A 57671-nucleotide genomic window follows, 5' to 3' on the forward strand; every position below is an offset into this window, starting at 1 on the left:
GGCGAAGTCGTCCTTGAGTTCGTAGATCAATTCCTCAATCTTGGACGTGGAGATCGGGTCCAGCGCGGAGGTCGGCTCATCCAGCAGGAGAACCTCCGGTTTGACGGCGATACCCCGGGCAATACACAGCCTTTGCTGCTGGCCACCGGACAGCGCGCCACCGGTCTGTTTCAGCTTGTCCTTGACCTCATCCCACAGTGCGGCACGCTGCAGCGCCCACTCCACACGATCGTCCAGTTCGGATTTCTTCAGTTTTTCATACAACCGGACACCGAAGGCGACGTTGTCATAGATGGACATGGGGAACGGCGTCGGCTTCTGGAACACCATGCCAACCCGCGCCCGCAGCATGTTCACGTCAATACTGGACCCGAGGACGTTCTCCCCGTCCAGGATCAGGTCGCCTTCCGCACGCTGGCCGGGATAGAGGTCATACATCCGGTTAAAGACCCGGAGCAGGGTCGATTTGCCGCACCCGGACGGACCGATGAACGCCGTTACCTTGCGGTCTGGAATGTCCATGGAGATATCGTGCAGGGCCTTGAATTTCCCGTAATAGAAACTCAAGTCCCGCAAAACGATCTTGGGATCCGCCACCGCCCGGATGTAATTCGTTTTCTCGAGCAGATCGTCGGCATTAACGGACGCCGACAATGCGGGCGCCTCCAACCTAGTGGAGTCTTGGTCGATAGACGATTCTTGGGTCATAGTCGCTGCCTTCATAGTGTCAATCTCTGGCGCTGCCTGAGTAGTCGGTATCACGGCTTCTGGTTATGGCCTTTCAGGCCGTAACGGGCAAAAATGTTCATCACTAGAACGCTGATGGTAATGAGCAGCGCCGCGGCCCACGCCAGATTCTGCCAATCGCTGTAGGGGCTCAGGGCATACTGGTAAATGACCACCGGCATGTTGGCCATCGGTTGATTCATGTCCGTTGACCAGAAGTTGTTGCTGAGAGCGGTAAACAGCAGCGGAGCCGTCTCCCCCATGATCCTGGCAGTCGCCAGAAGCATGCCGGTGATCATGCCGCTGAGGGCCGCTTTGTACACCACGTTAACAGTCACTTTCCAGCGTGGCGCGCCGAGGGCTGCAGCCGCTTCCCGAAGCTGTGAGGGCACCAATTTGAGCATATCTTCCGTGGTCCGGACCACCACCGGTATCACCAGGATGGCCAGGGCGACACCGCCGGCCCAGCCGGAAAAGTGGCCTACAGGACTGACCAGCAGGGTGTAGACGAATACCCCCACGACGATCGAGGGTGCAGACAAAAGAATATCGTTGATGAAACGCACGGTACTGGCAAACCGGGACTTACCTCCGAACTCTGCCAGGTAGGTTCCCGCCATGACGCCGATGGGTGTGCCGATCAGCACCGCCACCAACGTCAGCAGGAGGGTACCGACAATAGCGTTGAGCAAACCGCCCGATTCACCAGGCGGTGGCGTCATCTCGGTAAACACCGCCCAGTTGATGTGCTGGAAGCCTTTGATAAACAGGATAGACAGAATCCAGCCCAGCATAAATAGGCCGAACAGGGTGACCGCGATGGAGGCGGCCAGGTTAAACGCATTGACCAACTTGCGGCGATGATACCGTGTCATATCAGGTGCTCCGTCCTTCCTGTACCTTCCCGAGCCGGAGCAGGAACCATTTTGAGATGGCCAGGACGATGAAGGTGATGATAAACAGGATGAGGCCAAGGGCGATGAGCGAGGACATATGCAAGCCATCGGCCTCGTTGAATTCATTGGCCAGTGTCGAGGCAATGGTCGACCCCGGATAGAACAGGCCAGTCATCAGTTCCTGGGCATTACCAACCACGAAGGTGACCGCCATGGTTTCACCGAGCGCCCGACCAAGCCCCAGCATGATACCGCCAATGACGCCTACCTTGGTGTAGGGCAGGATAACTTTCCAGACCACTTCCCAGGTAGTGGACCCCATCGCGTAGGCGGACTCTTTCAGGTCCTTGGGCACGACATCAAACATGTCACGCATCACGGACGCAATGAACGGAATGATCATGACCGCCAGAATGAAGCCGGCCGTAAACAGACTAATCCCGATGGGGGGCCCCTGGAAGAACTGGCCAATCAGAGGAAGCTCCCCGAGCGTGTCGGTCAGCAGGGGCTGCAGATTTTCTGAAAACCAAGGGGCAAAGTAGAACAGGCCCCACATGCCGTAGATAATGGATGGCACCGCAGCCAGCAACTCCACCGCAATGCCCACCGGTTTCTTCAGCCATTCCGGCGCCATCACGCTTATAAAAAGCGCAATGCCAAAGCTTACGGGAATGCCGATCAGAATAGCGATAAAGGAGGTAACGAGGGTTCCGACGATGGGAATCACGGCACCGTATTGGTCATTCACCACATCCCATTTTTCAGTGATGAAAAAATCGAAACCAAAGGTCTGAAACGTCGGCCAGGCATCCTTGAACAGCATCAGGATAATCGCGGCCAAGACCGCCAGAACCATCGTTGCGAAAAAGAAGGCGGTGCCCTTAAAGAGCTTGTCGCCCATCGCACCGATCATCGCTTGCCGGGAATGTTTCGAGTACTGAGTTTGTGGCGCTGCCATTAGTTCTTCCGCCTGGATCAATAAGGTTTCAGAATGAACTCCGGCCATCATCTGGGCCGTTTTCGGGTGGCGAGATTATGCCACAACAACGAAGGACAGGCGAAAACGCCTGCCCTTCGGTCACAAAAACCCCCGATTACTTGAGGTTGATCTTCTCTTCCCAGGAAGATTCGATCAGCTCAGCAACGCTCTTGGGGATCGGGATGTAGTGCAGTTCAGCGGCAGCCGGCTGGCCATTGGCCATGGACCACTTGAAGAAGTCCAGGACTGCTTTCACCTGGGCCGGATTCTTCGGATCAGTGTGCACCATGGCGAAAGTGGAACCAGTGATCGGCCAGCTGTTTTCGCCCGGCTGGTTGGTCAGGACCACACGGAATCCCGGAGTGCCCTTCCAGTCAGCGCCGGCAGCGGCGGCTGCGAAGTTGTCGCTGGTAGGCGCAACACGGTTGCCGTCACGGTTGATCATGTCCATGTAGGTCAGGTTGTTTTCCAGGGCATAGGCGTACTCAACGTAGCCAATGGCACCCTTGATGCGACCGGTGTAGGAAGCAACGCCTTCGTTACCTTTACCACCCAGGTTACCCTTGGACATCCAGTTTACAGTTTTGCCTTCGCCAACCTCGGATTTCCAGGCCTCACTGGCCTTGGACAGGTAGTTGGTGAAAATGGCGGTGGTGCCTGAGGAATCTGAACGGTGAACCACGGTGATCTTCAGATCTGGAAGGTCGGCATCCGGATTCATCTTGGCGATGGCCGGATCGTTCCAGTTGGTGATCTTGCCCATCAGAATGGCTGCGAGGGTTTCGCCGTCGACAGCCAGCTCACCCGGCTTGATGCCCGGAACGTTGGCAACCGGTACGATACCGCCCATGATCAGCGGCCACTGGGTCAGACCACTGTCCTTCAGATCTTCGACAGTCAGGGGTGCGTCGGAAGCACCGAAATCCACGTTACCGGCCTTGATCTGTTTGATACCGGCACCAGAGCCGACTGACTGGTAGTTGACTTCAATACCGGTCTCTTCCTTGTAAGCGCTGGCCCACTTGGAAATGATCGGATACGCGAAAGACGAACCGGCACCGGTCACCTTCTCGACGCTGGCAGCGTGGCCAGCTGCAGAAACAGTTACGGCGGCAGCGGCGAAGATACCCGCAATCAGCTTTCTGTCGAATTTCATGAACTCTCTCCTAAAGCAGTTGAATACGTCTGCCACACTCGTTCCGGTGTAGCTGGCGGCCGTGACCAGCGAGTGGCTGGCAAGTTGTGACCTGCACGCAGTATCCACAATAATTATGTCAGTTTTATGACGACGACGATAACAGCGACACAACGGAAAGGAGGCGGAAAACGAAACGCCGGAGGAAAACGGAAGAGAGCGCCGGATGATGCAGCATTCATCCGGCAACACGAGGGAAAATGCGCAGTCCGACGTTAACTGCCGACGACCTGCTCGGCCCACTTGGTCGGCTTGTGACGAACGTCTTCCCCCTCGACCATGTAGATGACATTCTCGGCGATATTACAGGCATGATCGCCTACGCGCTCCAGGGCTCGCAATATCCACATGACCGACATGCATTTCGAGATATTACGGGTATCTTCCATCATGAACGTCAGCAGGGAACGGGCCGCTGTTTTGTACTCCTCATCAACCCGCTTATCCTCCTTCATGATACTGATCGCCGGCTCGGGATCGAGGCGGGCAAACGCATCCAGGGCGTCCCTGAGCATCCCGCGCACATGATTGGCAATGTGTTGAACTTCCACATAGCCGCGGGGGGCCTTACCCTCTTCGGCAAGCGAGATCGCCAGCTTGGCGATTTTCTTGGCCTCGTCCCCGATCCGCTCCAGATCGGCCACCATCTTGATTACGGCAATGACCAACCGGAGGTCCCGGGCAGTTGGCTGACGACGGGCAATGATGTGGGTTGCCTCTTCGTCGATCAGCAACTCGAGCTGGTCGACCTGCTTGTCTGCATCACGGATTTTCTCACCGAGGTGACCATCATTGTCCACCAGAGCGGTTACCGCCCCGGCAACATGGGACTCCACCATGCCACCCATTTTCAGAAAATTGGCCTTCAATTCGGCGAGATCCTCGTCGAACCCTGACGAGATATGTTCCCCTTGGCTCATATCCTTTTTATCTGGCATACAAAGCAGTCTCCAAAACGTTAAGTGTGCAGGTCGCGACCCGAAATGAGGCCAAGCTGGGAGAGGCCCTGAATCATGGCGTCGCCGGCAAAGCACTAAAGATTCTAATATAGAGGAGGTGCAAACCTCTGCGCAAACTGTCCTGATGCGCGCCTCTGCTCCGATGGTTACCACAGAAACATGACAACAGGATGGCAACAGGATGAATCGCGCCGGATCGTGTAAATTTACTTGCAGAGTGACCGCAGGCCATTAACATGCAGGCTACTATAATAAATCGCAGAACAGGCTGGCTCCATGACCCATTACGACGACGACAAACCCAAACCCCGCGGCGAACTGACACTTCAGGTCATTCCCCTTCCCTCCGATACCAATGCCAATGGTGACGTGTTCGCCGGCTGGCTCGTCAAACAGATGGACATCGCCGCAGCCACGATGGCCGGACGGATTTCCCAGGGCCGCAATGCAACGGTCGCCATGGACCGGATGGAATTCCTGTCGCCACTGCGGGTGGGGTCACAGGTTGGCTGTTATTGCGAACTGGTGGATATCGGCCGAAGCTCGATGAAGATCAACGTGGAAGTCTGGACACTGGACCGAATCGCCAGGAATCCCCGCAAGGTCACCGAAGGGCTCTTTGTTTACGTGGCGATCGACGAACACGGTCGGATCCGGGAAGTCCCGGAGCAGAACCTGTAGCACTTACCGCCAGCCCTGCAAGAGGCGCGCGTAATTGAGGCGCTCCCAGGTGTGAGCATTGGGAGCGTTGTCCAGTGACAGGGCCCCGCGTGCTTCTGCCAGTGTGTTATACCCCATTCGATCCAGTCGTCGACTGGCCTCTTCGGTGATCCGCCCAAGCGCTTCAGGCCCGTCCGCCAGCAGCGCCGAGACCACCTGCACCACAGTGGCGCCCGCCAGAATGGCTTTCACCGCATCATCGCCACTGTGAACACCGCCCGAGACGGCCATTTCGAGGCCCGTGCGACGGAACAGAGAGGCCACCGCATGCAGGCGAAGCGGCAATTCGGCATTGCTGGAGAGCACCACGTCCCGGCTCAGGGTCAGTTCGTCCAGATCCATATCCGGTTGGTAAAAGCGGTTGAACAGCACCAGACCTCGGGCGCCCGCAGCTTCCACGCCGGTCACGAAGGCTGGCAGGGCGGAGTAGAACGGGGACAGTTTAACGCTGACCGGCACAGAAACCTGCGCCACAACGGCCTGCACCACCTCCAGCTGTCGTTTCTCCAGTGTCGCGGCGGTATCAGACGGATCCGTGGCGAGATCATAAAGATTGAGCTCGATGGCCTCCGCTCCCGCGTCTTCCAGTTCCCGGGCATGATGGGTCCAGCCACCGGGCGTAACTCCATTGAGTGAGGCAATCACGGGCACATCCAGTTTGCTGCGGAGTAATTCCAGACGCCTGAGGTAACTGTGTGACCCTACCTCAAAAATCTCTGACTCCGGGAAATACGAGCGCGCCTCGGCGTCTCTGTTGATCTGGGAATCGATAAACTTGTGCGCCGCCATCTGCTCGGCCACCAGCTGTTCCTCGAACAGGGAATGCATCACCACCGCGCCGGCGCCAGCATCGACACAGGCCTTCAGGGCGTCCAGGTCATCAGTCAGCGGGCTGGCACCCACCACCAGGGGCGAGCGCAGGTCCAGTCCGAGCCATCGGGTTGCCAGCTCAGTCATGACGTTCGCCCTCCTCCGGGTCCGATTCCCCGTGTTCATGGGGCTCCAAGTGTATACCGGCCAGCTGTTTGTAGAGCTCTCGCTGGTCATGGGCCGCTTCAGTGGCCGCGGCTACCAGTTGTGCATACCGTTCCGGGTCCCGCAGTTCCAGCATCCGGAACCGCGCCTCTTCCTGCATGTATTCTTTCATCGTTACTTTCTGGCGTACGGAATCCAGCTGCAGGGGCGGTAAGCCATCGTCAATCCGCCGGGGATCGAAACGGTAGAGAGGCCAGGCCCAGCTGTCCACCGCCCGACGTTGCTGGGCGGGCGAATGCACCAGATCATAGCCATGGGCAATACAGGGACTGTGGGCGATGATCAGCGCCGGACCCTCGTAGCTTTCGGCTTCCTGCAAGGCTTTGGTGGTCTGGTTGCTGTGGGACTGCAGGGCAATCTGCGCCACGTAAACGTGGCCATAGCTCATGGCCAGCAGCCCGAGGTCCTTCTTGCGGGTTTCCTTGCCGGCCGACGCGAACTTGGCCACCGCTCCGATGGGGGTCGCCTTGGATTGCTGACCGCCGGTGTTGGAATACACCTCGGTATCCAGCACCAGCAGCTTGAGGTTCTGGCCGGAGGCCAGAGCATGGTCGAGCCCACCATAACCGATGTCGTAGGCCCAGCCGTCCCCACCAATCACCCAGACGCTCTTGGGGCACAATTCATCCGCCAGGCTGGCCAGCTCGTCGGCCTCGGCACCCGGCTGGTCCGCCAGCCAATCCCGCAGCCGGGTGACCGCCTCCCGGCGGGCCATCATGGCGGATTCGTCGATGGTGGCGCAGGGCCCTGTCAGATCGCTGTAGAGCGCCTCGGGCAATCCGGGGCGGAACTCCTCGAGCAGTTGCCGGGCCCGTGTCACCAGCTGGTTCAGCCCAACACGCATCCCCAGCCCCAGTTCTGCGGCATCTTCGAACAGGGAGTTGTTCCAGGTCGGTCCCCGGCCATCGGGGTTGACGGTGTACGGCGTCGTCGGCAGGTTACCGCCATAGATGGAGGAACAGCCTGTGGCGTTGGCAATCAGCAAACGGTCACCGAGCAACTGGGTCAACAGGCGGATATAAGGTGTCTCACCACAGCCACTACAGGCGCCGGAATACTCGAACAGCGGAATCAGCAATGGCAGTGCCTTGAAGTCCCGGGGAATCCGGTCCCGCGGCACCGGCGGGAGGTTACGGAAAAACGCCAGGTTCTCGGCCTCAACCGTTCGATGCTCTTCCAGCGGCCTCATGTTGATGGCCTTGCGTTTCGGCTGGCTTCGATCCTTTGCAGGGCAGACTTCGACACACAGACCACACCCGGTGCAATCGTCCGGCGCCACCTGAATCCGGTAGTCCAGTCCCTCCAGTTCCGACGTCTGGGTTTCCGGCACGGTCTCGAACGCTTCCGGCGCACCCTGGACCGCATCCGGCTCGAATACCTTGCTGGTGATGGCCGTGTGCGGACAGATCATTGCGCAGAAATTGCACTGCACACAGATATCCGACTCCCAGATCGGAATCTCGAGGGCAATGGTGCGTTTTTCATACTGACTGGTGCCGGTCGGCCAGGTGCCGTCCGGTGGAAACGCACTGACCGGCAGCCTGTCGCCCTGCCCCTCGAGTAGAAGCCGCGTGACTTTCTGGACGAAATCCGGGGCATCGTCCGGTACCCGGGGCGGTCGGCTTCGGGTTGCCGTCACCTGGTCCGGCACCGGCACTTCGTGGAGATTGGCCAGGGCGGAATCCACCGCTTCCACGTTGCGGCGAACCACCTCCGGCCCCCGACGCCCCCAGGTCTGACGAATGGACTCCTTGATACGCTCAATGGCTTCGGCCCGGGGCAAGATGTCCGCCAGGGCAAAGAAGCAGACCTGCATAACGGTGTTGATCCGCCGCTCCAGCCCGGCTTTTTCGGCGACGTCTGCCGCATCAATCACATACAGGCTTGCCTTGCGCTCCACCAGAACCCGCTGGGCCTCCACGGACAACCGGTCCCACACCTGGTCCGGCGGCCAGGGTACGTTGAGCAGGACCGTGGCGCCCGGAGCGGCATGCTCAAGCACATCGAACCGCTCCAGAAACTGCGGGGCATGCACGGCCACAAACTGGGCCTGACGAATCTGGTAGCTTGAGCGGATCGGATGCGGCCCGAAGCGCAGATGGGATACCGTGGTGGCCCCGGATTTCTTGGAATCATAGACAAAATGCCCCTGGGCATAGAGGTCCGTATCCTCCCCCAGGATCTTGATGCTGGCCTTGTTGCTGCTGACCGTACCATCGGCACCCAGGCCGAAGAACAGGGCACGGCGGGTTTCCGGCAATTCGATGTCCAGCTCGGCATCAACCTCCAGCGAAAGATGCGTGACGTCGTCACGAACCCCCACGGTAAAGCGGGTTTTCGGAGCCGCTGCCTTCAATTCATCAAAGATGGCGCAAACCATGGCCGGCGTGAATTCCCGGGAAGACAGACCGTAGCGACCTCCGACCAGCCTCGGTAGTGTCTGGCGCTCACCCCGGCTGTAGGCTTCCATCAAGGCACCGCTCACTTCCAGCAGCAGCGGCTCGCCCTGGGCACCGGGTTCCTTGGTCCGGTCCAGCACCGCCAGCTGTTGTACCGATTCAGGCAGCGCCTCGAGCAAGCGATCGGACGCAAACGGCCGGAACAGGCGCACCTTCAGCACCCCCACCTTCTCGCCCTGTCTGACCAGCCACTCCACCGTCTCGTGGGCGCACTCGGCGCCGGATCCCATCAGGATCACCACCCTTTCGGCTTCGGGATGGCCGACGTAATCAAACAACCGGTAGCGACGCCCGGTTATGTCCGCGAACCGATCCATCACCGACTCAAGTTTGTCGGGAAACGCCTGATAGAAGGGGTTGGTGGCTTCCCGGGACTGGAAAAAAGCGTCCGGATTCTGGGAAGTGCCCCGGACGACCGGGCGATCCGGCGTCATCCGTCGGGCACGGTGGGCATCCAGCCCTGCACGAGGCACCAGTGCCCGCAGCTCCTCATCGCCGAGCGCCACAATCTTGGAAATCTCGTGGGAGGTCCGGAAGCCGTCGAGGAAATGCATCACCGGCACCCGGCTTTCCAGCGTTACCGCATGGCCGATGGCCGTCAGGTCCTGTGCCTCCTGTACCGATCCGGACGCCAGCAGCGCGAAGCCGGTGCCCCGTGCTGTCATTACATCGGAATGATCACAGAAGATGGACAGGGCATGTGTCGCCACGCTGCGGGCTGCAATGTGCATGCAGAAGGGCGACAGTTCACCGGCAATCTTGAACAGATTGGGCAGCATCAGCAGCAGCCCCTGGGAAGCGGTGAAGGTGGTCACCAGGGAGCCCGCCTGAAGGGCTCCATGTACAGCACCGGCAGCACCCGCCTCGGATTGCATTTCAACAACCTTCGGCACCTCGCCCCAGAGGTTTGGCCTGGCCAGGGCCGACCAGTCATCCGCGTGTTCCCCCATGACCGACGCTGGGGTGATCGGGTAGATTGCGATAGTCTCACTCAGACGGTAGGCCACTGAGGCGACTGCTTCGTTCCCGTCAAGGGTATGGAACTCCATGGCCACTTCTCCCTGTCATGACCGTCCGGCTTTTCTGAGTCTAGGCAGCGCGTCTGCTGGCCGCAAGCGACCACAGGCCGAGAATCGGGCCGGGTACCAGAATCCACACCACCCACACACCCAGGGATTGCCAGAGACCACTGGTCAGCCAGATGGCCGGCAGGGTCAGACCGAAACCGATGGCATTCATCACCGACAGGGAAGAGCCGACGAACTCCCGAGGCGCATTGGCCGCGGCCAGGGCGGAAAACTGGGGTGAATCGGCAACGACAGCAACACCCCAGCAACACAGGGCCAGCAGCAGGAATCCGGCAGGCAGGCCGCTGATCAGGGGATAGATCACGCACAGGGTCCCTGAGGCCGTCAGGGCAACCCGGGCGACCCATTCACTGCCCCGGGTCCGGCTCAGCCGACCACCGCCGATGCACCCGAGCGAGCCCAAAGCAATGATCGCGAACGCGAGCCAGGGAACGAGTGAATCAGGGAGCGCCAGCCGGTCCAGCTCCCTTCCGACCAGCAACGGCGTCAGCATCCAGAACGCATAGAGCTCCCACATATGCCCCATGTACCCACCGGCGACAGCCCGGAAACGCGGCATGCCCAGCGCAACCAGGCCTTTCCGAAGCGGTACCGGCCCGGCACTTTTCGGCAGGTGCGGACCATCGCCCAGACGCCAGATCAGGCCAGCGCCGATCAGAGCCAATACCGACGCACCCGCCAGTGGCCACTGCCAGGGCATTCCGAGTGTTGCGCCCCGCATCAAATGAGGCAATGCAGTACCCAGCGTAAGCATGCCCACCAGCCAGGCCAGCGCGGCCCCCGCGTAGCGGGGTGTCCACGCAATCACCATTTTCATGCCCAACGGGTAGATGCCCGCCAGGCAAAGCCCCGTCAGAAATCGCAAGACCAGTGCCAGTGGAAAGACACCTGCGGCAAGAATGAACCCTGCGTTGACCAACGCACCGACCACGCTGGCAACCGCGAACATGACACTGGCACCAAAGCGGTCGGCGAGACCGGTGACCGCCAGCAGAAGGGTGCCGCTGATGAAACCGGCCTGGACCGAGAGCGTCATCAGCCCCAGATCGCTCTCGGTCAACGCCAGCTCACGGGAAAACGAGAGCCAGACACCGTTCACACTGAACCACAGCGAGGTGCCGAACAGCTGCGCGATCACGATAACCGGAAGGGGGTAACGCCGGAAAAGATTCATCATTGTTGTTATCGTCATTCTTGATGGCTTGATTCCAACCTATAGCCCCGTGAGTAAAGGCGAAATGCTACTTTGGTTGGCTTCTGACAAAGCTGTAATGAAGACTCTTGGATAGTCTGCTACTATCCACGCTGGCTCTCGGCCGCCTACCCGAACCTTGTAACGGACAGCACTCTATGGAATCTTCCCACGCCCTTTTCCTTGGCCTGCTCCAGGGTTTTACCGAATTCCTGCCCATTTCCAGTTCCGCCCACCTGATCCTGACACCGGTATTTTTCGGATGGAGCGACCAGGGCGTCGGGTTCGACCTGTCGGTGCACTTCGGGACGCTCCTGGCGGTGGTGCTGTATTTCCGCCGCGATGTGTTCGGTATCGCCCGGGATGGACTGGTGTCGCTGTCGAGACGCAAACTGGTCGGCCAGGGCGCTCTTGCCTGGTATCTTGTGATCGGCACTATCCCCGCAGGCCTGGCCGGGCTGGCCCTGCTCGATCTGATTGACACCGTGCTCCGCTCGCCCACGATTATCTTTGCCACCACACTGATTTTCGGCATCCTGCTCGGGGTTGCCGACTGGCGGCCTAGCCGCCACCGCACGATGGATTCGCTAAGCTGGAAGGATGCCCTGATCGTCGGTCTCGTCCAGGCCCTGGCTCTGGTTCCCGGCACTTCCCGCTCCGGGGTGACCATTACCGCCGGACTGTTCCTCGGCATGACCCGGGAAGCAGCATCCCGGTTTTCTTTCCTGCTGTCGATCCCCATCATTGTGCTGGCAGCATCGGTAAAGCTGCTTGAGGTGGCCACCTCCGATGTCGCCGTTGACTGGAGCGGCTTCCTGACCGGCGGCATCACCTCGTTTATCATGGCGATCACCGCGATTCACTTCTTCCTGAAGTGGCTCAACAAGGTGGGCATGTGGCCCTACGTCATCTATCGCCTGATCCTTGCCGCGGTCATCTATGCTGTACTCATGAACTGATCCAATCGACAGAGCAGGAGCGGCCCATGCTGAGATTCTTCAAGATCGTCAACGGCCTGATCAAGGAGCTGGACATCCCCCCTGAATCGGTCCGGGAACGCCTCCACGAGGCCGACTGGATCGACGCCTACGAGCCCGATGAAGACGAACGGCAGATTCTGCAGGGGCTGCTCAAGACCGATGTACCCGAACTTGACGACGTCGAGGAAATCGAAGCCTCCGCCCGCTGCTTTGTCGACCAGGCCGGCATCCACGTCCACTCCCTGTTCCTGACCCAGGCCGACGGCCGCCATACCACGGTGTCGGTGGCTTGCATCCTGCAACGCAACTGCCTGATCACGGTGCGGGAAGGTGAACTGGCCGACTTCCGCCTGTTACGAATGCGAGCCCGCCGCGGCCAGGTCGAAGCGCTGGACCCTTCGGGCCTGCTGGTGACCCTTCTTGAGCAGAAGGTGGAAAATCATGCCGACGGCCTGGAAGACCTCCACCGGCAGCTGGAGGAAGTCAGTTACCTGGTCTTGGAGGACGAGGATTCTGAGCTGGACGAGGCCATTAACCGCCTGGCGCGACTGGAAGACAGCAACGGAAAAACCCGCCTGTGCCTGATGGATACCCAGCGCAACATCTCATTCCTGCTGCGTCATCTGAGCAAAGAAGGCGAACTCCGGGAAACCCTCCGGGAGATCAACCGGGACATCGAAACACTGATGTCCCATACCACGTTCCTGTTCGACAAGATCAACTTCCTGATGGATTCCACCCAGGGGTTCATCAACATTGAGCAGAACCAGATCATCAAGATCTTCTCCATCGCGGCGGTGGTTTTCCTGCCACCAACTCTGGTCGCGAGCATCTACGGAATGAACTTCGTGCACATGCCGGAGCTGCAATGGCAGTTTGCCTACCCTGGCGCCATCGGGCTGATGGTTCTGGCCGGGATTGCGCCCTACTGGTATTTCAAGCGCAAGGGTTGGTTATAACTAGCAGGCCTCCAACGGCGCATAAGCCAGCACCAGCCATTTGGCGCCATCGTCAAAGTTCACCTGCACGCGCGTGTGATGGCCGGTTCCCTCGGAGTTCATCACGATCCCTTCTCCGAATTTCGGGTGCCGGACCCGCTGGCCGAGACTGAAACCCGACTGCTGAGCCGAGTCCTGGCTGAACAGCGACTCATTCGGGCGTTCCACCATCGCTGGCCGGGTGACGGTGTTTCTCAGGCGCACTTCCTGCAGGCAGTCACCGGGGATTTCCCGGACGAACCGGGACAGCGCATGGAATTTTTCCTGGCCATACAGGCGGCGGGATTCGGCGTAAGTGAGCACCAGCTTTTTCATGGCGCGGGTAATACCCACGTAGGCCAGCCGGCGTTCTTCTTCCATCCGGCCCGGCTCTTCCAGCGACATGCTGTGGGGGAACAGGCCTTCTTCCACGCCGGCCATGAATACCAGCGGGAACTCCAGCCCCTTGGCAGAGTGCAGTGTCATGAGTTGTACGCTGTCCTCGTGGGCATCGGCCTGGGACTCCCCGGCGTCCAATGCCGCCTGGGCGATGAATTCCGACAGCGGATCGACACCTTCTTCGACCTCAAAATCAGACAGCGCATTGACGAGCTCTTCGAGGTTTTCCACCCTGGCCTGGCCTTTCTCACCCTTTTCACTGGCGTGATAATCCTTCAACCCGCTGACTTCGAGAGTCTGTTTCATCAGGCCTTGAAGGGAGGCGTGGTCCACCATCTCTGACAGGCTATTGATGATCCCAAGGAAGGATTGGAGACCGGTTTTCGCACGGCCTTTGACCTGCCCTGCCTCCAGCAGTCGTTCCGACGATTCCCAGAGCGAAATTCCCTGCTCGGTGGCGTATTCCCGAAGCTCCGCCAGGCTCTTGGCACCGATGCCCCGGGTTGGCACATTGACCACCCGCTCGAATGCGGCATCGTCGCGACGGTAATGAACCAATCGAAGGTACGCCAGGGCGTTGCGGATTTCCTGGCGATCGTAGAACCGCAGCCCGCCGTATACCCGGTACGGAATACCCTGGCGCATCAGTGCCTCTTCGAGCACCCGGGACTGGGCGTTGGAACGGTACAGGATGGCGACTTCGCTGCGCAGATTCCCTTCATCCACCCACGCGGAAATACTGTCGGCAATGTAGTTGGCTTCGTCCTGCTCGTTGAACGCAGCGTACAGACTGATTGGCTCTCCGTCCGGACCGTCCGTCCAGAGTTCCTTGCCCAGACGCCCCTGATTGTTGGCGATGACCGAGTTGGCCGCCTTCAGGATCATTTGCGTCGAACGGTAGTTCTGCTCCAGCCGAACCAGCCGGGCATTGGGGAAATCCCGCTGATATTGCTGGATGTTCTCGATTTTCGCGCCCCGCCAGCCATAGATCGACTGGTCGTCATCACCGACTACCGTCAAGGGCACCCGATTGCTCGCCAGCACCTGCAGCCAGGCGTACTGGATGGTGTTGGTGTCCTGGAACTCGTCTACCAGCATGTGCTGGAAACGGCTCTGGTAATGGGCCAACAGTTCCGGCTTATGGAGCCAGAGCTCGTGGGACCGGAGCAGCAGCTCACCGAAATCCACCAGGCCACCCTGCTGGCAGAGGGTTTCATACTGGCGGTAGATCTTCAGCATGGTCGAGGTGAAGTGATCCCCAGGGTTCTCCTGGATGTGATCCGCACGCAGCCCCTCGTCTTTCTGGCTGTTGATGAACCACTGGGCCTGTTTGGGCGGCCACCGGCTCTCGTCGATCTGGTTTTCCCGCATCACCCGCTTGATCAGCCGCAGCTGATCGTCACTGTCCAGCACCTGGAAATTCTCCGGCAGACCGGCATCCTGCCAGTGCGCCCGCAGCAAACGGTGGGCTATACCGTGAAACGTGCCGATCCACAGTCCGCGAGTCGGGATCTGCATCATCTGTTCGACCCGATAGCGCATCTCCCGCGCCGCCTTGTTAGTGAACGTCACCGCCAGAATGGCGGTCGGCGGCACCCGGTCCACGGTCATCAGCCAGGCGATCCGGTGCACCAGCACCCGGGTCTTGCCACTGCCCGCGCCGGCCAGTACCAGCAGGTGGTCATTCTGGGCAGTCACGGCTTCACGCTGGGCATCGTTAAGGGGGTCGATGATGTGGGAGACGTCCATAGGAAATCGGTTCGCTACTGGTTAAATAAACAGGGAAATGAGTATAACAGGGAAGGGTGCGATTGTCGGGCCCGGGAAAGCCCTCTTCCGTTTGGCGGAAACGCACGAGGGAGGGCGGTTGTTCAGGACACGCTACGAGCACATCCATGTGCGCTTGAGTGTGGCCATCCCTGGCCACACACAGTCCTGAACAACCGCCCTCCCCCGTGCTTTGCGTATCTGGGAGAAGGCTTTTCTATCAAAAGCCTCTTGGCACGGTTTGCGGTTCAACAAACTCGAACAGACCTTCGAGGCCGCCTTCGCGGCCGATGCCGGAGGCCTTCATGCCACCGAACGGTGCTTCAGGCGTCGGGCCCGTACCAGTGTTCCAGCCAACGTGGCCGAACCGGAGGCCGGCCGCTACCCGCTGGGCACGCTCGGCGTCGGCGGTGAACACGTAGGAAGCCAGACCGAACTCGGTGTCGTTACCGGCCTTGATGACTTCCTCTTCAGTGCGGAACCGCGCCATCGGGACCAGTGGTCCGAAGGTTTCCTCCTGGTAGCAGCACATGTCGCGGTTAACACCCAGAACAACCGTTGGCGGGAAGAACAGACCATCGCCCAGCTCGCCAGGCTGCTTGCCGGCGACCAGATCGGCACCCTTGTCGAGGGCGTCTTCCAGGTGGCGCTTCACCTTGTCGAAGCCCTGTTTGTTAATCAGCGGCCCGATGTCGATGCCCTCTTTCATGCCATCGCCGACGGTCATCTTGTTGACTCGCTCCGCCAACTTCTCACCGAAGGCATCCGCCACTTTCTCATGCACGAAAATCCGGTTGGCACAGACACAGGTCTGGCCGCCGCCGCGGAATTTATTGGCGATCAGGTTGTCCGCCGCCGCGTCGAGATCGGCATCCTCAAAGACAATGAACGGCGCGTTGCCGCCCAGTTCCAGGGCCAGCTTCTTGACGTGATCGGCGGTGTCGAGGATCAGCTTCCGGCCGACTTCGGTGGAGCCGGTAAAGCTCAGCATCGGAACATCCGGATGCTCGCACAGGACCTTGCCGATGACGCTGGCCTTGCCCATCACCAGGTTAACCATGCCGTCCGGCAGGTCGAGTTTGTCCATCAGGCTGAACAGGGCCACCATGGTCAGTGGTGTCTCACTGGCCGGTTTGATCACGGAGGGGCAACCGGCCGCCAGGGCGGCGGAAAGCTTCTTGGCGATCATCCCGATCGGGAAGTTCCAGGGCACGATAAGACCGGTCACACCAACCGGGCGATAATGCACGGTCCAGGTGCAGTCCTTGGGCTTCTCCGGAATGGTGTGGGCATCCAGCGCCTGAATGTGCTTGGCGCAGTAATCAAAGAAACCAGCCGCGTAATCCACTTCTCCCTGCGCTTCTTTCCAGGGTTTGCCATGTTCCATGCACAGAATCCGCCCCACTTCCTCGCGGTTGTCCTTCAGTGCATCGCGGATGTCCTCAAGCCACTTTCGGCGGGTCTCGATCGGATAGGGCTGGGTCAGCCTGAGTGCCGACTGCCCGGCCCCCACTGCCGCCTTCACATCGTCTTCGGGCATCGAGGGAACTTTTGCAATCACCTCGCCGGTGGCGGGGTTGTAGACATCGAAGGTATTGCCCTGGGCATTATCCGTCCAGCGACCGCCGATGTAGCCAGTAAGCTTGTCCAGCAGTGGTGACTCAATCATCTCGGCTCCTTTTCTGAAATTGGCGACGCCCCGACCACGGGACGAGTTGCGTCAGTGATTCATGTCTTTCATAGTGGATCTTGAGTCTAAGACTGTAAAGTCAAGGCCCGGTTTTTGACGCGACTCCGACACTGCCTATACTCGGAGAATCAGAATTTAAGGAGCCCGGACCATGAAAGCGTATTTCCATCCTTCTCAGGATCTGCACGTACCCAAGACCTACTTTACCCGTGGCCAGATGCGGGAGCCGCAGGAGATCCCGGCTCGCACGGAGCTGATGCTCAAGGGGCTGAAAGACATGGGCATTTCCGTGCTTCAACCGGCAGATCAGGGCGCCGGCCCTATCTCGAAGGTCCACGATCTGGGGTATCTGAGATTCCTGGAATCCGCGCACCGGCGCTGGATGGAAATGGGCGACTGGGGCGATGAGGTCATGTCGAACATCTTCGTCCGTTCCCCCAATGCCATGCGGGGCGTTTTGGCCGAGGCGGCACGCTACCTGGCCGATGGCAGCTGCCCCATCGGCGAGCATACCTGGGAGGCCGCTTACTGGTCCGCCCAGACCGCTCTCGGGGCGGCGGACGCCCTGATCGCCGGGGAACGCACCGCCTACGCCGTCTGTCGTCCGCCGGGGCACCATGCCCGGAAAGATGCCGCCGGCGGCTTCTGCTACCTGAACAATGCCGCGATTGCCGCAGAGCACATGAAGTCCCGGTTCCCGAAAATTGCGATCCTGGACACCGACATGCACCACGGCCAGGGCATCCAGGAAATCTTCTACGACCGCAGTGATGTCCTGTACATCTCCATCCACGGCGATACAACCAACTTCTACCCGGTAGTGACCGGCTTCGAGGATGAACGTGGTGAAGGGGACGGGTACGGATACAACATCAATATGCCCATGCCCCACGGCTCCAGCGAGGATTATTTCTTCGGCAAGGTGGCCGAGGCGTTGACGGCTATCCGGCTGTTCCAGCCCGATGCGCTCATCCTGACCCTCGGTTTCGATGTCTACAAGAACGACCCGCAGGCCAAGGTGTCGGTGTCTTCAGAGGGCTTCAACCGGCTCAGTACCGAAGTCCGGGAGTTGCGCCTGCCCACACTGGTGGTGCAGGAAGGCGGCTACGACCTGGAGGCGCTGACCACCAACGTACAGCAGTTCTTCGAGGGCATGGAGGGCTGACCGTCCCTCAGGAGGCCGGAGTGTAGACCTTGACGTTGTTGTGCCCTTCGGCCTTCAGATGACCGGCATGCATGCGACTCATCGAGCCCCGGTCGCAGTACAGCAGGTACTGCCGGTTCCGGGGCAGCGTGTCGATCTGCTGGTTCAGCTCGTAAAACGGAATCTTCAGGATCTGGTTGTTGGTCAGCGTCAGAGGGGCTCGCTCTTCCTCGGACGGATGGCGGACGTCGATGATGACGTCATCTACCCCGGGGGTCTGAACCAATTCCACTTCTTCCGGCGTCGAGGTTGATTCAAGGAGCCGATTCACCGGCGTTTCCTCCCGGTTCTCGATCGCCTGCGCCAGAGCCGCCGGATCCATTTCGGCTTCGTCGGCCTCGACACGATGAAGTTTTGCCCGGGTCGCCGGTTTCTGGGAAATCACACCGCAGTATTCCGGCATGTTACGGGCAAAGGACTCGGTCCCGATGTCGTGCGCAATCCGGATAATCTCCTGCTTGTCCATCGCGATGAGCGGACGCAACACCACCTGTTCACAGGCCCGGTCGACCACGTTGAGGTTCGACAGGGTCTGGCTGGACACCTGGGCAACCGCATCGCCCATCACCAGGCCGGACACATTTAGCGTGTCGGCGATCTCGGCAGCGGCCTTGAGCATCTGGCGCTTGAGCACCACGCCCCAGTGGCGATGGTTGACCGAGCGCATGATTTCCGCCACTACCCCGTCAAAAGGCACGGAAATGAACTTGACGTTGTGGGAGGCCCCGTAACGTTCCCAGAGGTAATGGACCACCTGACGCACCCCGACTTCGTGCGCGGTGCCTCCGAGGTTGAAAAACAGGAAGTGACTCCGTAGACCCCGACGCATCATCAGGTACGCCGCGACCGAGGAATCATAGCCTCCGGAAATCAGCGTCATGACGCTCTCCACAGAGCCCAGCGGATACCCCCCGAGCCCAGGATGTTTGCGTCGGGAGACGTGAAAACCGTCTTCCTTGACCTCCACCCGGACTTCCACCTGCGGAGATTTGAGATCCACACCGGCTGTTTCATAAGCGCTCAGCAACGCCGCGCCAACTGCGCGTTCGATATCGATCGAACGGAAATCGTGATCTCCCAGGCGCTTGGCACGCACGGCAAAGGTCTTGCCGTCGAGCAGACCGGCATAGGCCGCCACGGCCTTGTCCGCAATATCCTCCAGGGAAGTCAGCGGATAGACGGCAATTTCCTGGATGCTGGAAATACCGGGCACACGCATCAGCACATCAATCACCGATCCGTACAATCCACGATCATCGGGGACGTCCACGTCGACCCGATCCCAGGTCCCGGTGACATCAATATCGGAATCGAGCCGAACCAGCAGCTTGCGAACGTTCTGACGGAGTTGACGCATCTGTTGCTGGCGCACGGGCTTGCTTTTGATGGCGACTTCCGGAGCGGGACGGATTAACAGTTTCATAGATCGGAGTTTTGTCGGGTGGCGTATAAAGCGGAAAGCGCCTAGTGTACCTGTTTGTCGGATTGCCTCAAAATCCGGCACGGTCGAAACCATCAGGAGTATCACTGTTACATGAGCGAATCCACGATCACCGCCCTGGTCTCTCCGGAGGGCTCCCTTGAAATCCTGTCCAACCACGAGGTCAACCGACTCAAGGACAAAAGCGAGGGAGGGCTGTACCGGCTGTTCCGCCAATGCGCGCTTGCGGTGCTCAATACCGGCGTTGAAACGGACGATTGCAAGGCCCTGATGGAGATGCACGCCGATTTCGACGTACGCCTCGTCCCCCAGCCGCGCGGTGTGAAACTGGAGCTGATCAATGCCCCGGCCCACGCGTTTGTGGATGGAGAAATGCTCCGGGCCATTCGGGAACACCTGTTTTCGGTACTCAGGGACATCATCTACACCCACTCCATCCCGGAGACCGTACCCGGGTTCCGGCGGGACAATCCCGATGACATCACCAACCTGGTCTTTCACATCCTCCGCAACGCCGGGGTCCTGCAGGCGGGGCGGCAGCCGGATATGGTGGTGTGCTGGGGTGGTCACTCCATTGGCCACTCGGAATACCAGTACAGCAAGGAAATCGGCCACCAGCTGGGCCTTCGCGGCCTCAGCATCATCACCGGTTGCGGCCCCGGCGCCATGAAAGGGCCGATGAAAGGGGCCACCATCGGCCATGCCAAACAACGGGTCCGCAACGGGCGTTACGTGGGCATCACCGAACCGGCCATTATCGGCGCCGAAGCTCCGAACCCGATCGTCAACGAGCTGGTAATCATGCCGGACATCGAAAAGCGCCTCGAGGCGTTTATTCGTTGCGGACATGGCGTGATCGTCTTCCCCGGGGGCGTGGGCACCGCCGAGGAAATCCTGTACCTGCTTGGCATCCTGCTGCATCCGGACAACGCAGACCTGCCGTTCCCGGTCATCTTTACCGGACGTCCGGAAAACGCGGAATACTTCGAGATGATCGACAAGTTCATCCGCAATGCCCTCGGCGACAAGGCGGCGGAAAAGTACGAAATCATCATTGATGATCCGGTTCGCGTCGCGCAAACCATGAAGAAAGGCATGAAGGAAGTGGAGACCTTCCGCCGGGCCATGCAGGACGCCTACTACTTCAACTGGATGCTGAAGATCGACCCGGTGTTCCAGTTACCGTTCGATCCCAACCACGCCACCATGCGGGCGCTTGAACTCCACAGGGACCAGCCGGTCCACCTGGTGGCAGCGAACCTTCGCAAGGCATTCAGCGGTATCGTGGCCGGGAATGTGAAGGAAAATGGCATTCGCCAGATTCAGGAGAAAGGACCGTTCGAAATTGCCGGGGATCCGACCCTCATCAAGCCGCTCGAGGCAATGCTCGAGCAGTTCGTGGCCCAGAACCGGATGAAGTTGCCGGGGCTCCAGGCCTATCGTCCCTGCTATCGCATCGTCAGCGGTGCAGCATAATCTGCCCCGCTGACGCAGCATTCGGACTTACTTGCCGCCGGCCGGCAGGCTGGCGAAGTACGCCGCCACGTTGGCAATATCCTCATCGCTCAGGGCCGCCGCCTGGCCCTGCATGATGGCCGCCTGGCCACCCGTGCGCTGTTTGTTCTTGTAAGCCTTCAATGCCATTACCAGGTATTGCTCATTCTGACCCGCCAGGTTCGGATAGGTCGGAATCTGGGCAACGCCGTTCTGGCCGTGACAGGCCGAGCAAACCGACGTGGCCTTGGCCTTCCCGGCTGCCATATCGGCAGCGGACGCCGCAGTCGGCAGAGCAACGACGGCCGCAACCAGTCCCGCAACAGCAAAATGCTTCAATTTCATGGTAGTGCCCTCTCAACAGTGTTTTTGGTTTTGAGAAAATGAGGTCGGCGCTTTGTCACCGCACGTTCATGGGAGACAGTTATAGCACAGGGCGCCCGAGGCTCAAATGCGATCCATCAAGGTTAGCGTTTCGACATTTGTCCTCTTTACGCCAATCGCCACTTAGTGACAGAGTACGTTTCGATTCCAGACCCGGATTTTGTCCGACCTGAACCGGAGACTCCTATGTCCATTGAGTTGCAGGAATTACCCTGCCTCGAAGGGAAACTTGGCCTTCTTACGCTGAACGCCCCGGCGACCCTGAATGCCCTGAGCACAACCATGATTGATCAGGCCCAACGGGCACTGGATGCGTGGGCAGACGATGACAGCATCTGCCTGGTCGTCGTGCAGGGAGCGGGCGAACGGGCGTTCTGCGCAGGCGGCAACCTTCGACAACTTTACAATGCCATGACCGGCGGCGATGATCCTGACCTCCCGGGGCAATTCTTCAGCCACGAATACCGCCTGGACTACAGCCTGCACCGGTTTCCGAAACCGGTCGTTGGCATCGGCCACGGCATTGTCATGGGTGGCGGCCTGGGCCTGTTGTCGGCCTGTCGCTACCGCCTGGTCACACCGGATCTCGTATTGGCCATGCCCGAGGTCGCGATTGGCCTGTTTCCCGACGTGGGCGCGAGCTGGTTCCTGAATCGCCTGCCCGGCCGGCTCGGACTCTTCATGGGGCTCACAGGCGCCCGCCTCAATATCACCGATGCGCTCCGTGTCGGCCTCGCCGATATGGCACTGCTCCCGGAAGACCGGGAACCCTTGCTGCGTCAAATCCAGGAGCAGCGCTGGACCGGCGATCCACCGGCCGACGACAACCGTCTGTTCCGTCTGCTGAACCAGATGCATGCACCCGATTATCATACCCTGCCTCCCAGCAACCTTGAGCATCACGAGCAGACCATTGCCCGCCTGAGTGCCGGCACCGACCTGCCCGATATTGTCGAGCGTCTGCTCGCGTCCGAGGCGGACAGCGACTGGTGGAAAACCTGTATCGAGAACCTGCGGGGCGGTTGTCCGGTGTCCGCGTGGTTGGTCTGGACCCAGCTCCGCAAGGCCCAGCAGATGTCTCTGAAAGACGTATTCCGGATGGAACTGGCGATGGCCAGGGAATGCTGCCGCCGGCCTGATTTACCGGAAGGCATTCGAGCAAGGATGTTGGACAAGGACCAGAACCCGGCCTGGTCATACGCGTCGGTCAGCGAGGTTCCGGAAGAGGTGGTCGAGGGTCATTTCGAGCCCCAATGGAACGATGAAACCGACCCCATGCAGCTTCAATAAAGGGCTACGGGCGGGCGCCCGCCTGCACCAGGAGCATTTCCAGATCCTGGTTCTGGATGGCCCTGGCGCGGTCCAGTGCCGTGCTACCGTCAGCCGCCCGGTAGTTGACGTCCGCACCGGCCGCCAGAAGCATTTCGGCGGTTAGCAGATCGCCGCTGCCCACGATTTTCATTAGCAGGGATTCGCCCCCCTGACTGACGTTGACGTTGGCGCCAGCCGTCAGCAACACCTTGACCACCGCCAGGTTGCCCTCCTCCGCAGCGCGGATGACCGGCGTGTAGCCATTGCGGTCAACGGCGTTGACCCGGGCACCGGCAGACAACAGCAATTGCACCAGCCTCCGGCTGCCCGCAGCGGCCGCTTCCATCAGCGGCGTTTCTCCGCCAGGCCCGGTCAGATCCGGATCGGCGCCTTCCGAGAGCAAGTACCAGGCAACCCGGTCTTCGCCCGCCGAGACCGCCGCCATCAGCGGCGTACCCTGTTCGGTGACGGTATTCAGGGAATGGCCCGCCTCAGCCAGCGCCACGACAGCCTCCAGATCGCCGGAGCGCGCCGAGTCCATCAGTGGCGTGTCGTTCTGGGCGCGGGTCTGATGTTGCAGATTGCTGTGGCCAGAGTCCGAGGCGCAACCGGACAGCAGCCCAAGAATGACAAACGTAAGCAGAAATGAGCGGGCAGCGCCGGGTCCCTTGGCCATATCAACGGTCTCTGTTGTTATCGGTTATCAGAATTTGGCCTATTCTGATCAGCAGCGGCGGGGATTTAAATCGAGCGGTTCACAACTCCGGACCGTTTTGCAGAAGTTCGCGAACCATGGACCGCAAACGGTCTTCACCATCGCGCTGCCCCAGGCACCGGCCGGACGCCTGCAGTTCCGGCCATGAACGTTCCTGCAGGACAGATTCCGCCCACAACGGAGCATCCTCTGACCTTTCCAGCCGTTCAATCACGCCGGGGCTCTGGCTCAATACCTGCAGCACCGGCAGACACAGGTCGAATCCGCGATGCCCGCATGCGAAATGGAACAGATCCCGATGATCGTCCTCGTCCAGGCGGCCGGTTGCCGGCAAGGCCCGGGTCAGCGCCATCACCAACCCGGGTGACAGATCACGCCAATGGCCAGGCAGGTAGGCGGTCCAGTACCTGGCCAGCCGTGAGCGCAGGCGCGACACCAGCTCGACACCCGAAACACTGACTCCGGACAGCACCTGAACGGGGTACTCGCCACTGGTCACCTCCTGCTGGAATCCGAGTCGGACGAAAGTCAGCTCGCAAGCGCGCCAGAAAGCCAGGAGCTCACGGGTACCACCAAAACTGCTGCCTAGGGTATCCAACTCCTCACTGACCGCGTAGTTGCGCGCCGCCAGAACCAGCCGTCGGCCCAAGCCCCTTTGTCGCAGGTCATTGCGGACCGCAATCCGGATGACCCGGAGGGTGCGTTGACAGGCCGCCTCGGGAAAGCCGGCATGCGACGCCAGCGACTGCGGCAGCAGGTGGCCGCGAACCCGCCGCTCCCCCAGGGCGATCTTTGCCCCCAGGTCTTCGGGCAGGCCGCCTTCCCTCGCCGCCCAGAGGACGCCGACAATATGCCCCTGACAACGGGCCACCCAGCTCACGGCTGCGGGATCATCCAGCCATTGGCGCAGGTCTGCCGGCGTCGTGCGGTAGTGCGCATCAACAAGCAGTCCGAAGGCCTCGTTTCGCTCTGCCTCCGTGGCTCCGGCCGGCTGCCAGCGCTCGATCGCGATCTCGGGATCGGTCAGGTCACCGGTGAAACCGTTGGCAGACAACAGGAACAGCCGGTCAATCAGCGGTTCCAGCGGATCACCGGTCGCCCACCGTATTGACTCTCGCAGGGTGAGTTCCTGCCACCGTGGCGTTTCACGCTCCAGGACGGCCCGGAAACGAATATTGAACCCGCGCCCGGCACCTTCGTAACCATGCACAGTGGAGCAGAACGCCACCCTGGGCCAGCCGGTCAGTATCTGTTTCAGGGTGTGGGGCGGGATGGCGGCGGCCTCGTCGACGAGAATCACTTCCGCGTCAGGACGCTCCGCCAGCAAGGCCTGCACGGGCAGAAATCTCAGCTCCCCTCCGTTATTACAGACCAGCTGAGCATCGTCTTCAGCGGCCAGCTCATCGCCGAGGGTTTCCCGCGCATGCCGGAACACCGTTGCCACACTCTCGCGGGTGGGCGCCGATACCAGCACCCGTTGCCGTCCCTGCTGCAGGAGCCTGGCAGCCGCCATCCCCAGGGCCGCCGATTTGCCGCGACCGCGATCGGCCGTCACCACAACCGGACGGCGACGACGGCCAAGGCCGAAGGTCACCAGCCGGTCTACCAGTTGTTGCTGATCCGCATTGGTTCCGACGCGGAATGGGCGTTCTGCAGCTGGCAAGGCCGGTAGCCGGGCCTGTTCCGGTGTTGCGGCGTTCACCCGTATCACGGAGGAATCCGCGCCCAGAATGGTGGCCATCCGGTCGGCGAAGGCGTGACACCGGGCCGCATCCAGGCCGGTACGGACGTAATCCGGATCGGGCCAGGTCGACCATTGCGACAGCGGCGGCATGAGCCAGAACAGCAGGCCACCAGCCGTCAGGGTGCCCGCAATTGCTGCCAGTCCATCCGGCGGGTTGCCCTGCCAGCCATCCCAGACTACCAGTCCAAGTTCACGCCCGAGCCAGGACCGGGCTTTGCCCGGGCCGACAGTGGCCAAACCGTTGGCAGGACACGCGTCCGGTTGCCCTACCCAGAGTCCGGGTCCAGTCGACAAAGCCGGCAAAAGCTTACGCAGCCAGACAAGTGCCGCTTCCCGATCCCCTTCGACCAGAACCAGGCGACGCTCGCCCAGGTCGGCAAGCCGGTCCAGCAGGTGCTGCCAATCGGCGGTCTGTGCAGAAGCCTCCCGGGGCATCAACTGAGGTCGGCTGCGTGGGCTTTCAGGTCGGCGAGATCACACGCTTCCAGCGCGGCCCGATGGGTAGCCCGCAAACGGACCCTGGGGGCACATCCGGCCTCGAAGGCTTCCTGCCAGCGCCCGGCACACAGGCACCAGCTGTCGCCGGCTTTCAGGCCGGGAAAGCCGAATTCGGGACGAGGCGTACTGAGGTCGTTGCCCCGGGCTTTGGAGAAGTCGAGGAAGTCGTCGGTGACGACGGCGCAGACAGCGTGAATCCCGAGGTCGTCGGGGCCAACATTGCAGCAGCCGTCGCGGTAGAAGCCCGTTTCGGGGTCGGTGCCGCAGGTTTCCAGCTTTTCGCCAAGAACGTTGATGGACTCCCCTGTGTTCATCTTTGCCTATCTCCCAAAGTTTCGGAGTTGGCAAGGTACTGGACGGGCCATCCAAAACCCGCTCCTGGCGGCACATCCATGTGGCGCTTGGGCTCCGCCATCCATGGCTCCGCACAGTTTTGGATGGCCCGTCCAGTACCTTGCTATCGGAATTGTGAGTTACGGTCACTGAAAACTGACTTGGCAGCAATTATGCGCGACCGGTATCTCTCCTACCAGTTGCCCATTACAATACCGGCCATGCCGACCAACCCCCAAACGCCTGACATTACCAACCTGCCGGATTTTCTCACCGACGAGCAACGGGCAATCATTACCGCCGGCTACGAGCATTCGGTGATTACCGCCGTGGCAGGGAGCGGCAAGACCTCCACGCTCGCATGGCGAATCCGCTATCTGCTGGAGCAGGGTCACGATCCGGCCCGGATGCTGGTACTAATGTTCAATCGCAGCGCCCGGGTGGATTTCGAGCGCAAGCTGCAGGAGGTCTGTCATCAGTCCGGGCTGGCGCTGCCGGAAATCCGGACCTATCACGCCATGGGGCTTCGGCTTTACAAGCGGTTTGTCCGGGAGGGCTATCTGCCGGGTTTCTCGGAGAAGATCCTGACCGAGCAGGAGATCGGATTCCAGGCCTGGCAGCTCACGCGGCGGCTGGCGCCGGAGGACCTGGCCGATGAGATCCGGCGCAACAAGAAGGATTTCGTGGAAACGGCCACAGGGTTCATCGATCTGGTGAAGACGACCCTGTCCCCGGCGGAGGTGGTGTTCGAGGAACTGGGGTATTCGGACAAGCACAAATACCTGATCGATCTGTTCCACAGCTTCGAGCAATGGCGCAAGCGTCAGAGCCGGATCAGTTATGCGGACATGCTTTATGAACCGGTGATGGCCATCCATCAGAATCCACCGTTACAGCGGCTGGTCGGCAACAAGATGGATCTGATTCTGGTGGACGAGTATCAGGACACCAACGAGATCCAGCACCTGCTGCTGCGTTACGTGGCCGGCGACCGCGCCCGGGTCACGGTGGTGGGCGATCCGGACCAGACCATCTATGAGTTCCGGGGCGCCAGACCGGAGTTCATTCTCAAACGCTTCAGTGACGAATTCGAGAGCCCCCTGGAGCAGACCCTGAGCTATAGCTTCCGCTACGGTCATCGGGTGGCACTGCTGGCGAACCATCTGATCAGCCACAACACCGGCCGCAAGGATGTGCTGTGTCATTCGCACCCCAGCACACCGGATACCGGGATTCACCTGCACCGTGTCGAGAGCGACAGCGATCAGGTTCTGCAGATTTTGGGCGGGATCGGGCCGGGGAAACTGGGTGGTGTCGCCATTCTTTTTCGGGTCTGGAGTCAGAGCGTTCCAATCGAGCTGAAGCTGCTGGCGAGACAGATCCCCTACCGGATTGATGCCGGCAAGGGTGCCCTGTTCAGCCGGGAAGTACAGGCGATCACCGCCCTGCTGACGGTGGTCACCGGCAACCTGGCGAAGCTTCCGGATGCCGACCGTCTGGATATGGCCCGGCAGCTTTTACGGTTTCCCCACGTCGGGCTGAAGGAGCCGGAACTGGAACATCTGGCGCAGCAACTGGCAGCCCAGGATGGGCGCTGGCATGAACACCTGCTGGCTATGGATTTTGACGCCCTGGGACCTCTGCCCGCGAGAAAGCTGCGCAAGCTCGGCGAGGTGCTTGGACAGCTTCAGGGGTTTGCGGGCCCGGTGGCCGGGCTGATCAGTGTTTATGCCGAACACACGGACTTGTATGAGGGCATCCGGAGCCTGGCCCTGACCCACGAGAGCGCGGAAGAGCGCATCGATACCGTTCAGGGGTTCCGGCAGTACCTCAAGGGGCTGGACGTGGACGCAAAGGGGGCGCTGGCGCACCTGAAGGCACTGAAACAGCAGGCGGGCGAGAAGCAGACGGGGGGCGTTTTGCTTTCCACCATACACCGGACCAAAGGCCTGGAGTGGCCCGAGGTGATCATTCCCGGGCTGCAGGAGAAATATCTGCCGTACAGCCCCCGGCAACACGACGATGCCCGCGCCTTCCTGGAAAGCGAGCGACGGCTGCTGTACGTGGCCATGACCCGTACCCGTCAGGTTCTGCACCTGATCACCCGGCCGGTCAGCAAGCGTCCTCATCTGGACGGCGACCAGGGCCCGAGCCGGTTCGTTCAGGAATGCTGTTTCGAGCTGTCACAGGAATTCGGGACGGCCCTGGATCAGCGTCCCGATGGTTCACCGCTGTCGATCTCGGCGCCACTGACGCCTATCAGTCAACGCTACGCCGAACGGGAAGGAGTGACGCTGGACGGCGCCATGGCGCAGGCTGACACCCGGGCGGAACCGGTCTGGCATTGCCAGCGTGTCAGTCATGCCGTTTTCGGCGCCGGGCAGGTGGTGAACGAGGACGAAAGCTCTTTCGAAGTGCACTTCGACAACGGCGACACCCTGAATTTCAGCAAAAAGAGTGCGCATCTATATTTCACTCCCCTGTCGTAAACAATGCAGGGGCCAGCGATTTTGTGTTTTTTGGCCCCATCGCCTAATTTCCAAGTAGGCGGCGTTTCTATATTGTGCCTGCAAACCTCAAAAGACCAGAAAGGAGATTCTGAATGAGCATAATGCGCCCCCTCGCGGTAGCAGCTCTCGCCACGTCACTGGCCACACCGGTGCTGGCAGCAGAACGTCAGGAAACGATCTACATCAATCCCTTCGCCGGCTTCCAGCTTTTCGATGACGCCCGGGACCTGAGCGAAACCGGCACCTTTGGCGTGGGAGCGGAATATCGCTTCGCACCCCGCTGGTCCGTTGAGGCGGTCTACTCCCGCGCCGACGCCGATCGCAAATACGTACCGGGGTCGTCCGATTTCGAGGAGATCCGGGTCGACGGTACCTATTACTTTGCCGGACCGGAGGAAGCCTGGAACCCATACGTATCCCTGGGTGCCGGCAATGCCGACTTCGGCACCGACCCGAACGGACCGCGCACGGCCGGCAGCAATCACGATGAGACCCGGGTCAATCTGGGCACCGGTGTCCGCTACAACATCAGCGACAGCATTTCGCTCCGTGGCGACCTCCGGGAATTCCACGGCATCGACGAGAGCACCTTCGACACCATGGTGTCTCTGGGCTTGAGCCTGGCATTCTCCCGTACCGTTGGAACATCGGCCCCGGTCGCGCCCGCGGATAGCGATAATGATGGTGTCCCCAACACCCGCGACCAGTGCCCTGGCACCACGGCTGGCGCTGTTGTCGATGACACCGGTTGCGAGCCGGATGCAGATATGGACAGCGTGGCGGATGCCCGCGATGCCTGCCCGAACACCCCGGAGGGCGCAGAAGTCGATGCCCGTGGCTGTGAGGTCGACAGCGACAACGATGGCGTTTTGAACAGCCAGGATCAGTGTCCGAACACGACCGCAGGTGCCGAGGTGGATGAGCAGGGCTGTGAAGGTGTCACCGAAACCGTCCAGACGTTCACCATCGAGGTGAAGTTCCCCTCCAACAGCTCGGTGATCGGCAATGCCTACGACTCTGAAATCCAGAGGGTGGCGGACTTCCTGAAGGAGAACCCGGAAACCTTCGTCGAAATCGCCGGTCACACCGATAACCGGGGCGAAGCGAAGTACAACCAGTTCCTGTCCCAGCGCCGTGCCGAGGCCGTAGCCCGCCGGCTGACCGGTCCGTTGGGCATTGATCCGGATCGGGTTGACGCGGTGGGTTACGGTGAATCCGACCCAATCGCTTCCAACAACACCGCCGACGGCCGCGCTGCCAACCGTCGCGTCGAGGCACGTATCCAGGTCCGTCGCTAGGCGCGTCGAACACTGGATTCATAAGGGCGCCTGCGGGCGCCTTTTTTCTTTGTCTGTTCGGGAATGCGGTGATCGTATGCCATACGTCTCTCTGCTGATACTGCTGTTGCTGGGCCTGCCGTCATTGGCAGACGCGCAGGTGTACCGCTGCGAGGACGGCCGGGGCGTCACTTTCGCCGATCACCCTTGCAGCGAAACGGCACAGACCGTGGACATTCCCGACAACCGGCTCGGGGGCCGCTTCGACCAGAATCTGCCTGAACCCGATCCAGCATCCGACAAAACCGGGGAATCGGATCCTTCAGCAACGCCGGAAGCAACCTCGACCTGCCGGTTCATCAACTCAACGGACCTTCGGCGCTATATCGTCCGGCAGCAGGTTATTCCGGGAATGACCCGGGAAAACGTGCGGCGGGCGTTCGGCTCGCCACCCGAGCGCTACACCGATCCGCAGGAAGTTTGGATCTACCAGACCCGATATTACGGCGCCCTGTATGAGCTCACCTATGTGTATTTCAGGGATGGCTGCGTGGATCACGTGGAGTATCGGAAACCCTGACCGCATCCATCAGCAGGTTTCTCGGTGTCAGTGCCCGTTCGCAGAAGGTTCCCAGGCGGACGTCGTAACCCTGTTCCTCGAGGAAGACGGCGTAATCCAGCACCAGCCAGAGCTCCAGCGGGCGCCGGAACAGGTGTCGCAGCAGTTCGTGCCGTTGTACCTGACGATACCGGCGCTCACCCTCCCGACACCAGTACGCCCAGTCGAGTGAATCCGGCAGAGAAAGTCCCTTCCTCCCTGCGGCCCACCGACAGAAGCCCTCAAAGTCCCCATGGTTCAGTCGTGAGGGATGGGAGGGCACCGGAAGATAGTCATCGACGCCACGGAGAGCCCGTTGCAGGGCATCAAAACCGAGACGCCATTGACGGATACTCGCCGCCTGAGCCCGCTCCCTGGCGGGGGCTGTGACCGTTTCCCTAACCGCCAACCGGAGTTCCTCGCGAGACAGGGCGATGGCATTGCCGGCCGACCGAACCCGGGTCGCCATGGGCTGATAGGTGTCCGATGCGGTCTGGTGATAGCAGCAGGGCGAAAAGCTGATCCGGGGCGCCTGGCTGTCGCTCCCGTGGGTGATCAGGCGGCGATGCAGGTCACCGCAGGCATGGAGTGCCACTCCGTGGGCCGCATCGGGCCAACGCAATTCCGGCGCCATCACGTCCTGACAGCGAATGGTTAAACGATCCGAAAACCGTGCCGCCAGACGATTACCGTCCTCAACCAGGGCCGCGTCCCACTCGAACCCGCTCACCGGAGCGCCGCACTGGCGGGCGATCGTTCGGGAGAGGTGCCCCTTGCCGCAACACCAGTCCAGCACCGGGCCGTTCAGCGGCAGAATGGCTGATGCAAAGGCGCCGGCCTGGGTGCGCTTGCGGCCGGGCATGTCGGTCGCATCAACCTCGTCCAGTGTCACCCTGGCCACGGTGGCCTCTGAAGGGGAGAACGCCGGCACATCGGTCAGCGCCAGATAGTCCGCCATTCCCGGCAACCAATCGACGATGCGGGCGGCCAGCGCTCCGGGATGACTGTCGAAACGATCGAGATCGTCGGGGTTGAGAGCCTCAAGCCACCGCGCCAGTTCCGGATATTGCGCCACCCACTGTGGCGACGGCGTCTTGAACGGCGCCGGACGCCAGAACCCGGCATGGCGGGCCAGCCAGTCGTTCAGGCACCGCCAGCGAGTGTAAAAAGATGGCATCGGCTCGTGTAGACTCCGAGCCGGAGGAAACGTCATGAAACTGGCCTTTGTACTTGTTGAACCCAAGGTTCCCGAAAACGTCTGAGCGACGGCCCGTGCACTGTGTACCATGGGCTTCGGTCAGTTCTATGCCTAGAAGCGTCCGGGCCTGAACGCATCCAGACAGATCGCGGGTTCCTCCCCGTCGATGATCTGTGCAATCACATCAGCACTGCCGGCAGACAGTGTCCAGCCGAAGGTGCCGTGACCGGTGTTCAGATAGAGATTGTCCCGCGGACCACGACCAATAATCGCCGGACCATCCGGGGTCATCGGCCGGAAACCGGTCCAGGTTTCCGCCGCCTTCAGATCCGCACAGCCCGGGAATCGGGACTCCACCGATTTGCGAATGGTTGCCAGTCGGTTTTCAGGGATATCCCGATTGAAATCCGCCAGCTCAACGAACCCGGTCGCCCTCAGCCGATTGCCAAGGCGGGTACTGACGACCTTGTAGTTGTCGTCGTGAATGGTGCTGGTGGGCGCCCGATCCGGATCGCGCAGGGGAACCGTGATGCTGTATCCCTTTACCGGATAGATCGGCAGGTTCAGGCCCAGCGGACGGACCAGCGACGGCGACCAGCAGCCGGCGCTGATCACAAAGGCATCGGCCTGAATGACTTCCCGGAGCCCCTGATCGTTCCGGATGGCGATCGCATCCACGCGATCCTCACCGGTCACGAGATTTTCCACCTCAACGTTGAAGCGGAACGACACGCCCTTTTCTTCACAGGCTGCGGCCAGTGCCCGCGAAAACAGGTGGCAGTCTCCGGTGCCATCGGTGTCGAAACTCAGCGCACCGTAGAGCGGCCCCGAGCCCACCATGCCCGGTTCAGCCTCCCGGACCTGATCGGGCGTCAGCAGACGGGAGGCAATGCCCATCTCCTCGAGGAGTTGGTGTACCTCCCGATAACCGTCCATGGCTTCGGGCGTACTGGCCAGATGAAGCAGGCCCTCATGCGCACCGTCGAAGGCAAGGTCGAGCTCCTTTTCCAGCTTCAGGAAGCGATCCCGGCTATGCACGCCCAGGCGCAGCATGGCCCGTCGGTTGAGGCCAAACAGGCCCGGCGACCAGGCATACCGGAGCGTGGCGAACATGAAACGCACCGCCTCCACGGAGGGCGGTATACGGAGCTTCAGCGGGCCGTCAGCCTTGAACAGCCAGGGGATCGCCTTGAGGACCATGGACGGGTCAGCCCAGGGATAGACCACACCATAGGATCGCTGTGCCGCGTTGCCCTTGCTGGTCTCATTACCGGCGATGTCGTGTCGTTCCAGCACGGTGACCTGATGCCCCCGGCGATTCAGTTCATAGGCGGTTGTAACGCCAACCACACCCCCACCTACGACAACAATATGCATGTGCGCCTCCGCTTGCTTGCTACCGGACCCCGTTCTTCGCCAGCAGGCGCCGGTATTCGTCCAGTATGGCTTCATCCTCTGCCGGGTATTCCGGCGCCAGCCTCGTCAGTTGGTCGGCCAGAATGGCCGCCACAATAGCCCGGGCCTCGGGTTTCCGGTCCCCCGGGATCATGAACCAGGGCGCCTCCGGAATGTGGGTGGCGGCCAGCGCCTCTTCGGCAAAACCCTCATAATCGGCTCGTTTTGCCCAGCCATCAATATCGGATTTATCGAATTTCCAACGCTTGCGAGGCTTGTCCAGTCGTTTGAGAAGTCGATGACGGTGTTCATCCTCGGAGAGCCTCAGCCAGATTTTAAGAATCGTCGTGCCTTCGCGAACCAGATGCCGCTCGAAGTGACGAATGGATCGGTAGCGGCCGGACCAGTCGTACTGCGCAGGATCCAGAACCGGCCAGACCCGCTCGCCAATAACCGCCTCGTGATGGCTGCGGTTGAAAGCGACCATTTCACCAAACGCCGGCAGATAGGGTGTGACCCGCCACAGGAAATCGTGGCGGGCTTCCAGCCCCTGCGGGCGACTGAAGGACCAGGCATGAAATCCGGCCGGGTCCGCATAGGTCGAGAGCGTGCGAATAAGGCTGTCCTTGCCGCTGGTATCCGGTCCGTGAACCACAACCAGTAATCCCTTCCGCCGGTTGGCCCAGAGTCGACGCTGGTATTCACCGATGGTCTCCAGACTGTCCTGCAGATCCGGCAATTCCGAATCCTCGGGCGCCAGGGTGGGATAGTCCCGGAATCGGGGGCGCTCGGGGTCGTAACACCAGTTTTCGGCAAAGGCCGTCATTTCCATACGTGCTATTCCTATGGGCTTGATGTAGGTCACCTTTCGCACAACCTGCTAGAATTGCGCGATCAAGTTCCCAGAATAGCAGCCCGGACGCGGGTTGCGATGGAGTTCACCCGGAGTAATGAGCAAGAAGCGTCGCGAGATCCCCGTTTTCGATCATCCCATCATCGAAACCCACTGCCATCTGGACTATCTCAAGGACCGCCCCCTCGAGGAGACCCTGGCGGAGAGCCAGCGGGTCAATATCGAGCGTGTCATCACGATCGCGGTGGCCCCGGACAATCTGGCGAAGGTCCGCGAACTCAGCAACGTGGCACCCTGGGTCTATGGCACTCAGGGCATTCATCCCCACGAGGCGGAAACCTACACGGATGCGGTAGAAGAAGAGATTCGCCAGCATGCGGGCGACGAAAAGATCGTGGCCGTCGGCGAAATCGGCCTGGATTATTTCTATGACAATGCCGATCGTGAGGTACAGCGCGACGTCTTCCGACGCCAGCTCCAGCTGGCCTGTGACGCCGACCGGCCGGTGGTTATTCACAGTCGCGAAGCGGACGAGGACACCATCGCCATCCTCAAGGAGTTCGAGAACAGCCTTACGCGGCGCGGAGTGATCCACAGCTTCACCTCCGGCCCGGGGCTGGCCAAGTACGCCCTGGACCAGGGCTGGTGCCTGGGGTTCAATGGCATCACCACCTTCAACAAGGCCGAGAACGTCCGTGACATCGTGCGCATGTCGCCCATTGAGCAGATTCTGCTGGAGACCGACGCGCCATTTCTCACCCCGGTGCCCTACCGGGGTCGTGAAAACGCGCCCTTCTATCTCCCGTTTGTGGCCGAGAATATCGCGACGGTCAAAGATCTGCCGCTGGAGCAGGTGCTGAGCCAAACCTACCTGAATAGCCTAAGGACGTTTTTTTCCGAACGATGATCAAACGCATACCGGTTTCGGCCCTCAAGGTCGGGATGTACATCACCGACCTGAACAACGACTGGATTCCTCACAACACCCAGCGCAAGCGGGGTTTTATCAAGCGCGAAGAGACCATCGAGAAGATCCGTCGGATGGGGGTGACATTCATCTACATCGATACCGAACGGGGTCTCGATACCCAGGATGCCGAAACCGCCGCCGAAGTCGACCGCCGGAACGAGGCCGCCCTGCAGCAGGCCGGCGAAACCCGGCCCGGCCTGAAAGCTGCAACGCCCATGCAGGAAGAAATCGTCGTTGCCCAGCAGATCCACTCCCAGGCGCAGGGCCTGGTGGGCAGTTTCCTCAACAACGTAAAGGTCGGTACTGCGGTGGACGTGGCGCCGATCCACCAGCTGGCCGATGAATTGCAGAACTCGGTGCTTCGAAACGCGAATGCGCTGAGTTGCCTCGGTCGGATACGGGAGAAAGACAACTACCTGCTGGAGCACTCCGTCAATCTCAGCGTGCTCATGTCGCTGTTCGGAAACTTCCGGAAACTGTCACCCGACGTCCTCCACCAGACGATTGTCGGTGCCCTGCTCCACGACCTGGGCAAGATCCTGACCCCCGATGACATTCTCCACAAACCCGGCCGCCTGACCGCCGAAGAGTTCGAGGTGATGAAGCTTCACGCCCGGCATTCCCGGGACATCCTCTCGAGCACGGAAGGTATCGGTGAGATCACTATCATCACGGCCGCCCAGCACCACGAAAAGCTGGACGGCAGCGGCTATCCCGAAGGCCTGAAAGGCGACGAAATATCCGAATACGGCCGTATGGTCGCCATTACCGACGTGTACGATGCCATCACGTCCGACCGTGTCTACCACAAGGGCATGACCCCGACCCAGGGGCTGAAAAAGCTGCTGGAATGGAGCGGTGAGCATCTCGATCCGGTACTGGTCAAGCAGTTCATCCGGTGCCTGGGACTGTACCCCGTGGGCTCACTGGTTCTGCTTGAGAGCGGAAGGCTGGGAGTGGTCGTGGAAACCAACGATCACGATCAACGTCTGCCAGTAGTCCGCCTGATGTACCACACCCGTTTTCGCATGCCGATCCCGGTTGAAACCCTGGACCTATCGAAGCCCAACGTCCAGGACCATATCATTCGCGCCGTCGACCCGGACGATTATCACATCGACATCCGTAAATTCCTGATTTGAGTCAGCGGTGGTCCGCCCGTAGTCTGCTATTCTCGGAATACTACAACGGTCACGACACCCGCTTTCCATGATGGCATCCCTTTTCCAGATTCTCGGTGGCCTGGCGCTGTTTCTCCTGGCCATGGAAATGATGACGGACGGTCTGAAAAGTGCCGCCGGACATCATCTGCGTCATATGCTGGGAAGCTGGACCCGTACGCCACTGCGTGGCCTGGCTGCGGGTTGCCTGATTACCGGCCTGGTGCAATCCTCGGGCGCCGTGACCGTGGCTACCCTGGGATTCGTCAATGCCGGCCTGCTGGGGCTCGGCCAGTCCCTGGGCGTGATCTTTGGGGCCAACATCGGTACCACCGTCACCGCCTGGCTGGTCAGCCTGATCGGCTTTGGCTTCAACATCGAAGCCATTGCGCTTCCGCTGTTGACCTGCGGGGTGGCCCTGAAACTGATCAGCAATCGTTCGCGGGTCCAGTCACTCGGACAGGCCCTGGCCGGCTTCGCCCTGTTTTTCCTGGGCTTGTCCATTCTGAAAAGCTCCCTGGAAGGTTTCACCGCAGGTTTCGACAACCAGCACCTGCTGGCCAATGCCTACGGACTGCCGGCCTGGCTTCTGACCGGCTTTCTGGCGACCGTGCTGACGCAATCCTCCAGTGCCGCGCTGGCCATTGTCCTGACCGCCGCGGCCGGCGGACTGATCCCGCTCAACAGCGCGGCTGCGGCAGTGATCGGGGCCAACCTGGGATCCACCTCCACGGCAGCGCTCGCCGCCATCAAGGCAACCGCCAACGCCCGACGACTGGCCATCGGCCATATCCTGTTCAACGCCATGACCGGAGTCGTCGCCCTGCTCATTCTTCCGATCATGCTCTGGGTGGTCGAACGGCTGGCAGACTGGCTTGATATGACGGCCAATGTTGCCGTCTCCCTGGCGCTGTTCCATACCCTGTTCAATGTCATCGGGGCCCTGATCATGCTGCCCCTGACACCTCGCTTTGCCTACCTGCTCAGCCGCCTGTTCCGGAGCCAGGAAGAAGACAACGCCGAACCTCGGCACCTGGACAGCACTCTGGTCACCACGCCGGAGGTCGCCGTGTCTGCCGTGGATCAGGAGATGAAACGACTGGTAGGCCTGACACGGGGGCTGCTGCGCGTGTGCCTCGACCGGGAAGACCTGACAGGCGCCCAGATCCAGCCCAAAGTGGAGGCCTGTCGCAGCCTCAATGCGGCCATCAACGAATACATATCGAGACTCCGGGCGGAAAAGATGCAGCCGGCCACCGTGGACGCCCTGACTGATACCATACGGGCCTGCCGATATCTGCTTGAGGCCACGGATCTGGCGGTTCAGTTGCTCCAGTTCCGGGATGCCCGGGACGATGTCCGGCTGGCGCCACTGGCCACCCGGATTGACCAGTACCTGGTGACCCTGAGATCACTGGTGGCCGCAGAAGGCCCAGCGCCGGAGACCTTCGAGCAGTCGGAAGTGCTCTACCACCAACTGAAATCCGGCCTGCTTGCGATGATTGTCCGAACCGAAGTACCGACATCGACCGGAGAAAGACTGCTCGATACGCTGAGCGGGATACGGCGCCTGGCCGACCAGTGGGCAAAATCGCTGGCCTGGCAGCCAGCAACGTCACGACTGAATCACTCCGAGCCGGACTCCCCCGCCCTGAACGCGCAATAACGATTGCGCCCGGTCTGTTTGGCCCGGTACATAGCCTGATCTGCCTGCCTCAAGAGCTGGTCACCATCCAGCTCTTCGGGTTGCGGGTAGTAGGTGTACCCCATGCTGGCCGAAACCCGGACCGAATGGCTGGCGACCCAGGTCGGTTTGGCGATGGCCTGGAGCAGGCGATCCAGCAGGGCCTCAAGAGCCTCAGTATCGCCGACATTGACTACCAGGGCGGCGAATTCGTCGCCACCCAGCCGTGCCAGGGTATCTTCTTCCCGAAGCTCCGCCCGCATACGGGTGGCGACATCCACCAGCAACTCATCGCCCGCCTGGTGACCAAAGGCGTCATTCACCGGTTTGAACTCATCCAGATCGATATAGACAACGGCCAGCCGATAGTCCTGGCGACGAGCCTGGGCCATCGCCTGCTGAAGCCGCTCGGCGAACAGGACCCGGTTAGGCAACTGTGTCAGCGCATCGTAGTGCGCCATGGTCCGAAGTTTCTCTTCCTGGGCTTTGAGCTTGCTGATATCGGAAAACAATCCGACGAAATGGGTCACGGAACCACTGTCGTCCCGTACCGGGCTGATGGTCAGGGCCGCCATGTAACGCTGGCCGCCCTGCCGCTTGCTGGCGAACTCTCCACGCCAGAACCCCTGCTGGAGGCAGCTTGAGAAGACCGCAGTGCCCTCGTCCAGCGGCAACGGAGGCAAACGCCCGATGGCCCGGCTGCGCACCCAGCCGGTAATTTCGGTATAGGCATCGTTAACGTCGATCACCATACCGTGGCTATCGGTGATGAATATCGCTTCCCGCGCATGCTCGAAGACACTGGCGGCGAGGCGCTGCCGTTGTTCGGACTCTTTCCGGTCGGTGATGTCATACCACGAGCACAGGATGAATGGCTCGCCCTCACCGGGTTCGTGAATCGGCGCCAGCGTCATATCCACCCAGACCTGAGAACCATCGGATCGCCGGAACAGCCATTCCAGTTGTTCCACGGCTCCGTCCCTGACGTGATCCAGCAAGGTGGCCAGTTTCGCGCTGGACAGACTGCCATCGGGCTGCAACCGGGGTGAGAAAGCAGCGATGTCCTTCCCGATCAATGACAGTGGCGAACTGAACTGAAGCAGATCAACCGCAGCGCGGTTGCTGTCCATGAACACGGAATCACTGAGCGTGAGCATGGGCTGCGGCCAACTCAGGATCAGACGTCGCAGCCTTTTTTGCTCCTTTCCCAGCTGACGCTTTTTCCGTCCCAGCCAGAGTGCCGTCATCACAAGCATCAACAGCAAAACCGATACGGTAATTACCCAGAGGCGGTATTGCTCAAACACTTCCGTCCAGGCAACCCGCGGCACTTGATCGTAGGGCGCAACCCGCAAGCTCCGGGCCAGGGCTTCCACCGAATGGTAATCCGCCGGGGGCGAAAAGCCGGAGATGCCTGCTGCAAGGGCTGCAGGATAGGTGTCCTCAATGGAAAACAGCGCCGAGGCGAACCGCCGAACGATTTCGTCATCCACGTGGGGCAATGCGGCCATGGGCCACTCCGGGTACAGACGGGTTGAGACGACGAAGGGAAAACCTTTCAGATCCTGGCGGTTCACGACATGTATGCGGTCAGCCAAGGTGGGATCTTCGGCCTCCAACTGCTCAAGAATCCCGGATCTGACGAATCCTACATCCGCATCCCCGGCCAACACCGCGCGAACCACCCGGTCGTGTGTACCTACCAGTTTGAAACGGTTTTCCCGACGGGCATCCACGCCGGCATTTTCCAGTTCAAAAAGAGGCGCCAGGAAACCGCCCAGATAGTCCATACCCGGTGTGGCAACGGTCTTGCCCGCGATATCCGCCAGTGTCTGGATATCATCGCGGCCCGCTTCCGTGAATATTACCCCTCCGAGACTCGAGGTTGCCGTCTCGCCCTCTTTGCGAACGAGGGTGGCCAGAACACCCGTCAGGCTGCGCTCACTGCGAATAACCAGAAAATGACTGGGATTGGTCATGAAAAAATCAAGCTGGTTGGCCGCCAGGGCGCGATCCATCTCATCTTGCGTCAGCACTTCCAACTGGATGGGGATACCAATCCGCCCAGACAGGTAGTCCGCCAGCGGCTGGTAACGGTTGGCTACGATCGAATCCGGACGATAGGCGAGGATCCCCAGCTTCAGGGAACTGACTGTCTTTGCCAACGCCAGGCATGGCGGGGCCAGAGACGCCAGAGTGACAATCAGGAACACCATGATCGCGCGTTTCATGAGGCGTCTCCGGGCAGGAAGGCGTCATTGCTGAGCACAGGCGTCGTCAGTGCCCGCGACATCAATCCCTCGCCCAGCAGCAAGCGGGACAGGTGCCGGGCAACCGTATCGATACGACCATTGGTCTCGAGATACCGACGATTGGCGGCCAGATCGGGCAGCATGACCGTCGCCAACGCCGAACGGACATCGTCTGGTGAAACGCCCTGACGGGCAGCTACCCGGTAGACCGAGTCATACATGTTGCGAACAAGGTAACGCAACCCGGAAAAGTGGGCCTCCAGGAGATCTGACACCACCTGGGGGTTCGACCTGGCCTCTTCACGGGTCACAACCAGCACGTCGAAAATGGTATCCGGCACCATACTGCTGTCAAATAGCCGCTCTCCGCCGGCGTCTTCCAGAAGCGAGGCGACAGGTTCATAGCACACCGAGGCGTCTACCTCATTCCGCTTCCAGGCATCGAGGTGTTCATCCACCGGCAGGTCCACAATGACCACCTGTTCCGGGGCAATGTCCGCCCTGTCGAGAATGGTCAGTAGCAGGGTGCCGGAAACACCGCCAAGTTCCGTGGCGATGCGCTTACCCCGCAGCTCGTCAATCGAATGGATATCCGGCCTGACGATGAGCACATCCGCTCCGGCCGACACATCGGCAACGCCCACCACATACAGCTCCGGCCCTTCGACATGCACCCGGATCGCCTCATCCAGCGTCAGGGCCGCACCGGCCAACGTGCCGGACTGAAGTCTGTCGATCGAATCCGCCGACGACTGGCCTTTTATCAACTTTACGTCATCGCTGAGCCAGCCAAACTCCTCAGCCAGGTACAACGGTTCGTAGCCAATCCAGGGGTGAAGACCAAATTGGAGGGGTTTTCGGCGGGAACAGCCTCCAAGCCCGGAGACTGCCAGACCCGCGGCAAGGGAAAGACCGATGAATTCGCGTCGGTGCATGCGGGCGTGAGATCCTTGTACTTCGGGAAAGCTGGTGGCTGCATTTTGAACGATAGTCTATCGCGTCCGGCAGAGGCCACCAAATTTATCCCGGAATTGCACCAGATCAATTATCCGCCCAGGGCCAGGAAAACGCCCATCAGAACGGGCGAAAGAAAGGAAAGCAGAAAGCCCGAGGCAATCGCGACCGGAACACAGGCCAGGCCGCCACTGTTCTTGATGACCGGCAATGTGAAATCCATGGCCGTGGCACCACCATAACCGATCGCCATTGCAGGCCGGGACCGGATGATGACCGGGATCACTGCCAGAGCAATGATTTCCCGAAGCACATCGTTCAGGAAGGCCACGCCTCCCCAGGCCGGCCCCAGGGCATCGCCCACCACGATGCCAGACAGGGAATACCAGCCAAACCCGGATACCAGGGCCAGCACATCGTGCCAGGGCAGGTCCAGAACCGGCATCAGCAACAGCCCTGCAACCAGGGAACTGGCGGTAACCGCCAGGGCCATACCCAAACCGAAGCGATTGACCAGCAAACGACGCAGGGAGAGCCCTGCATTACGAAGCTGCAAGCCAATCAGGAACAGCAACAGCATCAATGCACCGGTGGCCACCTGATCAACCATGGGCAGGGCAGGCAGGAGGAAAAATCCGGCCAGAAGCCCGGCAACAACCGCCATCAAGGGTTTGAGCCCGGCGAGAAACAGGCGCCGATACCCCGCTGGACCGGCTTCTGTCGGCTCATCGATCGGCATCGGGTCCCAGCGATGACACAGCCAGAGCCCCAGCATATTGGCGGCCAACAGGGTCATAACCAGCAAACCAACCTGGCCAGCCATGTTTGCCAGTTGGTCAACCAGCCCTTCCATCTGACCCAGCCCCAGGCCGAGCAGCGCAAGAATGAAATAGACCAGAACCTCCACGGTGTGGTGGATGACGGTCATGGCACGCCGATTGGACAGGGACAGGGCAAAGCCAAGGAACAGCGGCGCCAGGATGAGCAAAGCTCCGGTCAGCATAGATGTCTCGATTCAGTGAAGTTTCTGGCCGGATTGATCTTGGACCAGGACCCAGGGCGCCACCACCACGGCCCATAATTCAGCATTGCGGTCGTACCAGGCGCGAGCCAGATCCGGGCTGACTTCGCCCACCAGGTCTTCGCGCATCCAGCTTTCAAACCGGGCCTTGTTGTCCTCGGTGAGCTCGGCGGCAACCTCCAGAAGGTCCAGCGCCGGCGCCACTCGGACAACGTTGCCACGGGCATAGTAGGTTTGCAGTTCGTGCCAGTGAATACGGGACGTTTCGAGGTTCAGCTTTGCTTTCAGTTCGTCCCGCGAGGAAGTTGCCATAGGTGCCTCTCGCTGCAAGATCAGAATCCGGGCGCAAGCCTACCGAAAAAGGCGCGTCGGCGCACCAGCCGGGGCACGCAAAGATCAGTTGTCTGCAAGGATATGACGGATCGTGTCGGCCAGCGTCATCGGATCAAACGGCTTGGGAATCACGCCGAGCGCACCCAACCTGAGATAGTGATCCACTTCGGATTCCTGGAGCCGTGCGGTCATGAAAATCACCGGCACATCCCGCACTCCCTGATCGTTACGGAGCGCCTGGAGGGTTTCGGGACCATCCATGCCGGGCATCATGACATCCAGCAGTACCAGGTCGGGCGCAAAACCGGGGGCCTCCAGCAAACCCGCTTCCCCGCTTTCGCAGGTCCGGACGGTGAAACCGCCGACATCCTCAAGCGCCAGCTCGGCAATGGCGCGGATATCGGGATCATCCTCGATATACAGGATACGGGCAGCCCGATCAGTTGGCAGAAGCATTGTCCGGGACCTCCTGCTGGTTGCTACCCAGGCCGAGCCGTCTCATCAGCCTCCGGCATTCGTCAGTCTCGGTTTTACCATCCGCCAGCAAAGCGGCAGTCCTCATCAGAAGACAATCCTCCTGTGTCGAACCATTCGGCAGGAAGTGAACGGCCCCGATCCTTTCACGCAGCTCCAACGCGAGGCGCCACTGGACTTTCAACTCATTGCCAAACGTTTGCGCCCACGTCCGGAGGCATTCCTCGGCCTCGGCTTCATCAAGGCTCCCACCCTGTAAAACGTATTCGTTCAACACCCTCAATACGGCCAGCTCGCCAACACGACTGAGCAATGCCGCCTTCTGAAACGCAAAGGGCGACTTTTTGAGACTCAGAGCCAGGCGCTGGGCCTCCTTCGAGATCGACAGCGTCATGTCCCGGTAGCGATCGGCGAGCATTTTCAAAACCGGACTTTGCATGGCGCCGGACACATCCAGCGACAGCGCCAGCACGTAGTTGAGCGCCATCGGTATACCGAGAAAGCTGATGGCATCCCTGAGGGTCTGGATGGGCTCTCCAGAACGCCTGAGCGATGCCCCATTGGACACATCGAGGAGGCGCGCCAGAATACCCGTCTGATCCCGCCAACGTTCGGCGAGCTGAGCCGGCGAGAGCTGATCCCGGCGCGTTATCAAGTCCAGGACTTCGGTGACGTCAATGGCCCCGGGCAGCTGAACAATATGGCCCTGGTAGCTGGCCAGCATCTCGACCGGCGTACGCGAAGACACACCATCATCCCTGACTTTCAACAACGCACTCAGGCGTTTATGGAGCACATCAACGTTGAACGGTTTGGTGATGTAGGCGCTTATTCCGTAGTGGGCCGCCTGCAACACGGAATCCCGGTCTGAACGCCCGGACACCATGACGATCGGCAAATCCTGATCCTTCGACCGAATGGTTTTCACCAGCTGAAGCCCGGAACCATCCGGGAGATTCCAGTCTGCCACCACCAGATCAAAAGACGAATCCTGCAGGGCCGCTCTGGCCCCACGCACATCCGGAGCCAGCGTTACCTGCATCCCCGGATGCAGCCCGACCAGTACCGTTTCGAGGAGCTCACCTACCAGCTCATCGTCTTCAATAATCAGGGATTTCAATGGGCCTCCTGCGGAGCATTCTGGGGCCCCGACCGAAAAACCGTAACGCCGTTTCTGCCATTGTACTTACGCCGATACAGTGCTGCGTCGGCGGCGTTGAGCGACTCGTCCGCCGTACTCAGCGCATGGATGGCAGCGATCCCGGCACTCAAGGTGACGTGGAAACGGTCCTGGCCAGCGGTAAATGCCAGTGCCGAGAAACTGGCGGCGATGTCTTGCATGACCCTCTCCGCGTCGTCGAGATCACATCCCGGCATGACGACCAGAAACTCCTCACCACCATAACGGCCAATCAGATCCGTTTCGCGCAACCGGTTGCGCAACAGATTGGCCAGCGATTTGATGACCGTATCGCCGACTACATGCCCCCAGGTATCGTTCACCGTCTTGAAATGATCCAGATCCAGCATCACCACTGCCGAGGTGCGTCCGTCACGACGACACCGCGCCACTTCCTGCTCGAGAGTCTGCTTGATCAATGAGTGTTTCAGCAGACCGGTCAGGCTGTCCTGATTCATGAGGTCCGAAAGCAGGCGGGCTCTCAGGCAACGGATCTGCACCGAGCGCACCAGATAATCATCGGACACCGGTTTCATGAGAAAATCGTCCGCGCCCTTGGACAGGGCATCCAACTGGATGTCCGGATCGTCCTCCGAGGACAGATATATAATCGGCAGACTCAGCCACTGCGCATCGAACCGGATCATGCGGGCCAGGTGGACCCCCGAATACCCATCCAGTTGCACGTCCATCAAGACCAGATCCGGACGGAATGCGGCCATATCCGACAACAGCCTGGTCGGATCATTGACGATCCGCACGTCAATGCCCGCCAGATGCAGCACCAGCCGGTAATGCTCTGCAAGATCCGGATCGTCTTCGACGAGAATCACCCGCCCCCGGGTACCCCGGGCCTGATCCGCAGACAGTTTTTCTATGCGCTCCACCAGCTCCGGCAGCTGTATCGGATCCGGGAAAAATCCCCGAGCGCCGTTTTCAGCCAACTCATATCGATTGTCAAAAGAATCGTGTCCACCGACTGCAAAAATCGGCAACCGGAGAATAGCCGGATCCGAACTCGAATTACGGACCGCCCGGACCTTGGGGACTTGCACCGGCGACGCCAGAAGCGCGACGACACCCGAGTTCTCGGCTCAATCAATCGCGTTCATCATGGCATCGACGGACACTTCCAGGCTATCAAATCCGTAACTCGACAGTTCCCGACACAGCAATGAGGCCCGATCTGTATCCTCATCCACGATCAGTAATCGTGCCTGTTTACCGTCAAGCGGGGTTCGGTCGAATACATTCGCCTTATCAAGAGATGCGTCATGCGCGCTGCTCGTTTGATGGCCAGCCAGTGAGCGGAGTACCTGAAGCCCGGACGACAGTTCCTCGAAAAGCCTTGCCTTATGTCCCGAATCAAGCCTGCTTTCATCTTCTATGCAGGCAACCGGTTTGAGGACCTTTTCCAGCGCGCGCGCCGCCCGCCCGACATCCGGCATACCAAAGGTTCCGGCCGAGCCGGCGAGGCGATGAAGGCGATGATACGCCGAGCAAAGTGCGCCACCGTCATCATCAGAAACCAAACGATCCGCTTCTTTCTGCAGACACTCCAGATCTTCGGAAAGCCGGACCAGGAAGCGCTCTTTCAATCTGGCCAGCTTGGCAGGCATGTCTGGTGCGTTGGTATACGGCAAACCACAATCTCCACGAGAACCGGATGTTCCCCACACAAAAAATCCACTAATCTTCGGTCTATAAAATCACGTTTCGCTGACCAACACTATTATCCTGAGGAACGAATTTGAAAAACCTCTCTCTGGGGAACCGGATCGTACTGATCACGATTGCCAGCAGCGTTCTGTCAGCGGCATTGCTCCTGGTGATCGCTTACCACCAACTGGTCGGTGATTTCGAAAAAGTACTGACGGATCGCCAAAAGCTCAAAACCCGTTCCTACGCTCTCCAGGTTGATCAGGATCTGCAAAAGCGCCTGAATGCGTTGGGAACATTTGCAGGGAAGCTTAGCAATGGCCAGACCCTGGTGTCCCTGTCCCAAATCAAACGTTCGTTTGAGCGCCAGCAGAAACTGACCATGCTTTTTCCGACAGGCCTGGTCGTCTTTGATGCCCGCGGCGTCGTCATTGCCGAAAATGTCCAGGTACCGGGCCGGGTCGGTACCTCCTATGCCGATCGCAGACAGATACAGCGGGCCATCAGAACGCACGAACCGGCCATCAGTCATCCGATCATCGGTCGCAAAACGGGTCTACCATTGTTGTCGTTTGTATATCCGATCGAAGGGGACAACGGCCGCTTGCTGGGTTTGGTGGGCGGCATTCTCAGCCTGACCACCTCGGGAATTCTCCCGCATCCGGAACTGGCGAACGACAGTGTGCTGTTCAACGTCCTCGACACCCAGAACTTCACCCAGGTGGACTCCCTGAAACCGGGCAAACCGATGCCGGATCTACCGCCCCCCGGTGAAGATCCATTGATCGACGCTGCGCTCTCGGGCATACCCAGCGGTGTCGTTCAGCGGCCAGACGGTGAACGCTGGATTTACGCCTCCCGGCATCTGGACCGGATTGGCTGGGTGCTGTTGAGGGCAGTCCCATACACACAAGCCATTGCGCCGGCCCGAACGTCTTTTATGCTGTATCTCGCTATCAGCCTGATTGCGCTGGTTCTGATCATCATCGTGGTGATCGCTCTCTCACGGGCGGCTACCCGCCCTCTGGAAAGCATGTCGAAGCGCATACGGCGGATGATGAAGCATCCCTCAGACAGGATTCGATTGCGGGAGACCGGACCTCCGGAAGTCCGGAATCTGGCCCGTGCATTTAACCAGTTAATGGCTGAGCGTGAGGCTCTGGATGCGCTGAAAGATCAATTTGTCTCGACCGTCAGCCACGAGCTGCGCACACCGCTGACTTCCATTGGCGGCTCGCTGAAATTGCTTGATGCCGGCGCTACCGGTCCACTGCCCCCGAAGGCAGGAAAGCTCGTGGCGATGGCACTTCGAAACAGTGAACAACTGCAGATGTTGATTTCCGACCTTCTGGATTTCAACAAAGCCGCGCAGGGTCAGCTGGTGGTCACGCCAGAGATCGTCAAGCTTGCCAGCGCCATGGAGGCTGCCTGTCGTGGCAACCGGACCACGGCGGCAACCCGGGGTGTTCAGCTCACCTACAAAGAAGACAGCGACCTCTGCGTCCGTGCCGACCCCTACCGCCTGCGGCAGATTCTCGACAACTACATCAGCAATGCCATTAAATTCTCCCCCCAGGGGGGCAGCGTGACAGTCTCTGCCGATACGGTCGATGACAACCGGGTTCGGCTAACGGTGTCAGACCAGGGCGAAGGCGTGCCGGAGCACTTCGTGCCGCGACTCTTCCAGCGTTTCTCCCAGGCCGAGTCACACACGGACAGGGCACGCGCAGGCACCGGTCTTGGCCTGGCGATCTGCCGGGAGCTGGCCACCCTGATGGAAGGCGAGGTAGGCTACTATTTCGACGGGGGCGCCCATTTCTGGGTCGAATTCCCCCTGATGCAACCGACAAGGGAGAACGACCGTGCAAACGCCTCCTTTGCCACCCAATGAAGCCGAGCGTCTCCGAGCGCTGGAACAGACCCGATTGCTGGATACCGCAGCAGAGGATCGTTTTGATCGACTCACCCGCATCGCGCGTCGCCTGTTCGACGTCCCTATTGCATTGATTACTCTCGTGGACCACGACCGGCAATGGTTCAAGTCCTGTCAGGGGCTTACAACGCCGGAAACCCCTCGCGCCATCTCATTCTGCGGCCACGCCATCCTCCATTCCGAGCTTTTTGTCGTGAACGACGCAGGTGAGGATGAACGGTTCCGTGACAATCCGCTGGTGACCTGCGAACCCCACATCCGCTTCTACGCCGGCGCACCTTTACACTCGGACGACGGCTACCGGCTGGGTACGCTCTGCGTTATTGACCGGAAACCGCGAGAGTTTGACCGGGAACAACGAATGCTGCTGCGGGATCTGGCCAGGAACGCGGAACGTGAAATCAGCCTGCGCCAGAGCGCCGAAACCTATCAACGACTGCGCCAGAGTGAGCGGCGGGCACGGGCCGCCATCGAGGGAACCCGTGTCGGTACCTGGCAATGGAACATCCAGACCGGAGAGACCGTATTCAACGAACGCTGGGCCGAAATCTGTGGTTACACCCTGTCCGAGCTGGAGCCGGTGGACATCCAGACCTGGCTCAATCTGGCGCACCCGGACGACCTGGAAGAATCTGAGGCACGACTGAACGCTCATTTTGAAGGCGCGACCGACGAGTATGACTGTCGATGCCGAATGCGACACAAAAGCGGCCGCTGGGTCTGGGTGCATGACAGAGGTCGCGTATTCGAATGGACCGCGGACGGCTCGCCGTTGATGATGTATGGCACCCACGCGGACATCACAGAGGAGATGCAAACCCTCCAGAGGATGGAACAGCAGAATCGGGCCCTGGGCATTCTCAACGATCTGGCCATCAACTCCGACGGATCTCTCAACGCCCGGGTCAGCCGCGCCCTGACAAAAGCGAGAGAATTTCTCGACCTACCGATTGCGATCGTCAGCGAAATCAATGGTGATGCCTACACCATACGGTGGGTTGAAGCGCCCGATGCCCCGGACATCACACCAGGGATCACACTCCCCGTGTCCCAGACATTCTGTTCCCTCCTGCTTGAGCACGGCAACCATCTGGCTATCGAGCACATGGGCAACTCCAGGTTCCGGCACCATGACTGCTACCGGCTGCAGGGCCTGGAAAGCTATATTGCCGCACCAATCCTGGTGGGAGGACAGCTCTACGGCACATTGAATCTTTCATCGCCAGAGCCCCATGGAAAGCCCTTTACGGAAACCGAAATCACATTCGTGACCCTCCTCGCCAAATGGCTCGCGAGCCAGATTGAGCCCCACATGACGTCACGGATCCTGAGCAAACTGGCCGAACAGGCACCCGGCGTACTCTACCAGTACCGGCAGTGGCCGGATGGTCATTCATCGTTCCCATTCGCAAGCACCGGCATGACCGACATCTACGATGTCACGCCTGAGCAGGTTGTCTCAGACGCATCCGTCGTCTTTGATCAGATACACCCGGACGACCTGCCCAGGGTAAGCCAGACCATCCAATACTCCGGCCAGGCACTGGAGATCTGGCAGTGCCAGTACCGGGTCCGGCACGGCGAGGACTGGAAGTGGGTGGAAGGCCGGGCAAGCCCCGAGCGCCTGCCGGACGACAGCATCATGTGGCACGGCTATATCGTCGACATTGACGACAAGAAGCGGACGCAACTGCAGCTTCAGGAGAGCGAAGAACAACTGCGCCGACTGTTCGAGCTCTCGCCTATCGGCATTGCCCTGACCGATTACCAGTCCGGCGACGGCCTCGCGGTCAACGAGGCCTTGCTGCGCCCGACCGGCTACAATCGAGAGTCCTTCCTGGCACTGAGGCTTGAGGATCTCATCCCTGAGGATTTTGACACCCTGCAGACAGAAGCACTTGAGGCACTGAGAACGACAGGACGTTTCGGCCCATTCGAGCGCAACATCGCCCGGGCTGACACCTCGACATTTCCAGCCCGGATTCAAGGCCTTCTGATTCATAATTCGTCGGGCCGCTCACTGATCTGGACCCTGGTCGAAGATATTTCAGAACGCCGGAAAGTGGAGCAGATGAAGAACGACTTCATTGCCACGATCAGCCACGAACTGCGAACACCGCTGACCTCCATCGCCGGCTCTCTCGGACTCATTGCCGGTGGGGCGCTTGGCGACTTGCCGGACAAGGTCAATCGTATGATCGCCATTGCAGCCAGGAACAGTGATCAGCTACGGCTGCTGATCAATGATCTTCTCGACATGGACAAACTGGTGTCCGGTCAAATGTCGATGACATTGGCTGATTATCCGGCCGGGCCGCTGCTTGAGCGGGTGATTGAACAATTGCACACATACTCAGTGGAACGGGGAGTGGAAGTGCGCCTGCATCAGGAACCTTCCGTGCTTATATACACCGACGCCTTCCGCCTGCAGCAGGCCCTGAACAACCTGCTGTCCAATGCAATCAAGTTTTCGCAGCAAGGCGGCATCGTCGATGTGTTGCAAAGTCAGCATGACGGGAAACTTCGGATTCGGGTGCGGGACCAGGGGCCGGGGGTACCTGAAGACTTCCAGCCACGACTGTTTGAGAAATTCGCGCAGGCACGCAGTCCCGATAGCCAGAGCCGGGGAGGTACAGGCCTTGGCCTTGCCATCACCCGTGAGATCATGGATCAGCTGGGTGGGCAGGTCGGTTTCCAGGCGGAACCAGGTGAAGGCACGGTGTTCTGGCTGGAGGTACCGCTGGCAGTCCCTGCCTGACACTCGTCAGAGACAAATAGAAAAGGGCGCCTCACGGCGCCCCTTTCACTTCTTCGGCTGCCCCACCGTTCAGGCGGATTTCAGCATCTCGCGGACCACATAGTGGAGGATACCGCCATGCTTGAAGTAGACCGCCTCGTTGGCCGTGTCGATCCGTGACTTGAGGTCACAGCTTTCAGTAGAGCCATCCTTGTACGTCACGGTCATGGTCAGGGTCTGTCCCGGCTCGATTTCTCCGGCAAGCCCCTCAATGGTGATGGTTTCCTCACCGGTGAGTTTCAGGCTCTTCCGGTCGGTTCCCTCGGGGAACTGCAGAGGCATCACACCCATGCCGATCAGATTGGAACGGTGGATCCGCTCGTAGGATTCCGCCACCACAGCCTTGACGCCCAGTAGCCGGGTACCTTTGGCAGCCCAGTCACGACTCGAACCGGTGCCGTATTCCTTACCGGCAATCACCACCAGCGGCGTGCCCTGCTCCTGGTATTTCATCGCGGCGTCGTAGATGGGCAATTGTTCGCCCGTGGGTACGAATTTTGTGTACCCGCCTTCCACGCCGTCGAGCATCTCGTTACGGATCCGGACGTTGGCAAAGGTACCGCGCATCATCACCTCGTGATTGCCCCGACGGGAACCGTACGAGTTAAAGTCCTTCGGCTGGACACCATGCTCCTGCAAATACTTACCGGCAGGTGTATCCGGCTTGAAAGAACCGGCCGGGGAGATATGGTCGGTGGTCACCGAGTCACCCAGCAGGGCCAGGATGTTCGCGTCCCGGATGTCCTCGATGGGGTCCGGCTCCTCGCTCATGCCCTCGAAGAACGGAGGATGCTGGATGTAGGTGGACTTGTCCGACCACTCGTACACCTTACTCTCCGGAACCTTGATGGACTTCCAGGTCTCGTCACCTTCAAAGACCTCGCCATATTCCGTGCGGAACATGTCGGTTTTTACTTTTTCCACCGCCTCGGCGATTTCCTGCTGGCTCGGCCAGAGATCCTTCAGATACACCGGATTACCGTCGCTGTCTTTGCCCAGCGGATCTTTGGTCAGGTCCAGCCGGACGTTACCAGCCAGCGCATAGGCCACCACCAGCGGGGGCGACGCCAGCCAGTTGGTTTTCACCAACGGATGCACACGGCCTTCGAAGTTCCGGTTACCGGAGAGCACCGAGGCCACGGTCAGGTCGCCATCGTTGATGGCCTTCTCTACCTCATCCGGCAGTGGCCCGGAGTTCCCGATACAGGTGGTGCAACCGTAGCCGACCAGGTTGAAGCCGAGTTCGTTCAGGTCGTCCTGCAGACCGGCGACCTTGAGATAATCCGTCACAACCTTGGACCCGGGCGCCAGCGAAGTTTTCACCCAGGGCTTGGTAGTCAGCCCTTTATCTACCGCTTTCCTGGCGATCAGGCCGGCGGCCATCATCACACTGGGGTTGGAGGTATTGGTACAGGAGGTAATCGCAGCGATCACCACCGCACCCGGATCCAGGCGGAACTTCTCACCGTTCATTTCCACCTGCTGGCTGGCGTGATGCTCATAGCTGTCCTCCACGCCAACGGCAGTCTGGCCACCTTCGGATTCGAGATTGCTCTCGCGCGTCGCGCCCGCACCTTCGGCCGTTTCCATCAACAGTTCAAAGGAAGCCTTCATATTCTTCAGGGCCACTCGGTCCTGAGGGCGCTTCGGCCCTGCAAGGCTCGCCTCGACATCGCCCATGTCGAGCTCCAGCGTATCGGTGTATACCGGCTCGTGACCCGGCTCACGCCAGAGGCCCTGGGCTTTGGCATAGGCCTCCACCAGTTCGATCTGTTCGTCGTCGCGTCCGGTCAGGCGCATGTACGTCAGTGTCTGGTCATCGACCGGGAAGAAACCGCAGGTAGCGCCATACTCCGGTGCCATGTTGGCGATGGTAGCCCGGTCCGCCACCGGCATGTCTTTCAGGCCGTCGCCATAGAATTCGACGAATTTGCCAACCACACCTTTCTTGCGCAGCATCTCGGTGACGGTCAACACCAGATCCGTGGCGGTGATGCCCTCACGAAGCTTGCCGGTGATCTTGAAACCGACGACCTCGGGAATCAGCATCGACACCGGTTGTCCGAGCATCGCGGCTTCGGCCTCGATGCCGCCGACGCCCCAGCCCAGAATACCCAGGCCATTGATCATGGTGGTGTGGGAATCGGTCCCGACAAGGGTATCGGGGTAGGCAACGGTTTTTCCGTCCACGTCCTTCTGCCACACGGTCTTGCCCAGATACTCGAGGTTCACCTGGTGGCAGATACCGGTACCCGGCGGCACAACCCGGAAATTGTCGAAGGCCTGCTGCCCCCAGCGCAGGAACTCGTAACGTTCCTGGTTCCGTTCCATCTCGATCGCAACGTTATCCTTGAACGCAGACGCGTCGCCGAATTTGTCGACCATCACCGAGTGGTCAATCACCAGATCCACCGGCGACAGCGGGTTGATCAGGGAAGGATCCTTGCCGGCCTTGTTGACGGCTTCGCGCATGGCCGCAAGATCGACGACCCCCGGAACCCCGGTAAAATCCTGCATGAGAACCCGTGCCGGGCGATACTGGATTTCGGTGTCAGAATGGCGCTGCTTGAGCCACTGAACCATCGCATCGATGTGGGAACGGTCGACCGTGGTCCCGTCCTCGTTACGCAGAAGATTTTCCAGAAGAACTTTTAGGGAGAATGGCAACCGGTTCAGGTCACCGAGGGATTCGGACGCTTTCGGCAGGCTGAAGTAGTGGAACGTCTTGCCACTGGCTTCGAGCGTGGAGAGCGTATTCAGGCTGTCTTTGCCTAGACTGTCGTTTGACATGTGGTGCCTCCTTTTCGTCGTAATCCGAGCATTCCGGAAGGCTGTCCGGGAACCTTTTCATCAGCCCTGCTGTGCCTGTTGCCCGGAAATTGAAGGCAGACTGATGGAAAGACTCCGGAAAGTGAAGTCACCTATAACTATTGCACCGATTAACCAGAGTTCAACCGTGGGCCGGTGAATACCGGGCATTCGTCCGCTGAATACCCGGCATTCCCCGTGCCTGACGAATCAGGCAGTCCGATAGTCCCGGACGAGGGATTCGACATCCAGAATGGTACTTTCGAGGCGCTCGGCCATGGTTCGGGTAGTCTCCGCTTCCCCGACAATGTCCGAGTTGCGGCTGGCCACCCGCTGCACACTCTCGCTGATCTGCGACGATGCAACGGCCTGCTGCTCCGACGCCGAGGCGATCTGCTCGTTCATGCCGTTGACGTCAGCAATGGCGGCCTCAATCCTGGCGATGGCGTCCACCGTCTGTCGGATGGAGCGGGTGGTTTCCGAGGAACGGGTCAGGCCCATATCAATGGCGGCCAGAGCCGCCTCGGCGGAACCACTGAGTTCTTCAACGGTTGATCCGATTTCCCGGGTGAACTCCTGGGTCCGCCTGGAAAGGTTTCGGACTTCGTCGGCCACGACTGCGAATCCCCGCCCGTGTTCCCCGGCCCGCGCTGCTTCAATCGCCGCGTTGAGGGCCAAAAGATTGGTCTGATCCGAGATGTCATTGATCGACGCCACGAAACTCTGGATCGATCCGACTTTTTCCACCAGGCGCTCAACGGTGCCGGAAGCATCCCCCAGAGTGCCATGGGTAGCTTCCGTCAGCTCCACCGCATGATCGGCCGTAGTACGGCCTTCCGAAGCCGCTTCCGACGCACGGCCGGCGGCTTCTGCAGCCAGTTGGGCGTTGTGGGCCACCTCCTGGATGGTGGCGGCCATCTGGTTGGTCGCGGCAGCAGCCTGGTCAGTCTGGCCGTGCTGATCCCGGATAATGCCACTGGTTTTTTCACTGACAGATGTCAGGTCGGCCGAACTGGTCTTCAGGTGAGTGGCCAGGTGCCGGACTTTCTCAATCAGCTCGCCGAACTGGGACATCATGTCGTTGAAGTGCAGTGCGGTATGGCTGCCGCCTTCACGATCGAGCCGGCCCGTCAGGTCCTTGCTGTCGCCAAACGACCGGACCACGGAAATGATCTGCAAGGCTTCCCGGCGCTCAGCCGCCATACGGATGGCAAAGAACACCAGTACGCCCGATTCGAAGACGACAAATGCAGCGTGCAGGAACGCCATGCCGAAAGTGGCACCGTGATTGAACAGCATCACCGGCATGCCCAGGAACTGAGCTCCGGACTGCTGCAGAGCCGTAAACACCAGATGGTGTACCGCAATCACGCCAGCCGCCGTGATGATCGGTAACCAGTCACGATAGGTAATCACGAGCGCCAGGGCCGCAAAAATGTGGAAGTGCATTTCAATCTCTCCCAGGCGGGCCTGGATCATCACAGCCGAGAAGGCCATCAGGCAAGCTGCGAAGATTGCGGAACAGGCGCGACTGCCCTGCAACATAAACCACGCACCGACCGCGACAAGTCCGATCAGCACGGATGCCCCCAGCGCAAACCCGCCGGTGTCGTGCCCAATGGGCACAATCAGGCCGACGACAGGAACGTGCGCGAGCAGGATATAAAGCAGGTATCGGTCACTGGCGAGCCGATCCTGCAGGGCAAAGGAGAGAGTTCGAGACCCAGACATTCAGTAATTCCTCATGGTAACCCGCGCGGATTATCGACGTCCCTGTGTCACAGGCAAATAGGTGCATTTCGCAATCGTTTAACCACGTATTCATACGCGACAGGTCTGACCCGGATCATCATTTGTTGTAACAGAAAGTAAGCTTTTCACCGGGAGCTTCCCGGGCTGTTAACCACGTAGCTGCGCGATGCCTCCTCATCTGTCATCATGAACGATCTGTATACTTCTGAAGGACCAGGACGCGAGCCCACCGTGAAGCACGATTGCCATTACCATCCCGGAGATCCTGCCAAATGGCACTGCCAGGCCTGCCAGATCCACTACTGCAGCCGCTGCATGCCAGACGCCGACAACCGGAACCGCAAGGCGTTTTGCCCGCACTGTAATCAGGCCATGCGCTATCTGGGCGCTGCCACGGAGGTGGTCCCCTTCTGGCACCGGGTTGGCGCGTTTTTCCGCTACCCCTTCCACACCGACCCCCTGATGGTGATCGCCATCTGCACCCTGGTGCCGGTGATTGCTCCGGCAAACCTCATCGGACTGATCATCTGGATTGTCCTGGCCCTGGCGCTGTTCAAATACACCTATGCGGTGATCACCCATACGGCGGAAGGCCATCTCAAACCTCCCCCGGTCTCGGTGGCCTTCACCGGAAGCGGTTTCGACATCGTGTTCCTGCAACTGCTGGTGTTTGCCCTGATGGGGGGACTGGTAAGTGCGGCCGCCATGCTCGGCGGACCGATTCTTATGATGCTCGCACTGGCGTTTGTGGTGCTCGCCATGCCGGCCAGTATCATGGTGCTGGCCATGGAACACTCCGTCGGCGCCGCCGTAAACCCGTTCAACCTGGCGTCACTGATTTCGCGAATCGGTACGCCCTATTTCCTGCTGTACGGTTACCTGATTCTGGTCACCCTGGCCTCGGGCGCTGCCCAGGATCTGGCACTGACGCATTTTCCACGCTGGTTGTCCCAGCCGCTGACCGGCTTTCTCAACAGCACCTTTACCCTGATCCTGTTCCACATGCTGGGCTATCTGCTGTTCCAGTATCAGGAGGAGCTGGGCTTTGCGGCGGACGTTCAGGAGTCGTCACCGACCGAACCCTCGGCCAAAGACCGAAGTCTCCGCTTCGATGCCGACCTTGATATGAACCTGAAGGACGGCAACTACGACCGGGTACAGTCGATGCTCAAGGAGGCCTTGAAGCGGGATTCACAGAATGCCCTGCGGATTGGTCAGTTGTACCATCTGGTCATGGCCCGACAGGACATCCAGGAACTGTACCGCTACCATCCGCGCATTCTCGGCTGGCTGGCCGATCGGAACGACGGCGAGGCCATCGCCGAAACCATCAGGCTATTGCAGGAAGCCGACCCGGTGTTCCGGCTGGACGACCCGGAGCTGTCGGTGCGCTGTGCCCGCGCGCTCTATTTGCGGGGAGAGTACAAAGTGGCATTGCGCCTGCTTCAGGACTTTCACAAGCGCTTCCCGGACAGCGATCAACTGGCACCGGCCTATCTGCTGGCTGCGCAGGCACTCGCCAATGGTCTGGGACAATGGGAGAAAGCCTCTGCCTTCCTGACGTTTGTGCAGAAGCGCTGCGCGGGGCATCCGCTTCACGAGCAGGTCGACACCTACCTGGAGCAGGCACGGCAGAAACAGCCCCTGAAAGGCCCGAAGGCCACGTTCGCGGTCTCCGAATAGCGCCGTTCTCCGGTCCAGTGTCAGGTCGGGGCTCAACCGCCCTGTAACTGGCGGTAATGGCGCGCCTTGGGCTCCATCTGGTGCTTTTCAAACTCCTGAATGAGCAGTCGACAGGCTTCATCGGCAAGCAGGGTGTTTCCTGTAGCGCGAAGGCGTTCGAACGCTTTTTCGGCCAGGCTCAGGTCCTGCTGTTTCAGGCTGGCAAAGAGCACCCGGTTATGATCTTCCGCCTCCAGGGGCTGGAAGCTTTCCCCTTTGCTCAGGTACTCACGCCACACCTCGGTCATCCGCTCCGTTTGCTGGCGGCCCTGGGCCTCGTTCATCAACTCGCGCGCCCGTTCCCGATAGGCAGGCAAGTCGGGTCGCAGCTTGGCGAGCTGGTACAGGTGTTCGAGCAGGATCGGGCGGTCCGGGTAGTGCTCCCGCAGTGCCTGGAACTGCTTTTCGGCCAGTTTGAACTCCATTCTCCCCAGGCTTGCCATGGCCTGCCCGTAGCTGGCCGTGAACCGGTTATCGATAACTTCCTCTTCCGGCTCAAAGAACGTTTCCTGAACCTGCAGCCAGGACCGGCCAAAGGCCCACACCAGCGCCGCGCCCGCGGCCAGCCCGCCCGCGTGGGCCATATAAGCCACACCCGTGGCACCGGCAAACCAGTAGTCGTAGATTTCTTTACCCAGCCAGACCGGCAACATGGCCAATGCGGGTGCCCGGAAGTAGTTGAAATAGACACCCAGAAAATAGAAAAAGCGGATTTTCTGCAGCCCGTATATGGCCACATACATCCCCATCAGGCCCGAAATTGACCCGGACGCCCCTACCAGTGGCGTGCCACTACCGGCAGAAACCCCGGCAAACACCAGGCCGGACAGCGCACCACAGAGCAGGTACGCCAGCAGAAAGCGTCCCGGCCCCAGGGCCTTCTCGACCGTAAAGCCCAGCAGAAACAGGAAAACCAGGTTGCCGATAATGTGGCCCCAGCCCCCGTGGAGAAACT

General features: G+C 60.2%; 44 protein-coding genes (2 of these 44 cut by a window edge). 15 read left to right on the top strand and 29 right to left on the bottom strand.

Going from position 1 to position 57671, the window contains the following annotated elements; translation table 11 throughout:
* From pstB to phoU, 5 genes are all read right to left on the bottom strand, one after another.
* Positions 1-708: the 5' portion of a phosphate ABC transporter ATP-binding protein PstB gene (gene pstB / locus MSNKSG1_RS12930; protein WP_169331930.1), read on the bottom strand. Its footprint begins 162 nt before the window's first position; only the first 708 of its 870 coding nucleotides appear in the window; the start codon lies at positions 706-708; its stop codon lies beyond the left edge, outside the window.
* A 50-nt stretch (positions 709-758) separates the two neighbouring features.
* Complete coding sequence (pstA, locus tag MSNKSG1_RS12935) at positions 759-1601, bottom strand: phosphate ABC transporter permease PstA (protein ID WP_008939728.1); 843 nt, start codon at positions 1599-1601, stop codon at positions 759-761.
* A 1-nt stretch (position 1602) separates the two neighbouring features.
* A complete protein-coding gene (gene pstC, locus MSNKSG1_RS12940; protein WP_406564596.1) occupies positions 1603-2601 on the bottom strand; it encodes a phosphate ABC transporter permease subunit PstC in 999 nt (332 codons plus the stop codon).
* 115 nt (positions 2602-2716) lie between these two features.
* The gene (gene pstS, locus MSNKSG1_RS12945) at positions 2717-3757 is read right to left on the bottom strand and encodes a phosphate ABC transporter substrate-binding protein PstS (RefSeq protein WP_008939730.1); all 1041 of its coding nucleotides are present in this window, start codon (positions 3755-3757) and stop codon (positions 2717-2719) included.
* Positions 3758-4011: 254 nt separating this feature from the next.
* Positions 4012-4734: a phosphate signaling complex protein PhoU gene (gene phoU / locus MSNKSG1_RS12950; protein WP_040886925.1), complete on the bottom strand. Its 723-nt coding sequence runs from the start codon at positions 4732-4734 to the stop codon at positions 4012-4014.
* 297 nt (positions 4735-5031) lie between these two features.
* On the opposite strand from phoU, the gene MSNKSG1_RS12955 reads away from it, so the two are divergent.
* On the top strand, positions 5032-5436 hold the full coding sequence (locus MSNKSG1_RS12955) for an acyl-CoA thioesterase (protein WP_008939732.1): 405 nt from the start codon (positions 5032-5034) through the stop codon (positions 5434-5436).
* A 3-nt stretch (positions 5437-5439) separates the two neighbouring features.
* Here the strand turns inward: MSNKSG1_RS12955 and MSNKSG1_RS12960 are convergent, their stop codons facing one another.
* Genes MSNKSG1_RS12960 through MSNKSG1_RS12970 form a run of 3 tightly spaced genes read right to left on the bottom strand, consistent with a single transcriptional unit; the run spans position 5440 to position 11234 of the window.
* Positions 5440-6432 (bottom strand): dihydroorotate dehydrogenase-like protein, encoded by a 993-nt coding sequence (locus MSNKSG1_RS12960; RefSeq protein ID WP_008939733.1) that lies wholly within the window; start codon positions 6430-6432, stop codon positions 5440-5442.
* The gene (gene nifJ / locus MSNKSG1_RS12965; RefSeq protein ID WP_008939734.1) at positions 6425-10018 is read right to left on the bottom strand and encodes a pyruvate:ferredoxin (flavodoxin) oxidoreductase; all 3594 of its coding nucleotides are present in this window, start codon (positions 10016-10018) and stop codon (positions 6425-6427) included. The genes MSNKSG1_RS12960 and nifJ overlap by 8 nt, the downstream gene beginning before the upstream one ends.
* 40 nt (positions 10019-10058) lie before the next feature.
* A complete protein-coding gene (locus tag MSNKSG1_RS12970; protein WP_008939735.1) occupies positions 10059-11234 on the bottom strand; it encodes an MFS transporter in 1176 nt (391 codons plus the stop codon).
* A 173-nt stretch (positions 11235-11407) separates the two neighbouring features.
* Between MSNKSG1_RS12970 and MSNKSG1_RS12975 the strand changes: the two genes are divergently transcribed.
* Positions 11408-12208 carry an undecaprenyl-diphosphate phosphatase gene (locus MSNKSG1_RS12975; protein ID WP_008939736.1) on the top strand — a complete coding sequence of 267 codons (801 nt, stop codon included), beginning with the start codon at positions 11408-11410 and terminating at the stop codon, positions 12206-12208.
* Between the two features lie 26 nt (positions 12209-12234).
* A complete protein-coding gene (gene corA / locus MSNKSG1_RS12980; RefSeq protein ID WP_008939737.1) occupies positions 12235-13188 on the top strand; it encodes a magnesium/cobalt transporter CorA in 954 nt (317 codons plus the stop codon).
* Here corA and uvrD read toward each other — a convergent pair whose 3' ends face one another.
* A complete protein-coding gene (uvrD, locus tag MSNKSG1_RS12985) occupies positions 13189-15354 on the bottom strand; it encodes a DNA helicase II (RefSeq protein ID WP_008939738.1) in 2166 nt (721 codons plus the stop codon).
* Between the two features lie 238 nt (positions 15355-15592).
* Positions 15593-17041, bottom strand: coding sequence for an NAD-dependent succinate-semialdehyde dehydrogenase (locus MSNKSG1_RS12990; protein WP_008939739.1), 1449 nt, complete (start codon positions 17039-17041; stop codon positions 15593-15595).
* A 172-nt stretch (positions 17042-17213) separates the two neighbouring features.
* On the opposite strand from MSNKSG1_RS12990, the gene MSNKSG1_RS12995 reads away from it, so the two are divergent.
* Positions 17214-18227: a histone deacetylase family protein gene (locus MSNKSG1_RS12995; RefSeq protein WP_008939740.1), complete on the top strand. Its 1014-nt coding sequence runs from the start codon at positions 17214-17216 to the stop codon at positions 18225-18227.
* Between the two features lie 7 nt (positions 18228-18234).
* Here MSNKSG1_RS12995 and thiI read toward each other — a convergent pair whose 3' ends face one another.
* A complete protein-coding gene (gene thiI, locus MSNKSG1_RS13000; RefSeq protein WP_008939741.1) occupies positions 18235-19689 on the bottom strand; it encodes a tRNA uracil 4-sulfurtransferase ThiI in 1455 nt (484 codons plus the stop codon).
* 111 nt (positions 19690-19800) lie between these two features.
* On the opposite strand from thiI, the gene ppnN reads away from it, so the two are divergent.
* The gene (ppnN, locus tag MSNKSG1_RS13005) at positions 19801-21183 is read left to right on the top strand and encodes a nucleotide 5'-monophosphate nucleosidase PpnN (RefSeq protein WP_008939742.1); all 1383 of its coding nucleotides are present in this window, start codon (positions 19801-19803) and stop codon (positions 21181-21183) included.
* A 27-nt stretch (positions 21184-21210) separates the two neighbouring features.
* Here ppnN and MSNKSG1_RS13010 read toward each other — a convergent pair whose 3' ends face one another.
* Positions 21211-21546, bottom strand: coding sequence for a c-type cytochrome (locus tag MSNKSG1_RS13010; protein ID WP_008939743.1), 336 nt, complete (start codon positions 21544-21546; stop codon positions 21211-21213).
* Between the two features lie 225 nt (positions 21547-21771).
* Between MSNKSG1_RS13010 and MSNKSG1_RS13015 the strand changes: the two genes are divergently transcribed.
* Positions 21772-22875 carry an enoyl-CoA hydratase/isomerase family protein gene (locus MSNKSG1_RS13015; RefSeq protein WP_008939744.1) on the top strand — a complete coding sequence of 368 codons (1104 nt, stop codon included), beginning with the start codon at positions 21772-21774 and terminating at the stop codon, positions 22873-22875.
* A 4-nt stretch (positions 22876-22879) separates the two neighbouring features.
* On the opposite strand, the gene MSNKSG1_RS13020 is transcribed toward MSNKSG1_RS13015, so the two are convergent.
* From MSNKSG1_RS13020 to MSNKSG1_RS13030, 3 genes are all read right to left on the bottom strand, one after another.
* Positions 22880-23572, bottom strand: a complete 693-nt coding sequence (locus MSNKSG1_RS13020) for an ankyrin repeat domain-containing protein (protein WP_008939745.1) — start codon at positions 23570-23572, stop codon at positions 22880-22882.
* Between the two features lie 79 nt (positions 23573-23651).
* Entirely contained in the window at positions 23652-25790 is a 2139-nt protein-coding gene (locus MSNKSG1_RS13025; protein WP_008939746.1) for a tRNA(Met) cytidine acetyltransferase TmcA, read from the bottom strand.
* Positions 25790-26167 carry a DUF2237 family protein gene (locus tag MSNKSG1_RS13030; protein WP_008939747.1) on the bottom strand — a complete coding sequence of 126 codons (378 nt, stop codon included), beginning with the start codon at positions 26165-26167 and terminating at the stop codon, positions 25790-25792. The genes MSNKSG1_RS13025 and MSNKSG1_RS13030 overlap by 1 nt, the downstream gene beginning before the upstream one ends.
* Before the next feature lie 192 nt (positions 26168-26359).
* Here MSNKSG1_RS13030 and MSNKSG1_RS13035 point away from each other — a divergent pair, with 192 nt between their 5' ends.
* The 3 genes from MSNKSG1_RS13035 (at position 26360) to MSNKSG1_RS13045 (ending at position 30553) form a co-directional block, all read left to right on the top strand.
* A complete protein-coding gene (locus MSNKSG1_RS13035; protein WP_008939748.1) occupies positions 26360-28675 on the top strand; it encodes an ATP-dependent helicase in 2316 nt (771 codons plus the stop codon).
* A gap of 113 nt (positions 28676-28788) precedes the next feature.
* Positions 28789-29994: an OmpA family protein gene (locus tag MSNKSG1_RS13040; protein WP_008939749.1), complete on the top strand. Its 1206-nt coding sequence runs from the start codon at positions 28789-28791 to the stop codon at positions 29992-29994.
* Positions 29995-30070: 76 nt separating this feature from the next.
* Positions 30071-30553 carry a DUF4124 domain-containing protein gene (locus MSNKSG1_RS13045; RefSeq protein WP_008939750.1) on the top strand — a complete coding sequence of 161 codons (483 nt, stop codon included), beginning with the start codon at positions 30071-30073 and terminating at the stop codon, positions 30551-30553.
* Here the strand turns inward: MSNKSG1_RS13045 and MSNKSG1_RS13050 are convergent.
* From MSNKSG1_RS13050 to MSNKSG1_RS13060, 3 genes are all read right to left on the bottom strand, one after another.
* Complete coding sequence (locus MSNKSG1_RS13050; RefSeq protein ID WP_008939751.1) at positions 30510-31748, bottom strand: methyltransferase; 1239 nt, start codon at positions 31746-31748, stop codon at positions 30510-30512. The genes MSNKSG1_RS13045 and MSNKSG1_RS13050 overlap by 44 nt on opposite strands.
* Before the next feature lie 132 nt (positions 31749-31880).
* Entirely contained in the window at positions 31881-33146 is a 1266-nt protein-coding gene (locus MSNKSG1_RS13055; RefSeq protein ID WP_008939753.1) for a D-amino acid dehydrogenase, read from the bottom strand.
* 19 nt (positions 33147-33165) lie between these two features.
* Complete coding sequence (locus MSNKSG1_RS13060; RefSeq protein WP_008939754.1) at positions 33166-33996, bottom strand: polyphosphate kinase 2 family protein; 831 nt, start codon at positions 33994-33996, stop codon at positions 33166-33168.
* A 118-nt stretch (positions 33997-34114) separates the two neighbouring features.
* Here MSNKSG1_RS13060 and MSNKSG1_RS13065 point away from each other — a divergent pair, with 118 nt between their 5' ends.
* The 3 genes from MSNKSG1_RS13065 to MSNKSG1_RS13075 all read left to right on the top strand — a co-directional run bounded on the left by MSNKSG1_RS13065 (position 34115) and on the right by MSNKSG1_RS13075 (position 37813).
* Entirely contained in the window at positions 34115-34924 is an 810-nt protein-coding gene (locus MSNKSG1_RS13065) for a TatD family hydrolase (RefSeq protein WP_008939755.1), read from the top strand.
* Positions 34921-36129, top strand: coding sequence for an HD-GYP domain-containing protein (locus tag MSNKSG1_RS13070; RefSeq protein ID WP_008939756.1), 1209 nt, complete (start codon positions 34921-34923; stop codon positions 36127-36129). The genes MSNKSG1_RS13065 and MSNKSG1_RS13070 overlap by 4 nt, the downstream gene beginning before the upstream one ends.
* Before the next feature lie 67 nt (positions 36130-36196).
* A complete protein-coding gene (locus tag MSNKSG1_RS13075; protein ID WP_008939757.1) occupies positions 36197-37813 on the top strand; it encodes a Na/Pi cotransporter family protein in 1617 nt (538 codons plus the stop codon).
* On the opposite strand, the gene MSNKSG1_RS13080 is transcribed toward MSNKSG1_RS13075, so the two are convergent.
* From MSNKSG1_RS13080 to MSNKSG1_RS19460, 8 genes are all read right to left on the bottom strand, one after another.
* Positions 37774-40062: a diguanylate cyclase domain-containing protein gene (locus MSNKSG1_RS13080; protein WP_008939758.1), complete on the bottom strand. Its 2289-nt coding sequence runs from the start codon at positions 40060-40062 to the stop codon at positions 37774-37776. The genes MSNKSG1_RS13075 and MSNKSG1_RS13080 overlap by 40 nt on opposite strands.
* A complete protein-coding gene (locus MSNKSG1_RS13085; RefSeq protein WP_008939759.1) occupies positions 40059-41018 on the bottom strand; it encodes an ABC transporter substrate-binding protein in 960 nt (319 codons plus the stop codon). Before MSNKSG1_RS13085 ends, MSNKSG1_RS13080 begins: the two co-directional genes overlap by 4 nt.
* A gap of 110 nt (positions 41019-41128) precedes the next feature.
* Positions 41129-42040: a lysine exporter LysO family protein gene (locus MSNKSG1_RS13090; RefSeq protein ID WP_008939760.1), complete on the bottom strand. Its 912-nt coding sequence runs from the start codon at positions 42038-42040 to the stop codon at positions 41129-41131.
* Positions 42041-42052: 12 nt separating this feature from the next.
* Entirely contained in the window at positions 42053-42370 is a 318-nt protein-coding gene (locus tag MSNKSG1_RS13095) for a DUF2288 domain-containing protein (protein WP_008939761.1), read from the bottom strand.
* Between the two features lie 84 nt (positions 42371-42454).
* Positions 42455-42847, bottom strand: a complete 393-nt coding sequence (locus MSNKSG1_RS13100; protein ID WP_008939762.1) for a response regulator — start codon at positions 42845-42847, stop codon at positions 42455-42457.
* Positions 42831-43985, bottom strand: a complete 1155-nt coding sequence (locus MSNKSG1_RS13105) for a response regulator (RefSeq protein ID WP_008939763.1) — start codon at positions 43983-43985, stop codon at positions 42831-42833. Before MSNKSG1_RS13105 ends, MSNKSG1_RS13100 begins: the two co-directional genes overlap by 17 nt.
* Positions 43982-45100: a GGDEF domain-containing response regulator gene (locus tag MSNKSG1_RS13110; protein WP_227498026.1), complete on the bottom strand. Its 1119-nt coding sequence runs from the start codon at positions 45098-45100 to the stop codon at positions 43982-43984. Before MSNKSG1_RS13110 ends, MSNKSG1_RS13105 begins: the two co-directional genes overlap by 4 nt.
* Positions 45101-45139: 39 nt before the next feature.
* Positions 45140-45688 (bottom strand): Hpt domain-containing protein, encoded by a 549-nt coding sequence (locus MSNKSG1_RS19460; protein WP_227498027.1) that lies wholly within the window; start codon positions 45686-45688, stop codon positions 45140-45142.
* A gap of 107 nt (positions 45689-45795) precedes the next feature.
* Between MSNKSG1_RS19460 and MSNKSG1_RS13115 the strand changes: the two genes are divergently transcribed.
* On the top strand, positions 45796-47595 hold the full coding sequence (locus MSNKSG1_RS13115; RefSeq protein ID WP_008939764.1) for a sensor histidine kinase: 1800 nt from the start codon (positions 45796-45798) through the stop codon (positions 47593-47595).
* Complete coding sequence (locus MSNKSG1_RS13120) at positions 47567-50395, top strand: GAF domain-containing protein (RefSeq protein WP_040886927.1); 2829 nt, start codon at positions 47567-47569, stop codon at positions 50393-50395. The genes MSNKSG1_RS13115 and MSNKSG1_RS13120 overlap by 29 nt, the downstream gene beginning before the upstream one ends.
* A 69-nt stretch (positions 50396-50464) precedes the next feature.
* Here the strand turns inward: MSNKSG1_RS13120 and acnA are convergent, their stop codons facing one another.
* Entirely contained in the window at positions 50465-53224 is a 2760-nt protein-coding gene (gene acnA, locus MSNKSG1_RS13125; protein WP_008939766.1) for an aconitate hydratase AcnA, read from the bottom strand.
* 228 nt (positions 53225-53452) lie between these two features.
* Positions 53453-54973 carry a methyl-accepting chemotaxis protein gene (locus MSNKSG1_RS13130; RefSeq protein ID WP_008939767.1) on the bottom strand — a complete coding sequence of 507 codons (1521 nt, stop codon included), beginning with the start codon at positions 54971-54973 and terminating at the stop codon, positions 53453-53455.
* A 252-nt stretch (positions 54974-55225) separates the two neighbouring features.
* On the opposite strand from MSNKSG1_RS13130, the gene MSNKSG1_RS13135 reads away from it, so the two are divergent.
* The gene (locus tag MSNKSG1_RS13135; protein ID WP_008939768.1) at positions 55226-56677 is read left to right on the top strand and encodes a DUF4013 domain-containing protein; all 1452 of its coding nucleotides are present in this window, start codon (positions 55226-55228) and stop codon (positions 56675-56677) included.
* Between the two features lie 32 nt (positions 56678-56709).
* Here the strand turns inward: MSNKSG1_RS13135 and MSNKSG1_RS13140 are convergent, their stop codons facing one another.
* A protein-coding gene (locus tag MSNKSG1_RS13140) for a rhomboid family intramembrane serine protease (protein ID WP_008939769.1) crosses the window boundary here: on the bottom strand, positions 56710-57671 show its 3' portion. It continues 484 nt past the right edge of the window; the window shows 962 of its 1446 coding nt (coding positions 485-1446); the start codon falls outside the window, past its right edge; it ends in the stop codon at positions 56710-56712.

The sequence above is a fragment of the Marinobacter santoriniensis NKSG1 genome (assembly GCF_000347775.1).
In the GTDB taxonomy this organism is placed as follows: domain Bacteria; phylum Pseudomonadota; class Gammaproteobacteria; order Pseudomonadales; family Oleiphilaceae; genus Marinobacter; species Marinobacter santoriniensis.

Coding starts and splice junctions, on each gene's coding strand:
- pstA (WP_008939728.1), bottom strand. CDS start 1,601: ATGACACGGTATCATCGCCGCAAGTTGGTCAATGCGTTTAACCTGGCC.
- pstS (WP_008939730.1), bottom strand. CDS start 3,757: ATGAAATTCGACAGAAAGCTGATTGCGGGTATCTTCGCCGCTGCCGCC.
- phoU (WP_040886925.1), bottom strand. CDS start 4,734: ATGCCAGATAAAAAGGATATGAGCCAAGGGGAACATATCTCGTCAGGG.
- MSNKSG1_RS12955 (WP_008939732.1), top strand. CDS start 5,032: ATGACCCATTACGACGACGACAAACCCAAACCCCGCGGCGAACTGACA.
- MSNKSG1_RS12960 (WP_008939733.1), bottom strand. CDS start 6,432: ATGACTGAGCTGGCAACCCGATGGCTCGGACTGGACCTGCGCTCGCCC.
- nifJ (WP_008939734.1), bottom strand. CDS start 10,018: ATGGAGTTCCATACCCTTGACGGGAACGAAGCAGTCGCCTCAGTGGCC.
- MSNKSG1_RS12970 (WP_008939735.1), bottom strand. CDS start 11,234: ATGATGAATCTTTTCCGGCGTTACCCCCTTCCGGTTATCGTGATCGCG.
- MSNKSG1_RS12975 (WP_008939736.1), top strand. CDS start 11,408: ATGGAATCTTCCCACGCCCTTTTCCTTGGCCTGCTCCAGGGTTTTACC.
- corA (WP_008939737.1), top strand. CDS start 12,235: ATGCTGAGATTCTTCAAGATCGTCAACGGCCTGATCAAGGAGCTGGAC.
- uvrD (WP_008939738.1), bottom strand. CDS start 15,354: ATGGACGTCTCCCACATCATCGACCCCCTTAACGATGCCCAGCGTGAA.
- MSNKSG1_RS12990 (WP_008939739.1), bottom strand. CDS start 17,041: ATGATTGAGTCACCACTGCTGGACAAGCTTACTGGCTACATCGGCGGT.
- MSNKSG1_RS12995 (WP_008939740.1), top strand. CDS start 17,214: ATGAAAGCGTATTTCCATCCTTCTCAGGATCTGCACGTACCCAAGACC.
- thiI (WP_008939741.1), bottom strand. CDS start 19,689: ATGAAACTGTTAATCCGTCCCGCTCCGGAAGTCGCCATCAAAAGCAAG.
- ppnN (WP_008939742.1), top strand. CDS start 19,801: ATGAGCGAATCCACGATCACCGCCCTGGTCTCTCCGGAGGGCTCCCTT.
- MSNKSG1_RS13010 (WP_008939743.1), bottom strand. CDS start 21,546: ATGAAATTGAAGCATTTTGCTGTTGCGGGACTGGTTGCGGCCGTCGTT.
- MSNKSG1_RS13015 (WP_008939744.1), top strand. CDS start 21,772: ATGTCCATTGAGTTGCAGGAATTACCCTGCCTCGAAGGGAAACTTGGC.
- MSNKSG1_RS13020 (WP_008939745.1), bottom strand. CDS start 23,572: ATGGCCAAGGGACCCGGCGCTGCCCGCTCATTTCTGCTTACGTTTGTC.
- MSNKSG1_RS13025 (WP_008939746.1), bottom strand. CDS start 25,790: ATGCCCCGGGAGGCTTCTGCACAGACCGCCGATTGGCAGCACCTGCTG.
- MSNKSG1_RS13030 (WP_008939747.1), bottom strand. CDS start 26,167: ATGAACACAGGGGAGTCCATCAACGTTCTTGGCGAAAAGCTGGAAACC.
- MSNKSG1_RS13035 (WP_008939748.1), top strand. CDS start 26,360: ATGCGCGACCGGTATCTCTCCTACCAGTTGCCCATTACAATACCGGCC.
- MSNKSG1_RS13040 (WP_008939749.1), top strand. CDS start 28,789: ATGAGCATAATGCGCCCCCTCGCGGTAGCAGCTCTCGCCACGTCACTG.
- MSNKSG1_RS13045 (WP_008939750.1), top strand. CDS start 30,071: ATGCCATACGTCTCTCTGCTGATACTGCTGTTGCTGGGCCTGCCGTCA.
- MSNKSG1_RS13050 (WP_008939751.1), bottom strand. CDS start 31,748: ATGCCATCTTTTTACACTCGCTGGCGGTGCCTGAACGACTGGCTGGCC.
- MSNKSG1_RS13055 (WP_008939753.1), bottom strand. CDS start 33,146: ATGCATATTGTTGTCGTAGGTGGGGGTGTGGTTGGCGTTACAACCGCC.
- MSNKSG1_RS13060 (WP_008939754.1), bottom strand. CDS start 33,996: ATGGAAATGACGGCCTTTGCCGAAAACTGGTGTTACGACCCCGAGCGC.
- MSNKSG1_RS13065 (WP_008939755.1), top strand. CDS start 34,115: ATGAGCAAGAAGCGTCGCGAGATCCCCGTTTTCGATCATCCCATCATC.
- MSNKSG1_RS13070 (WP_008939756.1), top strand. CDS start 34,921: ATGATCAAACGCATACCGGTTTCGGCCCTCAAGGTCGGGATGTACATC.
- MSNKSG1_RS13075 (WP_008939757.1), top strand. CDS start 36,197: ATGATGGCATCCCTTTTCCAGATTCTCGGTGGCCTGGCGCTGTTTCTC.
- MSNKSG1_RS13080 (WP_008939758.1), bottom strand. CDS start 40,062: ATGAAACGCGCGATCATGGTGTTCCTGATTGTCACTCTGGCGTCTCTG.
- MSNKSG1_RS13085 (WP_008939759.1), bottom strand. CDS start 41,018: ATGCACCGACGCGAATTCATCGGTCTTTCCCTTGCCGCGGGTCTGGCA.
- MSNKSG1_RS13090 (WP_008939760.1), bottom strand. CDS start 42,040: ATGCTGACCGGAGCTTTGCTCATCCTGGCGCCGCTGTTCCTTGGCTTT.
- MSNKSG1_RS13095 (WP_008939761.1), bottom strand. CDS start 42,370: ATGGCAACTTCCTCGCGGGACGAACTGAAAGCAAAGCTGAACCTCGAA.
- MSNKSG1_RS13100 (WP_008939762.1), bottom strand. CDS start 42,847: ATGCTTCTGCCAACTGATCGGGCTGCCCGTATCCTGTATATCGAGGAT.
- acnA (WP_008939766.1), bottom strand. CDS start 53,224: ATGTCAAACGACAGTCTAGGCAAAGACAGCCTGAATACGCTCTCCACG.
- MSNKSG1_RS13130 (WP_008939767.1), bottom strand. CDS start 54,973: ATGTCTGGGTCTCGAACTCTCTCCTTTGCCCTGCAGGATCGGCTCGCC.